General features: G+C 72.5%; 54 protein-coding genes and 1 riboswitch (2 of these 55 running past the window's edge). Of the genes, 14 read left to right on the plus strand and 40 right to left on the minus strand.

Annotated features, from left to right (window positions below; genetic code table 11):
* The 25 genes from ACLQ2U_RS01275 to paaA all read right to left on the minus strand — a co-directional run.
* Positions 1-520, minus strand: partial view of an NADH-quinone oxidoreductase subunit M gene (locus ACLQ2U_RS01275; protein ID WP_425748618.1) — the beginning only. The gene continues 1,013 nt to the left of window position 1, outside the view; only the first 520 of its 1,533 coding nucleotides appear in the window; it begins with the start codon at positions 518-520; its stop codon lies off the left edge, out of view.
* Positions 521-584: 64 nt separating this feature from the next.
* Complete coding sequence (gene nuoL / locus ACLQ2U_RS01280; protein WP_425748619.1) at positions 585-2,513, minus strand: NADH-quinone oxidoreductase subunit L; 1,929 nt, start codon at positions 2,511-2,513, stop codon at positions 585-587.
* A gap of 11 nt (positions 2,514-2,524) precedes the next feature.
* Positions 2,525-2,824, minus strand: a complete 300-nt coding sequence (gene nuoK, locus ACLQ2U_RS01285; RefSeq protein WP_425748620.1) for an NADH-quinone oxidoreductase subunit NuoK — start codon at positions 2,822-2,824, stop codon at positions 2,525-2,527.
* On the minus strand, positions 2,821-3,591 hold the full coding sequence (locus ACLQ2U_RS01290) for an NADH-quinone oxidoreductase subunit J (RefSeq protein WP_425748621.1): 771 nt from the start codon (positions 3,589-3,591) through the stop codon (positions 2,821-2,823). The genes nuoK and ACLQ2U_RS01290 overlap by 4 nt, the downstream gene beginning before the upstream one ends.
* Positions 3,588-4,229, minus strand: coding sequence for an NADH-quinone oxidoreductase subunit NuoI (nuoI, locus tag ACLQ2U_RS01295; RefSeq protein ID WP_425748622.1), 642 nt, complete (start codon positions 4,227-4,229; stop codon positions 3,588-3,590). The genes ACLQ2U_RS01290 and nuoI overlap by 4 nt, the downstream gene beginning before the upstream one ends.
* A 1-nt stretch (position 4,230) precedes the next feature.
* Entirely contained in the window at positions 4,231-5,586 is a 1,356-nt protein-coding gene (gene nuoH, locus ACLQ2U_RS01300; RefSeq protein ID WP_425748623.1) for an NADH-quinone oxidoreductase subunit NuoH, read from the minus strand.
* A complete protein-coding gene (locus ACLQ2U_RS01305) occupies positions 5,583-8,063 on the minus strand; it encodes an NADH-quinone oxidoreductase subunit G (RefSeq protein ID WP_425748624.1) in 2,481 nt (826 codons plus the stop codon). Before ACLQ2U_RS01305 ends, nuoH begins: the two co-directional genes overlap by 4 nt.
* The gene (gene nuoF / locus ACLQ2U_RS01310) at positions 8,063-9,379 is read right to left on the minus strand and encodes an NADH-quinone oxidoreductase subunit NuoF (protein WP_425748625.1); all 1,317 of its coding nucleotides are present in this window, start codon (positions 9,377-9,379) and stop codon (positions 8,063-8,065) included. The genes ACLQ2U_RS01305 and nuoF overlap by 1 nt, the downstream gene beginning before the upstream one ends.
* Positions 9,376-10,419, minus strand: coding sequence for an NADH-quinone oxidoreductase subunit NuoE (gene nuoE / locus ACLQ2U_RS01315; protein ID WP_425748626.1), 1,044 nt, complete (start codon positions 10,417-10,419; stop codon positions 9,376-9,378). The genes nuoF and nuoE overlap by 4 nt, the downstream gene beginning before the upstream one ends.
* Positions 10,416-11,741, minus strand: a complete 1,326-nt coding sequence (locus ACLQ2U_RS01320; protein ID WP_425748627.1) for an NADH-quinone oxidoreductase subunit D — start codon at positions 11,739-11,741, stop codon at positions 10,416-10,418. The genes nuoE and ACLQ2U_RS01320 overlap by 4 nt, the downstream gene beginning before the upstream one ends.
* Entirely contained in the window at positions 11,738-12,472 is a 735-nt protein-coding gene (locus ACLQ2U_RS01325) for an NADH-quinone oxidoreductase subunit C (protein ID WP_425748628.1), read from the minus strand. Before ACLQ2U_RS01325 ends, ACLQ2U_RS01320 begins: the two co-directional genes overlap by 4 nt.
* Positions 12,469-13,146, minus strand: coding sequence for a NuoB/complex I 20 kDa subunit family protein (locus ACLQ2U_RS01330; protein WP_425748629.1), 678 nt, complete (start codon positions 13,144-13,146; stop codon positions 12,469-12,471). Before ACLQ2U_RS01330 ends, ACLQ2U_RS01325 begins: the two co-directional genes overlap by 4 nt.
* A 14-nt stretch (positions 13,147-13,160) precedes the next feature.
* Positions 13,161-13,526: an NADH-quinone oxidoreductase subunit A gene (locus ACLQ2U_RS01335; protein WP_425748630.1), complete on the minus strand. Its 366-nt coding sequence runs from the start codon at positions 13,524-13,526 to the stop codon at positions 13,161-13,163.
* Between the two features lie 133 nt (positions 13,527-13,659).
* On the minus strand, positions 13,660-14,934 hold the full coding sequence (locus ACLQ2U_RS01340; protein WP_425748631.1) for a geranylgeranyl reductase family protein: 1,275 nt from the start codon (positions 14,932-14,934) through the stop codon (positions 13,660-13,662).
* Positions 14,935-15,069: 135 nt separating this feature from the next.
* Positions 15,070-15,294 carry a hypothetical protein gene (locus tag ACLQ2U_RS01345; protein WP_425748632.1) on the minus strand — a complete coding sequence of 75 codons (225 nt, stop codon included), beginning with the start codon at positions 15,292-15,294 and terminating at the stop codon, positions 15,070-15,072.
* A gap of 77 nt (positions 15,295-15,371) precedes the next feature.
* Positions 15,372-16,082 (minus strand): demethylmenaquinone methyltransferase, encoded by a 711-nt coding sequence (locus tag ACLQ2U_RS01350; protein WP_425748633.1) that lies wholly within the window; start codon positions 16,080-16,082, stop codon positions 15,372-15,374.
* 105 nt (positions 16,083-16,187) lie between these two features.
* Positions 16,188-17,441 (minus strand): LPXTG cell wall anchor domain-containing protein, encoded by a 1,254-nt coding sequence (locus tag ACLQ2U_RS01355; RefSeq protein ID WP_425748634.1) that lies wholly within the window; start codon positions 17,439-17,441, stop codon positions 16,188-16,190.
* A gap of 202 nt (positions 17,442-17,643) precedes the next feature.
* Complete coding sequence (locus tag ACLQ2U_RS01360; protein WP_425748635.1) at positions 17,644-18,864, minus strand: hypothetical protein; 1,221 nt, start codon at positions 18,862-18,864, stop codon at positions 17,644-17,646.
* Positions 18,865-19,174: 310 nt separating this feature from the next.
* A complete protein-coding gene (locus ACLQ2U_RS01365) occupies positions 19,175-20,074 on the minus strand; it encodes an LPXTG cell wall anchor domain-containing protein (protein WP_425748636.1) in 900 nt (299 codons plus the stop codon).
* 193 nt (positions 20,075-20,267) lie between these two features.
* On the minus strand, positions 20,268-21,458 hold the full coding sequence (mqnC, locus tag ACLQ2U_RS01370; protein WP_425748637.1) for a cyclic dehypoxanthinyl futalosine synthase: 1,191 nt from the start codon (positions 21,456-21,458) through the stop codon (positions 20,268-20,270).
* A 165-nt stretch (positions 21,459-21,623) separates the two neighbouring features.
* Entirely contained in the window at positions 21,624-22,733 is a 1,110-nt protein-coding gene (gene paaE, locus ACLQ2U_RS01375) for a 1,2-phenylacetyl-CoA epoxidase subunit PaaE (protein WP_425748638.1), read from the minus strand.
* Positions 22,730-23,206, minus strand: a complete 477-nt coding sequence (paaD, locus tag ACLQ2U_RS01380; RefSeq protein WP_425748639.1) for a 1,2-phenylacetyl-CoA epoxidase subunit PaaD — start codon at positions 23,204-23,206, stop codon at positions 22,730-22,732. The genes paaE and paaD overlap by 4 nt, the downstream gene beginning before the upstream one ends.
* Positions 23,203-23,928 (minus strand): 1,2-phenylacetyl-CoA epoxidase subunit PaaC, encoded by a 726-nt coding sequence (paaC, locus tag ACLQ2U_RS01385; protein ID WP_425748640.1) that lies wholly within the window; start codon positions 23,926-23,928, stop codon positions 23,203-23,205. Before paaC ends, paaD begins: the two co-directional genes overlap by 4 nt.
* A complete protein-coding gene (paaB, locus tag ACLQ2U_RS01390) occupies positions 23,925-24,212 on the minus strand; it encodes a 1,2-phenylacetyl-CoA epoxidase subunit PaaB (protein ID WP_425748641.1) in 288 nt (95 codons plus the stop codon). Before paaB ends, paaC begins: the two co-directional genes overlap by 4 nt.
* The gene (gene paaA, locus ACLQ2U_RS01395; RefSeq protein ID WP_425748642.1) at positions 24,209-25,279 is read right to left on the minus strand and encodes a 1,2-phenylacetyl-CoA epoxidase subunit PaaA; all 1,071 of its coding nucleotides are present in this window, start codon (positions 25,277-25,279) and stop codon (positions 24,209-24,211) included. The genes paaB and paaA overlap by 4 nt, the downstream gene beginning before the upstream one ends.
* Before the next feature lie 368 nt (positions 25,280-25,647).
* Between paaA and ACLQ2U_RS01400 the strand changes: the two genes are divergently transcribed.
* Both ACLQ2U_RS01400 and ACLQ2U_RS01405 read left to right on the plus strand, forming a co-directional pair.
* Positions 25,648-26,637, plus strand: a complete 990-nt coding sequence (locus ACLQ2U_RS01400) for a hypothetical protein (RefSeq protein ID WP_425748643.1) — start codon at positions 25,648-25,650, stop codon at positions 26,635-26,637.
* A complete protein-coding gene (locus ACLQ2U_RS01405) occupies positions 26,637-27,584 on the plus strand; it encodes a hypothetical protein (protein ID WP_425748644.1) in 948 nt (315 codons plus the stop codon). Before ACLQ2U_RS01400 ends, ACLQ2U_RS01405 begins: the two co-directional genes overlap by 1 nt.
* Positions 27,585-27,737: 153 nt before the next feature.
* Here ACLQ2U_RS01405 and ACLQ2U_RS01410 read toward each other — a convergent pair whose 3' ends face one another.
* From ACLQ2U_RS01410 to ACLQ2U_RS01420, 3 genes are read right to left on the minus strand one after another with little or no spacing between them, the layout of a single operon-like run.
* The gene (locus ACLQ2U_RS01410) at positions 27,738-28,589 is read right to left on the minus strand and encodes a menaquinone biosynthetic enzyme MqnA/MqnD family protein (protein WP_425748645.1); all 852 of its coding nucleotides are present in this window, start codon (positions 28,587-28,589) and stop codon (positions 27,738-27,740) included.
* Positions 28,590-28,622: 33 nt separating this feature from the next.
* A complete protein-coding gene (locus ACLQ2U_RS01415; protein WP_425748646.1) occupies positions 28,623-29,984 on the minus strand; it encodes an MFS transporter in 1,362 nt (453 codons plus the stop codon).
* A gap of 42 nt (positions 29,985-30,026) precedes the next feature.
* On the minus strand, positions 30,027-30,608 hold the full coding sequence (locus ACLQ2U_RS01420; protein WP_425748647.1) for an ArsR/SmtB family transcription factor: 582 nt from the start codon (positions 30,606-30,608) through the stop codon (positions 30,027-30,029).
* A gap of 96 nt (positions 30,609-30,704) precedes the next feature.
* Between ACLQ2U_RS01420 and ACLQ2U_RS01425 the strand changes: the two genes are divergently transcribed.
* The 5 genes from ACLQ2U_RS01425 to ACLQ2U_RS01445 all read left to right on the plus strand — a co-directional run bounded on the left by ACLQ2U_RS01425 (position 30,705) and on the right by ACLQ2U_RS01445 (position 36,493).
* Positions 30,705-31,502 (plus strand): carbon-nitrogen hydrolase family protein, encoded by a 798-nt coding sequence (locus ACLQ2U_RS01425; protein ID WP_425748648.1) that lies wholly within the window; start codon positions 30,705-30,707, stop codon positions 31,500-31,502.
* Positions 31,503-31,720: 218 nt separating this feature from the next.
* Complete coding sequence (locus ACLQ2U_RS01430; protein ID WP_425748649.1) at positions 31,721-33,865, plus strand: HelD family protein; 2,145 nt, start codon at positions 31,721-31,723, stop codon at positions 33,863-33,865.
* Between the two features lie 103 nt (positions 33,866-33,968).
* Positions 33,969-34,865 (plus strand): ABC transporter ATP-binding protein, encoded by an 897-nt coding sequence (locus ACLQ2U_RS01435; RefSeq protein WP_425748650.1) that lies wholly within the window; start codon positions 33,969-33,971, stop codon positions 34,863-34,865.
* Between the two features lie 13 nt (positions 34,866-34,878).
* Positions 34,879-35,616 carry an ABC transporter permease gene (locus tag ACLQ2U_RS01440; RefSeq protein ID WP_425748651.1) on the plus strand — a complete coding sequence of 246 codons (738 nt, stop codon included), beginning with the start codon at positions 34,879-34,881 and terminating at the stop codon, positions 35,614-35,616.
* A gap of 94 nt (positions 35,617-35,710) precedes the next feature.
* Complete coding sequence (locus ACLQ2U_RS01445) at positions 35,711-36,493, plus strand: VOC family protein (protein WP_425748652.1); 783 nt, start codon at positions 35,711-35,713, stop codon at positions 36,491-36,493.
* 133 nt (positions 36,494-36,626) lie between these two features.
* Here ACLQ2U_RS01445 and ACLQ2U_RS01450 read toward each other — a convergent pair whose 3' ends face one another.
* From ACLQ2U_RS01450 to ACLQ2U_RS01465, 4 genes are all read right to left on the minus strand, one after another.
* Positions 36,627-37,406, minus strand: a complete 780-nt coding sequence (locus ACLQ2U_RS01450; RefSeq protein WP_425748653.1) for an ABC transporter ATP-binding protein — start codon at positions 37,404-37,406, stop codon at positions 36,627-36,629.
* Positions 37,403-38,431, minus strand: coding sequence for a FecCD family ABC transporter permease (locus tag ACLQ2U_RS01455; RefSeq protein ID WP_425748878.1), 1,029 nt, complete (start codon positions 38,429-38,431; stop codon positions 37,403-37,405). The genes ACLQ2U_RS01450 and ACLQ2U_RS01455 overlap by 4 nt, the downstream gene beginning before the upstream one ends.
* A 220-nt stretch (positions 38,432-38,651) precedes the next feature.
* Positions 38,652-39,587 carry an ABC transporter substrate-binding protein gene (locus tag ACLQ2U_RS01460; RefSeq protein ID WP_425748654.1) on the minus strand — a complete coding sequence of 312 codons (936 nt, stop codon included), beginning with the start codon at positions 39,585-39,587 and terminating at the stop codon, positions 38,652-38,654.
* 113 nt (positions 39,588-39,700) lie between these two features.
* Positions 39,701-39,764, minus strand: a riboswitch (cobalamin riboswitch).
* A 107-nt stretch (positions 39,765-39,871) separates the two neighbouring features.
* Entirely contained in the window at positions 39,872-41,728 is a 1,857-nt protein-coding gene (locus ACLQ2U_RS01465; protein WP_425748655.1) for a M14 family metallopeptidase, read from the minus strand.
* Between the two features lie 205 nt (positions 41,729-41,933).
* Here ACLQ2U_RS01465 and ACLQ2U_RS01470 point away from each other — a divergent pair, with 205 nt between their 5' ends.
* Complete coding sequence (locus ACLQ2U_RS01470) at positions 41,934-43,265, plus strand: C39 family peptidase (protein WP_425748656.1); 1,332 nt, start codon at positions 41,934-41,936, stop codon at positions 43,263-43,265.
* Positions 43,266-43,313: 48 nt separating this feature from the next.
* Here the strand turns inward: ACLQ2U_RS01470 and ACLQ2U_RS01475 are convergent, their stop codons facing one another.
* The 4 genes from ACLQ2U_RS01475 to mqnE all read right to left on the minus strand — a co-directional run bounded on the left by ACLQ2U_RS01475 (position 43,314) and on the right by mqnE (position 45,848).
* The gene (locus tag ACLQ2U_RS01475; RefSeq protein WP_425748657.1) at positions 43,314-43,796 is read right to left on the minus strand and encodes a hypothetical protein; all 483 of its coding nucleotides are present in this window, start codon (positions 43,794-43,796) and stop codon (positions 43,314-43,316) included.
* Between the two features lie 88 nt (positions 43,797-43,884).
* Positions 43,885-44,160: a DUF4229 domain-containing protein gene (locus ACLQ2U_RS01480; RefSeq protein WP_425748658.1), complete on the minus strand. Its 276-nt coding sequence runs from the start codon at positions 44,158-44,160 to the stop codon at positions 43,885-43,887.
* Between the two features lie 46 nt (positions 44,161-44,206).
* Positions 44,207-44,629 (minus strand): hypothetical protein, encoded by a 423-nt coding sequence (locus ACLQ2U_RS01485; RefSeq protein WP_425748659.1) that lies wholly within the window; start codon positions 44,627-44,629, stop codon positions 44,207-44,209.
* Between the two features lie 49 nt (positions 44,630-44,678).
* Positions 44,679-45,848, minus strand: coding sequence for an aminofutalosine synthase MqnE (gene mqnE / locus ACLQ2U_RS01490; RefSeq protein WP_425748660.1), 1,170 nt, complete (start codon positions 45,846-45,848; stop codon positions 44,679-44,681).
* A gap of 239 nt (positions 45,849-46,087) precedes the next feature.
* On the opposite strand from mqnE, the gene ACLQ2U_RS01495 reads away from it, so the two are divergent.
* From ACLQ2U_RS01495 to ACLQ2U_RS01510, 4 genes are all read left to right on the plus strand, one after another.
* Positions 46,088-47,677: an NlpC/P60 family protein gene (locus ACLQ2U_RS01495; RefSeq protein ID WP_425748661.1), complete on the plus strand. Its 1,590-nt coding sequence runs from the start codon at positions 46,088-46,090 to the stop codon at positions 47,675-47,677.
* A gap of 136 nt (positions 47,678-47,813) precedes the next feature.
* On the plus strand, positions 47,814-49,370 hold the full coding sequence (locus ACLQ2U_RS01500) for a hypothetical protein (protein WP_425748662.1): 1,557 nt from the start codon (positions 47,814-47,816) through the stop codon (positions 49,368-49,370).
* 201 nt (positions 49,371-49,571) lie between these two features.
* Complete coding sequence (locus tag ACLQ2U_RS01505; RefSeq protein ID WP_425748663.1) at positions 49,572-51,482, plus strand: DEAD/DEAH box helicase; 1,911 nt, start codon at positions 49,572-49,574, stop codon at positions 51,480-51,482.
* Positions 51,483-51,581: 99 nt separating this feature from the next.
* Positions 51,582-52,202: a putative glycolipid-binding domain-containing protein gene (locus ACLQ2U_RS01510; RefSeq protein ID WP_425748664.1), complete on the plus strand. Its 621-nt coding sequence runs from the start codon at positions 51,582-51,584 to the stop codon at positions 52,200-52,202.
* 109 nt (positions 52,203-52,311) lie between these two features.
* Here the strand turns inward: ACLQ2U_RS01510 and ACLQ2U_RS01515 are convergent, their stop codons facing one another.
* Genes ACLQ2U_RS01515 through ACLQ2U_RS01525 form a run of 3 tightly spaced genes read right to left on the minus strand, consistent with a single transcriptional unit; the run spans position 52,312 to position 54,759 of the window.
* Positions 52,312-53,403: a PLP-dependent cysteine synthase family protein gene (locus ACLQ2U_RS01515; protein ID WP_425748665.1), complete on the minus strand. Its 1,092-nt coding sequence runs from the start codon at positions 53,401-53,403 to the stop codon at positions 52,312-52,314.
* Positions 53,404-53,425: 22 nt separating this feature from the next.
* Positions 53,426-54,253 carry an SDR family NAD(P)-dependent oxidoreductase gene (locus ACLQ2U_RS01520; RefSeq protein WP_425748666.1) on the minus strand — a complete coding sequence of 276 codons (828 nt, stop codon included), beginning with the start codon at positions 54,251-54,253 and terminating at the stop codon, positions 53,426-53,428.
* A gap of 47 nt (positions 54,254-54,300) precedes the next feature.
* Entirely contained in the window at positions 54,301-54,759 is a 459-nt protein-coding gene (locus ACLQ2U_RS01525; RefSeq protein ID WP_425748667.1) for an Lrp/AsnC family transcriptional regulator, read from the minus strand.
* 267 nt (positions 54,760-55,026) lie between these two features.
* Between ACLQ2U_RS01525 and ACLQ2U_RS01530 the strand changes: the two genes are divergently transcribed.
* Positions 55,027-55,293: a BldC family transcriptional regulator gene (locus tag ACLQ2U_RS01530; protein ID WP_088976967.1), complete on the plus strand. Its 267-nt coding sequence runs from the start codon at positions 55,027-55,029 to the stop codon at positions 55,291-55,293.
* 84 nt (positions 55,294-55,377) lie between these two features.
* On the opposite strand, the gene ACLQ2U_RS01535 is transcribed toward ACLQ2U_RS01530, so the two are convergent.
* The gene (locus ACLQ2U_RS01535; protein WP_425748668.1) at positions 55,378-56,007 is read right to left on the minus strand and encodes a UbiX family flavin prenyltransferase; all 630 of its coding nucleotides are present in this window, start codon (positions 56,005-56,007) and stop codon (positions 55,378-55,380) included.
* Positions 56,008-56,152: 145 nt separating this feature from the next.
* On the opposite strand from ACLQ2U_RS01535, the gene ACLQ2U_RS01540 reads away from it, so the two are divergent.
* Positions 56,153-56,344, plus strand: partial view of a terpene synthase family protein gene (locus tag ACLQ2U_RS01540; RefSeq protein WP_425748669.1) — the 5' portion only. It continues 789 nt past the right edge of the window; the window shows 192 of its 981 coding nt (coding positions 1-192); it begins with the start codon at positions 56,153-56,155; the stop codon falls past the right edge of the window.

The raw sequence follows: 56,344 nt of genomic DNA on the forward strand, positions 1-56,344 counted from the left end.
AGTAGAGGAAGAACTTCACCGCAGCGTACTGCCGCTGGTGGCCGCCGTAGCTGCCGATGAGGAAATACATCGGGACCAGCATGACCTCGAAGAACACGTAGAACAGGAAGACGTCGGCGGCGGCGAAGACGCCGATCATCGTGCACTCGAGGACGAGCAGCAGGGCGAAGTAGACCGGCACGGACCGCTTCGACGCCTCCGCGTCGTGCCAGGACGCCAGGATCACCAGCGGCACCAGCACCGCGATCAGCATCAGCATGACCAGCGCGATGCCGTCGGCGGCGAAGGTGAAGCGGACCCCCCAGGTCGGGATCCACGGGTACGACTCCCGGAACTGGAGCCGGTCACCGTCCACCTGGAACGAGATCCACATGACCACGGAGAGCGCCAGCACCAGCAGCGACCAGCCGAGCGCCACCTGCTTGGCCAGCTCAGGCCGACGGCGCGGCAGGAAGGCCACGACCAGGGCGCCGACCAGCGGTGCCACGGTCAGCACCGAGAGGAACGGGAAGTTGGACATTATTCGGCCTTACCTCCGTCGTCACTGCGTGGTCCGCCGGCGGGGGCGGCCGGGAAGAGGTCGATCACGCCAGCCACCCCGCCTGCACCGCCAGGAACGCCGCCACCACGAGCAGCGCGCCGGTCAGGATGGAGGTCGCGTACGACCGGACGAAGCCGGTCTGCAGCCGCCGGAGCCGACCGGAACCACCGCCGACCGCCGCGGCCAGGCCGTTGACCAGCCCGTCCACGCCCCGGTTGTCGAGGAAGACCAGCGCCCGGGTAAGGAAGATGCCCGGCTTCTCGAAGACCGCCTCGTTGAAGGCGTCGGTGTAGAGGTTGCGCCGGGCGGCGGTGACCAGCACCCCGGCCGGCTGCGGCTCGGTGGCCGTACCGTTGCGGAACAGCATCCAGGCCAGCCCGGCGCCGACCACGGTGACCAGGATCGACAGGATCGTGATCATGGTGTGGGAGAGCACCCCGTGCGCCTCACCGGCGGCCTCCTCGCCGAGCACCGGCGTCAGCCAGGAGGCGACCCCGTCGTTCCAGGCCATCAGGCCACCGGCCAGCACCGACCCGGCGGCCAGCAGGATCAGTGGGATGGTCATCAGCTTCGGCGACTCGTGCGGGTGCTCGATGTCCTCGGTCCACCGCTTCGGGCCGTGGAAGGTGAGCACGAAGAGCCGGGTCATGTAGAAGGCGGTCAGCCCGGCACCGAGCAGCGCGGCGCCGCCGAAGAGCCAGGCCGTCCAGCCCTCCCGCTCGAACGCCGCCGCGATGATCGGCTCCTTGGAGAAGTAGCCGGAGAGCGGCGGAATGCCGATGATCGCCAGCCAGCCCATGGCGAACGTGATCCAGGTGATCTTCATGTGCTTCGACAGCCCACCGAAGCGCCGGATGTCCACCTGGTCGTTCATGCCGTGCATGACCGAACCGGCGCCGAGGAACATGTTGGCCTTGAAGAAGCCGTGCGCCAGCAGGTGGATGATGGCCAGCGCGTAGGCGCCACCGCCGAGACCGACACCGACGAACATGTAGCCGATCTGGCTCACCGTCGACCAGGCCAGCACCCGCTTGATGTCGTCCTTGGCCGCGCCGATGACGCAGCCGATCAGCAGGGTCAGCGCGCCGACGCTGACCACCACGAGCTGGAGCGTCGCGTTGGCCGTGAAGATCGGGTTGGACCGGGCGATCAGGTAGACGCCCGCGGTGACCATGGTGGCCGCGTGGATGAGCGCCGACACCGGGGTCGGGCCCTCCATCGCGTCCGGCAGCCAGGCCTGGAGCGGGAACTGGCCGGACTTGCCGGCCGCGCCGAGCAGGAGCAGCAGGCCCAGCGCCAGCACGGTGCCGGCCTGGAGCGCACCGACGCCGTTGAAGACCTCGTCGTACTGGGTGGTGCCGAGGGTGGCGAACATGATGAAGATGCCGATCGCCAGGCCGGCGTCGCCGACCCGGTTCATCAGGAACGCCTTCTTGCCGGCGGTGGCCGCGCTCGGCCGCCCGTACCAGAAGGAGATCAGCAGGTACGACGCCAGACCGACGCCCTCCCAGCCGAAGTAGAGCATCACGTAGTTGTTGCCGAGCACCAGCAGCAGCATCGCGGCGACGAAGAGGTTGAAGTAGCCGAAGAACCGCCGTCGGCCCTCGTCGTGCGCCATGTACTCGACCGCGTAGAGGTGGATCAGGAAGCCCACCCCGGTGATCAGCAGGACGAAGACCGCGGCCAGCGGGTCGAAGAGCAGACCGAAGTCCACCTTCAGGTTGCCGACCGTGATGAAGTCCCAGAGGCTCAGCTCGACGGACTTGTTCTCCAAGCCGCGAAGCTGGAAGAAGGAGCTGAGCCCCAGCACGAACGCGGCGCCGATGGCTCCCACGCCCAGCCAGTGCCCCCAGCGGTCGGCCCGCCGGCCGAGCAGCAGCAGGATCGCCGCGCTGACCAGCGGGATGGCCACCAGCAGCCAGACGCTGCTCAGCAGACCCGTGGCCTGGGCGTATTCCACAGTCTCTTCCACCGCAGGCCCCTTTAGTACTTCAGCAGGTTGGCGTCGTCGACGCTCGTGGAGCGCCGGGTCCGGAAGATCGACATGATGATCGCGAGCCCGACCACGACCTCGGCCGCCGCCACCACCATCACGAAGAACGCCATGATCTGGCCGTTGAGGTCACCGTTGATCCGGCTGAAGGTGACCAGCGTCAGGTTGGCCGCGTTGAGCATCAGCTCGACGCACATGAACAGCACGATCGCGTTGCGCCGGACGAGCACGCCGACGGCGCCGATGGTGAAGAGCACCGCGGCGAGGATCAGGTAGTAGTCGGCGGTCACTTGTCCGTCCCCTTCAGCGAGGTCTCCTCGGCGGTCATCTCCCGCTGCGGAAGGATCTCCGGGGTGCTGCGGTCGGTCAGCCGGCCGTCGGGCAGGCGGGCCGGGGTGGCCACCGAGGAGGAGGTGGCGAAGACGCCCGGGCCGGGCTTCGGGCCGGGGTAGTTGCCCGGGCGGAACCGGGCCTTCATGGTGGCGACCTGGTCCATCCGGTCCTCCCTGCGCCGCTCGACGTGCGCCAGCACCATCGCGCCGACCGCCGCCGTGATCAGCAGCGCGGAGGTCAGCTCGAAGGCGAAGACGTACTTGGTGAAGAGCAGCCGGGCGATGCCCTGCACGTTGCCCTCGGCGTTGGCCTGCTCCAGGCCCACGGCGGTGGCCCCGCTCAGGGCCCGGCGGAGCCCGGTGCCGACCAGGCCGGCGAACCCGAGCCCGAGCAGCACGGCGGCGACCCGCTGGCCGCGCAGGGTCTCGATCAGCGAGTCGGACGCGTCCCGGCCGACCAGCATCAGCACGAAGAGGAACAGCATCATGATCGCGCCGGTGTAGACGATGATCTGCACCATGCCGATGAACGGCCCCGCCTGGAGCACGTAGAACACGCCCAGGCAGAGCATGGTCAGCACCAGCCAGAGCGCGGAGTGCACCGCGTTGCGGGCCCAGACCATGCCGATCGCGCCGATCAGCGCCAGCGGGGCGAGGATCCAGAAGGTGACCTCCTCACCCCCGGACACCTGGCCCGCCGCGGCGAGCACCGTCTGCGTGGTCATGCTTCGTCTCCCTTGCCCGCCGCTGCCCGCTGGGCCGCCTGCTCGGCGCCGGGGAAGGTCACCCCGGGGTGCTCCTCCACCCGGTACCGGCCGGGACCCATCGGGGAGTGCTCGGCACCGGCCGACGTGCCCGGGTTCTCCAGCGCGCCGACGTAGTAGTCCTTCTCGCTGTCGCCCAGCCGCATCGGGTGCGGCGGCTGCTCCATCCCGGCCAGCAGCGGCGCGAGCAGCTGCTCCTTGGTGAAGATCAGGTCCTGCCGGTTGTCCCGGGCCAGCTCGTACTCGTTGCTCATGGTGAGCGAACGGGTCGGGCAGGCCTCGATGCAGAGCCCGCAGAAGATGCAGCGGGCGTAGTTGATCTGGTAGACGCTGGCGTACCGCTCACCCGGCGAGAAGCGCTGCTCGTCGGTGTTGTCGCCACCCTCGACGTAGATCGCGTCCGCCGGGCAGGCCCAGGCGCAGAGCTCGCACCCGATGCACTTCTCCAGCCCGTCCGGGTGCCGGTTGAGGATGTGCCGCCCGTGGTAGCGCGGCGCCGAGACCGGCGGCTTGAACGGGTAGTCGGTGGTGACGACCTTCCTGAACATGTGCGAGAAGGTGACACCGAAGCCCTTGAACGTTCCGGTGATCGCGCCCACGTCACACCTCCCTGGAGTCCGAGCCGGCGGCGATGTTGGCCGGCTCCCGCTCGGCGACCACGCGCTTGGTGCGCGGGCTCGGTGGTACCTGAAGATCCAGCGGCGGCAGCGGGAAGCTGCCGTGCGGCCGGCTGTTGACCTGTTCCTGGAGGGTCGGCTTCGGCGCCTGCTTGCGGCTGGGCCAGAAGACCGTGGCCAGCAGCAGCACGCCCGCGCCGACGGCGGTGGCGAGCAGCCGGTCCCGCGACTGCCAGTCCTCGATGGACCGCAGCCCGGCCAGGACCAGGATCCAGACCAGGTTGATCGGGAGCAGGACCTTCCAGCCGAAGCGCATGAACTGGTCGTAGCGCAGCCGGGGCAGGGTGCCCCGGAGCCAGACGAAGACGAAGACCAGCGCGATCACCTTGCCGAAGAACCAGAGCATCGGCCACCAACCGGAGTTGGCGCCGGCCCAGAAGGTGGTGATCGGCGCGGGCGCCCGCCAGCCGCCGAGGAAGAGCGTCGTGGTGACCGCGGACATGGTCACCATCGAGACGTACTCGGAGAGCATGAAGAGCGCGAACTTCAGCGAGCTGTACTCGGTCATGAAGCCGGCGACCAGCTCCGACTCCGCCTCGGGCAGGTCGAACGGCGCCCGGTTGGTCTCACCGACGGTCGCGATGAAGAAGATGATGAAGCTGGGCAGCAGCAGGATCGCGTACCAGCCGGGGGCCGGGATCTCGGTGCCGAAGATGGTCAGCCGGGTGGCGTTCGCCTGGGCGGCGACGATCCCGCTGGTGGACATCGTGCCGGCGGTCATGAACACCGCCACGATGCTCAGCCCCATCGCGACCTCGTACGAGATCATCTGGGCGGTGGAGCGGAGGCCGCCGAGCAGCGGGTACGTCGAACCGGAGGCCCAGCCGCCGAGCACGATGCCGTAGATGCCCATCGAGGAGCAGGCGAGGATCACCAGCACCGCCACCGACACATCGGTGACCTGCAGCGGCGTGTGGTGACCGAAGATGCTCACCATCGGGCCGAACGGCACCACCGACAGCGCGGTGACCGCGCAGATGACGGAGATCGTCGGCGCGAAGAAGAAGACCACCTTGTCCGCCGTCCGCGGCAGGATGTCCTCCTTGAAGGCCATCTTGAGACCGTCGGCGAGGGTCTGCAGCAGACCGAACGGGCCGACCTGGTTGGGGCCGGGCCGGACCTGCATGAAACCGACGACCCGCCGCTCGAACCAGACGCCGAGCAGCGTGGCGAGCAGGCCGAAGGCGAAGGCGAAGACGATCTTGCCGAGGACCAGCCACCACGGGTCCTTGCCGAAGTCGGCCAGCGTCGGATCCTGCGCCAGGTAGAACGCGTTCACTGGACACCCCCAGCGTTGAGAAGGGGACCCGGACGGCCCGCGGCATCCGCGGAAACCGCGGCGGCAGCGATCCGTACGACCGTGCCGGACGCCGCGCCGAGGCTGCGCCGGACGGTCGAGCCGGGTGAATTGGTGGGCAGCCAGACGACCCCGTCCGGCATCTCGGTGATCGCCGCCGGCAGGGTGACCGCCCCGCGGTCGGTGCCCACCGTGACCGGGTCGCCGTCGGCGACGCCGATCGCCTCGGCGGTGCCCTTGCCCAGCCGGACCACCGGCGGGCGGGCGGTGCCGGCGAGGTGCTCGTCGCCGTCGATGAGGCTGCCCAGGTCGATCAGCTGGTGCCAGCTGGCCAGCACCGCCTCGCCGGTGCCGGGCTGCGGCAGCGCCGCCGGCTCGACGGACGGCGCTGCGGGGCGCTCCACCCGGGTCGGCGGGAGCCCGCCCAGCTCGCGCCGGACGCTGGGCACGTCACCGGTGCCGAGCCGGACGTCGAGCTGCGCGGCGAGCGCGTCCAGCACCCGGCCGTCGGTCATCGCGGCGGTGTGCAGCACCGCCTCGAAGGTGCGCAGCCGGCCCTCCCAGTCCAGGAAGCTGCCGGCCTTCTCGACCACGGGGGCGACCGGGAGGACCACGTCCGCCCGGCGGGCCACCGCCGAGTTGCGCAACTCCAGGCTGACCAGGAACGGCACCGCGTCCAGGGCCTGCTCGGCCAGCCGCGGGTCGGCCAGGTCGGCCGGGTCCACGCCGGCCACCACCAGGGCGCCGAGCTGGCCGTTGGCGGCCGCCGTGAGGATGCCGTCGGTGTCCCGGCCGGCCTGGCTGGGGATCACCCCGGCCGGGATGTCCCAGGCCTCGCCCAGTTCCGCGCGGGCCGCCGGCTCAGTGACCGGACGCCCGCCGGGGAGCAGGTTGGGCAGGCAGCCCGCGTCGACCGCGCCGCGGTCGCCCGCGCGCCGCGGCACCCAGGCCAGCTTGGCGCCGGTACGCCGGGCCACCGCCGCCGCGGCGGAGAGCCCGCCCGGCACGGCGGCCAGCCGCTCGCCGACGAAGAGGATCGCGCCCTCGGCGCTGAGCGCCTCGGCCACCGTGTCGTGGTCGGCGAGCACGCTCGCCTCCTCGCCGGGCACCACCCGGGCCAGCTTGGCCCCGAGCTTCTCCAGGCCGGGGGTGGCGAACGGCGCGATCGCGTAGACCGTCAGCTTCTTCTTCAGGTACGCCTTGCGCAGCCGCAGGAAGAGGATCGGGCACTCCTCCTCCGGCTCCAGGCCGACCAGCACCACCGAGGACGCCTTCTCCACGTCGGCGTAGGTCACCTCGGTGACCCCGGCAACCGTGCTGGCCAGGAAGTCGGCCTCCTCGCGGGAGACCGGCCGGGCCCGGAAGTCGATGTCGTTGGTGCGCAGCGCGACCCGGGCGAACTTCGCGTACGCGTACGCGTCCTCGACGGTGAGCCGGCCGCCGGTCAGCACCGCCGTGCCCCGACCGCCGTCCCGGGCGGCGCGCAGGCCGTCGGCGGCCCGGGTCAGCGCCTCGCTCCAGGACGCCTCGCGCAGCTCACCGCTGCGCTCGTCGCGGACCATCGGCGTGCTGAGCCGGTCAAAGGCGCGGGTGTACTGGAAGCCCCACCGCCCCTTGTCGCAGTTCCACTCCTCGTTGACCTGCGGGTCGTCGCCGGCCAGCCGGCGCAGCACCTTGCCCCGCCGCCAGTCGGTGCGCTGGGCGCAGCCGGCCGAGCAGTGCTCGCAGACGCTCGGGCTGGAGACCAGGTCGAACGGGCGGGCCCGGAACCGGTACTGGGAACCGGTGAGCGCGCCCACCGGGCAGATCTGCACGGTGTTGCCGGAGAAGTACGAGTTGAACGGCACGTCGCCGGCGTCACCCTCCTCCCCGTACGCCTCGTCCCGGTAGATGTTGATCTCCTCGGCGGACGACCGGCCCATCAGGTCGATGAACTTGTCGCCGGCGATCTCCTCGGAGAACCGGGTGCAGCGCTGGCAGAGCACGCAGCGCTCGCGGTCGAGCAGCACCTGGGTGCTGATCGCCATCGGCTTCTCGTACTCCCGCTTGTGCTCGTGGAAGCGCGAGTCGGTGCGGCCGGTGGACATCGCCTGGTTCTGCAGCGGGCACTCGCCGCCCTTGTCGCACATCGGGCAGTCGAGCGGGTGGTTGAGCAGCAGCAGCTCCATGACCCCCTCCTGCGCCTTCTTGGCGACCGGGGAGGTGAGCTGGGTGCGGACCACCATGCCGTCGGCGACGGTCTGGGTGCAGGAGGCCACCGGCTTGCGCTGACCCTCCACCTCGACCAGGCACTGCCGGCAGGCGCCGGCCGGGGCCAGCAGCGGGTGGTCGCAGAACCGCGGGATCTCGGTGCCCAGCTGCTCGGCGACCCGGATCAGCAGGGCGCCCTTGGGGGCGGTGACCTCGACGCCGTCGATGGTGAGGGTGACGGTCTCGGTCTGCTTGGCTACGTCGGTCATCAGTGCGCTCCAACCAGCTGCTTGTCCGACAGCTTCGGCGCGGTACGTCCCTCGATGTAGTCGAGGTAGTCCTGCTTGAAGTACTTCAGCGACGAGGTCACCGAGCTGGTCGCACCGTCACCCAGACCGCAGAACGAGCGGCCGAGGATGTTGTCGCAGGTGTCGAGCAGGGTGTCCAGGTCCTCGTGGGTGCCCTGACCGGCGAGGATCCGCCGGTAGACCCGGACCATCCAGTAGTTGCCCTCCCGGCACGGGGTGCACTTGCCGCACGACTCGTGGTGGTAGAACTCCAGCCACCGGTAGGTCGCGTACACCGGGCAGTCCTGGTCGGAGAAGATCTGGGTGGCCGTGGTGCCCAGGATCGAGCCGGCCGCCGCCACCCCCTCGAAGTCCAGCGGCACGTCCAGGTGCTCGGCGGTGAGCAGCGGCGTCGACGAGCCGCCCGGGGTCCAGAACTTCAGGTCGTGCCCCGGCTGCATCCCGCCGGCCAGCTCGATCAGCTCGCGGAGCGTGATCCCCATCGAGCACTCGAACTGGCCGGGGTTGGCGATCCGGCCGGAGAGCGAGTAGATCATCGGCCCGGAGGACTTCTCCGTGCCCATGCTCTTCCACCAGTCCGCGCCGCCCAGCACGATGTACGGCACGCTGGCGATGGTGCCGACGTTGTTGACCACGGTCGGGCTGGCGTACAGGCCGTGGGTCGCCGGGAACGGCGGGCGCAGCCGGGGCTGACCCCGGAAGCCCTCCAGCGAGTCCAGCAGCGCGGTCTCCTCGCCGCAGATGTACGCCCCGGCGCCGGAGTGCACCACCAGCTCCAGGTCGAACCCGGAGCGCAGGATGTTCTTTCCGAGGTAGCCCTTGGCGTACGCCTCCTGCACCGCGTTGCGCAGCCGGCGCGCGGCGTGCACCGCCTCGCCCCGGATGTAGATGTAGGCGCGGCTGGCCCGGATCGCGTACGACGCGATGATCACGCCCTCGACCAGCGCGTGCGGGTCGTGCGTCATCAGCGGGAGGTCCTTGCAGGTGCCCGGCTCGCCCTCGTCGGCGTTGACCACGAGGTAGTGCGGCTTGCCGTCACCCTGCGGGATGAAGCCCCACTTGAGACCGGCGGGGAAGCCGGCGCCGCCGCGACCGCGCAGCCCGGAGTCCTTGATCAGCTGGATCAGGTCGTCCGGGTGGGCCTTGAGCGCCTTGCGCAGCGCCGCGTAGCCGTCCAGCTTCTCGTAGGTGCCGAGCTGCCAGGCGTCCGGCGACAGCCAGCGCTTGGTCAGCACCGGCGTCAGCTTGGCCAGGGTCTCCGGCCGAGGCGTCGTCACTTCTGTGCCTCCGCTTCCTTGAGGTTGCGCTCCTGCGCTCCCGCCTCGTCGCCGGCGGGCTTGCCGTCGCCGGCCGGCGGGTTGGCCGCCGCACCGGCGGCCTCCGCCTTCTGCGCGTCCCGGGGGGACGGCGGGGCGCCGTCCGCCGGCACCTTCGTGCCGGGGGCGTCCGGCACCGCGGTCCGCGCGTCCGGCTGCCGGGTCTCGGCGGTACGCACCTGGGGCGACTTGGCGTCGGGCGCCCTCACGTCCGGCGCGGTGCTGCCGGTCGCCGCGGCGGGCTCGGGCTTCGCGGGCTCGGCCTTGGCGGCCGGGGCCGACGCGGCCTTCGCCTTCTCCGCTGCCTTGTCGGCCTCCGCCTTGCTCCTGATCGGCGTGTTCGGGTCGTAGCCCGGCACCGCGATGCCGTGCTGCTCCGCCAGCCGCAGGCCGCGCAGGGTCGGCTCGCCCGGCCCACCGTCGGCGACCGCGCCCTCGCGCGGGTCGGCGAACCCGGCGAGCTGCACCGCCATCTCCTTCAGCGTGCAGAGCCGGGCGCCCCGGGTCGGCATCGGCCGGCCGCCGGACCGCAGCTCCTCGACCACCCCGAGCGCGGTCTGCGGGTCGACGCCGTCGAAGAAGTCGTAGTTGACGGTCATCACCGGCCCGTAGTCGCAGGCCGCGAGGCACTCGGCGTGCTCCAGGGTGATCTTCCCGTCAGCGGTGGTCTCGTCGTGCCCGACGCCGAGGTGCTCGGCGAGGGTGTCGTAGACCGCCTGACCGCCGAGCACGTCGCACATCGTGTTGGTGCAGACGCTGACCAGGTAGTCACCGGTGGGCTTGCGCTTGTACATGGTGTAGAAGGTGGCCACCGCGCCGACCTGGGCCTTGTTCAGCCCGAGCACCTCGGCGCAGAACTCGACGCCGGCCGGGGAGACGTAGCCCTCCTCGGACTGCACCAGGTGCAGCAGCGGCAGCAGAGCCGAGCGGGACCGGTCGGCCGGGTACCGGGCGACGATCTCCCGCGCCCGCTCGCGGGTCGTTTCGTTGAAAACGGTCATCGGTCACATCCACCCATCACGGGGTCCAGCGAGGCGCCACCGGCGATCACGTCGGCGATCAGGCCGCCCTCGGCCATCGCCGGGAGGGCCTGGAGGTTGACGAAGCTCGGTTCCCGGTAGTGCACCCGGTAGGGCCGGGTGCCGCCGTCGGAGACCGCGTGCACGCCCAGCTCGCCGCGGGGCGACTCGATGCCGACGTACACCTGGCCCGGCGGGACCCGGAAGCCCTCGGTGACGAGCTTGAAGTGGTGGATCAGCGACTCCATCGACTGACCCATGATCTTGGCGACGTGCTCCAGCGAGTTGCCCATGCCGTCCACGCCGATGGCCAGCTGCGCCGGCCAGGCGATCTTCCGGTCGGCCACCATCACCGGGCCCGGCTTCAGCCGGTCCAGCGCCTGCTCGACCAGCTTGAGCGACTCCCGGATCTCGGCGAGCCGGACCTGGTAGCGGCCCCAGACGTCGCCGTCGGGGTGGGTCGGCACGTCGAACTCGTACGTCTCGTAGCCGCAGTACGGCATGGTCTTGCGCAGGTCCCAGGCCAGGCCCGCGGAGCGCAGCACCGGGCCGGTGACGCCGAGCGCGAGGCAGCCGGTCACGTCGAGCACCGCGACGTTCGTCGTCCGCTCGATCCAGATCGGCTGGCCGGAGAGGAGGTCCTCGTACTCCTTGAGCTTCTTCGGCATCATCTTGAGGAAGTCGCGGATCTTGACGATCGCCTCGTCCGGCACGTCCTGTGCCACGCCGCCCGGCCGGATGTACGCGTGGTTCATCCGCAGGCCGGTGATGTTCTCGAAGATGTCGAGGATGTACTCCCGCTCGCGGAAGCCGTAGAGCATGATCGAGATCGCGCCCAGCTCCATGCCGGTGGTGGCCAGCCAGACCAGGTGCGAGGAGATCCGGTTCAGCTCCATCATCAGCACCCGGATGGTGGTGGCCCGCTCGGTCACCTCGTCGGTGATGCCGAGCAGCTTCTCCACCGCGAGGGCGTACGCCGTCTCGTTGAACAGCGGGGCGAGGTAGTCCATCCGGGTCACGAAGGTCGAGCCCTGGACCCAGTTGCGGTATTCCAGGTTCTTCTCGATGCCGGTGTGCAGGTAGCCGACGACCGAGCGGGCCTCGCGGACCGTCTCGCCCTCCAGCTCCAGGATCAGCCGGAGCACGCCGTGCGTGGACGGGTGCTGCGGACCCATGTTGACGACGATCCGCTCGTCGTTGATCGGGTCGGTGCCGGAGACGACCTGGTCCCAGTCCCCACCGGTGACGGTGAAGACCTTGCCCTCGGTGGTCTCGCGCTCGGTCGCGTAGTTCGACGTCGTCACTGGTACGACCTCCGTCGGTCCGGCGGCGGGATCTCCGCGCCCTTGTACTCGACGGGCACGCCGCCGAGCGGGTAGTCCTTGCGCTGCGGGTGCCCCTCCCAGTCGTCCGGCATGAGGATCCGGGTGAGGTTGGGGTGGCCGTCGAAGACGATGCCGAACATGTCGTACGTCTCCCGCTCCTGCCAGTCGGCGGTCGGGTAGACGGCGGTGACGCTCGGCAGGTGCGGGGCCTCGGCGGAGACCGCGGCCTCCAGCCGGACCCGGCGCCGGTAGGTCATCGAGGTGAGCAGGTAGACCACGTGCAGCCGGCGCTCGTCGGCGCCCAGGTAGTCCACCCCGGAGACCGAGGAGCAGAGCTCGAAGCGGAGCGCCAGGTCGTCCCGCATCACCTGGCAGACCTCGGCGATCCGCTCCGGGCGGACGTGCAGGGTCAGCTCGCCGCGGTCGACGACCACCTTCTCGATCGCCTCGGCGAAGCCCGGGTACGCCTCCTCCAGCGCGTCCCGCACCTCGTCGAAGTAGCCGCCGTACGGCCGGGGGGTCTCCTCGACCGGCTTGCGCTGGCGGACCAGCCCGCCGTAGCCGGAGACGTCGCCGGTGCCGTGCATGCCGAACATGCCATGCCCGGCGGGGCTGGCCGGCGGGTGTTCGGCCGGGGCGCCGCTGGTGGCGCCGGCCGGCGGCACCGGTACCGGTACGCCGCCGTTCGCGTTGTCCTGAGGTGCGGTCACTTGATGCCCCCGTGCGGCTGGAGGTGGTGCTGGGCCTTCATCCAGTTCTCGATCCGCAGCTGCTCCTCGCGTCCCTCGCGGACTGCCTGGGTCCACTCGGCACGGCGGGCCTTGTCGTTGCGGTACGACGACGGCATCGAGCCGTAGGGCACGACCGGCACGTCACCGCGCTCCTGGCGGGCCTCCAGCATCTTGCGGCCGTTCGCGCCGAGCGGCTCGTGCATGATTTTCTCGCGGAGCTTGAGGATCGCGTCGATGAGCATCTCCGGCCGGGGCGGGCAGCCCGGGAGGTACATGTCGACCGGCACCACGTGGTCGACGCCCTGGACGATCGCGTAGTTGTTGAACATGCCGCCGCTGCTGGCACAGACGCCCATGGAGAGCACCCAGCGGGGCTCGGCCATCTGGTCGTAGATCTGGCGCAGCACCGGGGCCATCTTCTGACTCACCCGGCCGGCGACGATCATCAGGTCCGCCTGGCGCGGCGAGGCACGGAAGACCTCCATGCCCCAGCGGCCCATGTCGTAGTGCGGACCACCGGCGGCCATCATCTCGATGGCGCAGCAGGCCAGGCCGAAGGTGGCGCCCCAGACGGACGACTTCCGCGACCAGTTGACCAGCTTCTCCACGGAGGTGAGCAGGATGCCAGCGGGAAGCTGCTCCTCGATACCCATCTGCCGTACCTCTCTCAGTCCCAGTCCAGGCCGCCGCGCCGCCATACGTAGGCGTAGGCGACGAAGACCGCGACGATGAACATGACCATCTCCACGAAGCCGAAGATCGGCAGGGCGTCGAAGGAGACCGCCCAGGGGTAGAGGAAGATGATCTCGATGTCGAAGACGATGAAGAGCATCGCCGTCAGGTAGAACTTGATCGGGAACCGCCCGCCGCCCACCGGCTGGGGGCTCGGCTCGATGCCGCACTCGTAGGCTTCGAGCTTGGCCTTGTTGAAGCGCCGGGGACCGGCGAAGCGGGCGGCGGCCACGGAGAACAGCGCGAACCCCGCGGCGAGGGCGAACAGCCCGATGATCGGTGCGTAAGGCGAGAGCGACATCTTTTCTCCTGCTCGTCCTTCCCCTGCCCCTGGTGCTTGGCGAAAATCACACTATTCACGTCCCCCGCGACGGCTGTCGCCGGGGGGTCGATCTTTGTCCCCACGGCCCCGGCCGTCACCGGCCGTGACCTGCTCAGACGGCCGGCGCCGCCTTCGTCATCGCGTTGATGACCCGGTCCATCGCGTCCCCGTCGCGCGGGTCGGTCAGGTTGGCCAGCAGCTTGAGCACGAAGCGCATCAGCGTCGGGTGCGGCATGCCGTACCTGGTCGCCATCCGCATCACCTCCGGACGGCCGATCAGCTTCACGAAGATCCCGCCGAGCCGGTAATAGCCGCCGAGGCGCGCCTTCAGCTCCTGCGGGTACGCCATCAGCGCCCGCTCCCGCTCCGCGCCGGCCGGTCGCGCGAGGGCCTGGACCGCGACCTCCGCGGCCAGCTCGCCGGACTCCATCGCGTACGCGATGCCCTCGCCGTTGAACGGGTTGACCATGCCGCCGGAGTCGCCGACCAGCAGGACGCCACGGGTGTAGTGCGGGACCCGGTTGAAGCCCATCGGCAGCGCCGCGCCGAGGATCGGCCCCTCGGCGTTGGCCTCGTCGGTCATCCCCCAGTCCTCGGGGGTGTTGGCCAGCCAGTCGGTGAGCAGCCGCCGGTAGTTCGTCCTGCCGAACGCGGAGGAGGAGTTGAGCACGCCGAGGCCGACGTTGACCCGGCCGTCGCCGAGGCCGAAGATCCAGCCGTAGCCGGGGAGCAGGGCGTCGCTGCCCTTGGCGCGCAGCTCCAGCCAGGACTCCAGGTAGTCGTCGTCGTGCTTGGCCGGCGAGCGGTAGTAGCGGCGGACGGCCACGCCGATCGGCCGGTCCTCCCGCTTGGCCAGCCCGAGAGCGAGCGGGAGGCGACCGGAGACGCCGTCCGCGGCGACCACCAGCGGCGCGTGGAAGGTGGCCGGTTCGTTGTCCGGGCCGACCTCGGCCTGCACGCCGATCACCCGGTCGTCGGCGTCGAGCACCGGACCGATGACGTTGACGCTGGTCTGCAGCTTGGCACCGGCGGAGACCGCACGCTGGGCGAGCAGGTCGTCGAAGTCCAGCCGGGTGCGGACCAGTCCGTAGTTGGGGAAGCTGGCCAGGTCCGGCCAGTCCAGTTCGAGGCGTACCCCGCCGCCGATGACCCGCAGGCCCTTGTTGTGCAGCCAGCCCGCCTCAGGCGAGGTGTCCACGCCCATCCGGACGAGCTGCCGCACGGCCCGGGGGGTGAGCCCGTCCCCGCAGACCTTCTCGCGGGGAAATTCGGTCTTCTCCAGCAGCAGCACGCGTACGCCGTGCTTCGCCAGGTGGTACGCGGTCGCCGATCCTCCGGGACCGGCGCCCACGACGATCACGTCGGCGTCGTTCTCCACCGCGGTCATCTGCGCCTCCTCCCCGCATGCTCGTGAAATGCTTCACAAGCCGATCGGGTTGGAGTCTATGACCGCAGTTACACCCCGGGCCGGTGGGGGGTACCTAACTTCCCGGAAACACGCCGGTCGGGGTCCGTTTCGGCGTCAGTGCCGGGCGGGGGCGGCGGGGTCCAGGCCGGCGTCGACCCGGATCGCCGCCGGCAGGTGCTCGCGGAGCGCGCCGCCGGCGGCGCGGTCGAGCGCGGCCAGCACCTCGGCGACCACCTGACGGACGTCGGCCGGATCGGCGCCGGCCAGCTCCTTGAGCTGCGCGATGAGTTCGGTCGCGTCGTCGTCGGTGGGCCCTTTCGGCCGGTCTGGTGCCGTCATGGGGGCGAGCCTACGGGGCAAAGTAGACCAAAACCGGATATTCACGAAAGACGCCACCACCAGCGATGGCGGCGCCGTCAGACCCGGACCGCCCGGTGCAGCGCGACGACCCCGCCGGTCAGGTTGCGCCAGGCCACCCGCTCCCAGCCGGCCGCGCCGATCCGCCCGGCCAGGGCCGGCTGGTTCGGCCAGGCCCGGATGGACTCGGCGAGGTAGACGTACGCGTCGGGGTTGCTGGACACCGTACGGGCCACCACCGGCAGCGACCGCATCAGGTACGACAGGTAGACCGTCCGGAAGGCGGGGTTGACCGGGGTGCTGAACTCGCAGACCACCAGCCGGCCGCCCGGCCGGGTGACCCGGGCCAGCTCGCGCAGTGCCGCGTCGGTGTCGTTGACGTTGCGCAGCGCGAAGGAGATGGTCACGGCGTCGAAGCTGGCGTCGGCGAAGGGCAGCTTCAGCGCGTCCCCGGCCAGCAACGGCACCGCCGGACGGCTCCGCTTCCCGGCGTGCAGCATGCCCAGCGACAGGTCGGCGCCGACCGCGTACGCCCCGGAGTGGGCCAGTTCCTCGGTCGAGACGCCGGTGCCCGCGCCCACGTCCAGGACCTTCTCGCCCGGCCGCAGGTCGAGTGCGGCCCGGGTCGCCCGCCGCCAGGACCGGTCCTGCCCGAAGGAGAGCACCGTGTTGGTCAGGTCGTAGCGGGCCGCCACGCCGTCGAACATCGCGGCGACCTCGTGCGGCTGCTTGTCCAGGCTGGCGCGCTGGCCCTGTGGGGTACGGCTCACCCTTCCACTCTGCCAGCCTGGTCGCGGTCCCCGGCCGGTGGGTACCGGGCGGCCCCGGGTACGCGGAAGGGCGGGGTGCGTGACCACCCCGCCCTTCCGGTCGGATCAGTTGTCGGGCTTCTCGTCGCCCGGGGTCACCAGCACGACCTTGCGCCGGCGGGAGAGCACCAGCAGCGCACCGCCCGCGAGCAGGACGCCGCCGCCGATGCCGCCGATCAGCCCGACCTGCACACCGGTCACCGGCAGGCCACCGCCATCGCCGGAACCGCCACCGGTGCCGCCGTCGCCCGAGGTCGGGCTCGCGGTCGGCTGGGCGGTCGGGGTCGCGGTGGGCTGACCGGTCGGGGTCGCGGTCGGAGTCGGCTCCGGCCCGGCGGTCAGATCCACGAAGACGTCGAACTGGGCGATGTTGTCACCGTCATCGGTCTCGGCGAAGGCCTTGCGCTGCGCCCCGCTGGCGACCTGCGGCTCCTCCTCCGGCCGGCCCTCGGCGGCGTCCAGGCCGGCGGCGAAGAGGAAGCCCGGGCGGAGCAGCTTCTCGGTGACGTCCGCGCCGACCTTCACCCGCACGTCGGCGGTGTAGAACTGGCCCGGCCGCAGCACCGCGCCGGCGTCCTCGCAGTACGCCTGGGCGAACCCGCCCAGTTCCTGCTCGACGCAGCCCTCCGGCACCTCGGCGAAGGTGACGCCGGCCGGCAGGGTGATCCCGTACGCGATGCCGGTGGCCCTGCGGCTGCCGTCGTTGAAGACCGCCCAGTCGAGCGGGGCGGTGTCGCCCGGCTTGACGCCCGTGAGGCCCGACTCGCCGGCCTCGTCGCCGTCGACCGCCACGTCGGCGTACACGTCCTGCACCCAGGTGGTGAGGTCGTAGCCGGGCCGGGCCACGGTGATGTCGTGCTCGACGGTGTTGTCGTCGAGGTTCGGGTCGGCGGTGGCCGAGCTGATGGTGACCACCAGCGTGCCGGCGTCACCGCGACCGCCGGTGGAGAAGAGCGGGACGCCGAAGTCCTCGGTGGTGCCGCCGGCCAGGTCGCCGAGGAGGCAGCGGAAGGCGGTGCCGTCGACCTCGCAGCCGTCCGGGACCACGACGCCGACCTTGCGGTCCTTGAGGCCCCTGGTCTCCACAGTGACCGTGACGTCCTTCGCGGTTGCGGTGCCGCGGGTGTTGTCGACGGTGAACTTGAACGGCTTGGCCTTGGCCTCCTTGACGCCCTTGGCCAGTTCGTAGCTGAGTGGGGTCAGCGCCAGGTCCGCCTGGTCGGCGGCGTGCGCCGGGGTGGCCACGGTGGCCAGGCCACCGGCGGCGAGCAGGGCCACGGCGCCGGCGCGGGCCAGGGCCGAGCGGTGGAACAGTGTCATCGATCCCCCGGGGTTAGGGAAGACGGAAGGTTGCGAACCGGGCGGACGTTATCGGACATCGACGGCGGTGCGCCAGCGCCGACATGGGTTTCCGTCCACAGCGGTGCGAACGGATGAACAGTGAGGGCGGGATGGTCACCCATCCCGCCCTCACCGCGGTGCGTTATGTGAACGGCCCTCATGGGCCGATGGAGGACATGCCTCAGGCCGTCGGCTTCTCGTCGCCCGGGGTCACCAGGACCACCCGGCGACGACGCGCCGCCAGGTAGAGCGCCCCACCCGCGACGGCCGCGGCGATCCCGACGCTACCGATCAGACCGGCCTGCGGACCGGTGACCGGCAGACCGCCGTCGCCGCCGCCGTCCCCACCGCCGGCGCCACCCTCGTCGGTCTTCTTCTTCGCCACGATCACCGCGAAGTCGTCACTGTTGTCGCTCTCGTCGAGGTCCGGACCCTTCGGGACCTCGTCCCCCGCCACCTCCCGCAGGAACGACGGCAGCTTCGCCGGGGCGAGGCTCTTCACGCCGGCCGGTACCGAGCCGCGCGAGGACACCTCGGCGCTGCCGCCGTCGAGGCTGACCGGAGCCTTCACGTTGGCGGCGACCTTCACCGGGAACACGCCGAGCAGATCCTCGCCGGACTTGAGCTGGGTGAGCCCGCTCCGGCAGTCAGCGGTCCGCCGATCCGGGGTGTACGCGCACTCCTTCAGATCCGCGCTGAAGGTGACTCCCCTGGGGAGGGTGATCTTCAGGTCCACCCCGTCCGCGGTCAGGTCGCCCTGGTTCACGATGTACGCGAAGGCCACCGTCTCGTCACCCGGGTACAGCGGCGGCTCGGAGCCGTCGACCTCGTCATACTTCGCCCACTCGATCCGGGTCTTCACGTCCGGCACCAGCAGGCCGAGGTCGACACCGCTCTCCGTGGTGAGTTCGATCTCGCCGGTCTTCGTGTTGTTCTCCGGGTTGGTGTCGTCCTTCGACTGAATGCTGTACGTGACCGTGCCGGAGGAGGTCGTCACACCGGAGCTCAGGCGAAACGCGACGAGCGGAAACTCGAGGGTCTCACCCGGTCCGGGCAGCTGTTCCTCTTGCACATGGCAGGTCCAGCCGCGAACCTCGTACTGATAGGAATCCGCTTCGCAGTAGGTGCGGTCCCACGGCCAGATCGTGAACTTGTTGAACTCCGCCGCGTTGAGGTTGGCGGAGATACGCAGCTCGCTCGGGGTGTTCGGGCCCAGGTTCCTGACCTTCACCCAGGCCATCTTCTCCTCGGCCTTGGAGGTCGTGCGGATGTCGACGGCGTCGATCGCGAGGTCGGTCTCGGTGTCGGCGGCCTGGGCCGGAGTGCCGAGCGCGGTGAAGGCGCCGGAGGCGAGCAGCACGGCAGCGCCGAGCCGCGCGAGCGGCCGCTTGCGGAGCTTCATGGACGGTTTCCCCCGTGGCAGGAGCGAAAGGTACGCCGCCGCACGTTAGCGACCATCGATCCGCCTCGCCACCCTCCACCCCGAACCGTTATGACCTGCCCAAAGACCGGTCACCACAGGATTGTCCGGATAGATGACCATCTGCGGGGCCACCGGCACAGGCCGCGCTTCTGATTCCGTCCGCTCGGCGGAACCCCGACCACCGATCGGACGGTCGTCCGATCGGTGGTCGATCGTCAGCGGCTCAGCGCGCCGCCACCAGCGGCAGCGCCTTGCCGTCGCCGCCCGGCATGGCGATGCAGGAGGTGCCTCAGGCCGTCGGCTTCTCGTCGCCCGGCGTCACCAGGACCACCCGGCGACGACGCGCCGCCAGGAAGAGGACGCCACCGGCCACCGCCGCCGCCACACCGACGCCACCGATCAGGCCGGCCTGCGGGCCGGTCACCGGCAGGCCGCCGTCGCCGCCGCCGTTGCCACCGTCACCGGCGCCGCCACCACCGGTCTTCGCCGTCACGATCACGGCGTAAGCGTCGGTGTTGTCCGTCGCGTCCACGTCGCTGGCCGCCATCCCCTCGGCGTTGGCCGGGAGCGCGGTCCGCGCGGACGCCGTCTGGGCGATCGACGGCTGGGCCGGAAGCGCCTCGACGGAGACCTCCCCGCCGCTCAGGGCGCCGGCCTTGACGTCGGCGCCCACAGAGAGCAGGTGGTAGAACAGGCCGGCCGAGTCGAGGTCGTCGGTCGTGTCCTTGTCCTGCGACTGGGGAATCATGTTGACGTTGTCGTAGGAGCAGACCAGCGAGGTGTTGGCGTCGTTGTACTCGCAGTCGTCCTCGGCCTCGGTGAAGGCCACGCCCTTGGGCAACTTCACGCTGATCTTCAGGCCGGCCGCGGCCGCGTCGCCCTGGTTCAGGATGAAGTAACGCAGCTGAACGGTGTCACCCGCGTGCAGGTCACCGATTACGCTGATCTTGCGGCCCTCGACCTTGACGGCCTTGTCCACGTCGTGGGCCACCACGGTCAGGTCCGGGCCGGTGCCCTCGACCTTGACCTTGACGGTCGCCTCGTTGTTGGACTCGTCCGGGTCGATGCCCTCGCTGAGGATGAACGCGGTGATCTCGCCGGCGTCACCGGTCGCGTCACCCTTGCGGGTCAGCGGGAAACCCCAGTGTTGTTGGTCCCCGGCGAGTCGCCCCGTCCGCCGAAGCGGCACCGGACTTCGAGACCCCCGACTGGCAACCACTCGCCGAATGGCCGGCCCGGCCGCGCACCGGTCACTGTGCGCCAATGTCGAATCAAGCGAACCAACGGTGCCCGCCTCAAACGACGCCCGCCGGTGTCGCCTGGCGCGGGCCCGGCCGGCCACCTCGGGCGTCGCCTGGCGCGGGCCCGGCCGGCCACCTCGCTCAGCCGGCGTCGACCAACGGCAGGTTCCTGCCGGCACCTCCGCCGGGCAGGGCGATCGAGGAGAAGTGGGACACCACCCGCTCATCGGTCGGGTCGTCCGCTGGCGTGTGGTGCACGGCCAGCCGGTGGTACAGGGTGTCGCGCTGCGCCGGGATCCGGCCCGCGGAGCGGATCATGCCGATCAGCTCGTGCAGGTTGGAGCGGTGCCGGGCGCCCGCCGAGGAGATGACGTTCTCCTCCAGCATGATCGATCCCAGGTCGTCGACGCCCATGTGCAGCGCGAGCTGGCCGGCGTCCTTGCCGGTGGTCAGCCAGGACGCCTGCAGGTGCGGCACGGTCTCGAAGAAGAGCCGGGAGACCGCGACCAGCCGCAGGTATTCCAGCGTGGTGGCCTGGGTCCGGCCCTTGAGGTGGTTGTTCTCCGGCTGGTACGTCCAGGGGATGAACGCCCGGAAGCCCTTGGTCCGGTCCTGCACGTCGCGGATCATCCGCAGGTGCTCGATCCGCTCGGCGTTGGTCTCGCCGGTGCCCATCATCATCGTCGCGGTCGACTCGATGCCCTGGCGGTGGGCCAGTTCCATGACCTCCAGCCAGCGCGCGCCGGACTCCTTGAGCGGGGCGATCGCCTTGCGCGGCCGGTCGGGCAGCATCTCCGCGCCGGCGCCGGCGATCGAGTCGAGCCCGGCCGCCTTGATCCGGGCGATGGCCTCGTCCAGGCTGACCCCGGAGACCTTCGCCATGTGCAGGATCTCGCTCGGGCCGATCGAGTGGATGGCGAGCTGGGGGTACGCCTTCTTGACCGAGGAGAAGAGTTCCTCGTAGTACTCCACGCCGTAGTCCGGGTGGTGGCCGCCCTGGAGCATCACCTGGGTGGCGCCCAACTCGACCGCCTCGCCGCACCGGCGCAGGATCTCCTCGGTCGGGTGGGTCCAGCCCTCCTTGTGCTTCGGCGCGCGGTAGAACGCGCAGAACTTGCACGCCGTCACGCAGACGTTGGTGTAGTTGATGTTGCGGTCGATCAGGTACGTGACGATGTTGTCCGGGTAGCGCCGGCGGCGTACCGCGTCCGCCGCCTCGCCGAGGGCGTGGAAGGGCGCCTCGGTGTAGAGCAGCAGGGCCTCCTCGGGCGTGATCCGCCCGCCGTCCGCGCCGCGCTGCAGGATGTCGTCGATCTCCCGGCTCACCGTCACGCCCCCGAGCCTACGTCGCCCCCGCAGAACTCCCCCCGGGTGCCCTTCCACTTTCCTCCACCCCACCCGCCCACCTCGCGATCTTGCAGTTTCGGCCCTCGTTCCGTCCGATAAGCGGGGAACGTCCGGGCAGCAACTGCAAGATCGCGGGAGGAAGGGCTGGGGTCACGCGTCGTAGTCGACCGTGAGTTTGTCGGTCACCGGGCTGGACTGGCAGGTGAGGACGTAGCCGGCGGCAATCTCGTCGGGCTCCAGGGCGTAGTTGCGGGCCATCGTCACCTCGCCCTCGACGACCTTGGCCTTGCAGGTGGAGCAGACCCCGCCCTTGCAGGCGTACGGCAGCTCGCCGCGGACCTTCAGCGCCGCGTCCAGCACCCGCTCGTCGCGGCCCATGGTGAAGCTCGACAACCGGCCGTCCAGCACGATGGTCACCTCGGCGCCGGCGCCGGGCTCGTCGCCCGGTCGGCGCGGCGGCTCCGGCGGCGCGTCGACGTGGAACAGCTCGGTGTGCACCGCCGACTCCGGCAGACCCCGGCCGGTCAGCACCGCCTTGGCGTCCACCACCATCGCGTACGGGCCGCAGAGGAACCACTCCTCGATGGCGTCGCCCGGCACGATGGTGTCCAGCAGCCGGCCCAGCCGCTCGGCGTCGATCCGCCCGGAGAGCAGCGGCGACTCGCCCTGCTCCCGGGAGAGCACGTGCACCAGGTGCAGCCGGGTCGGGTAGCGGTCCTTCAGGTCGGCCAGCTCCTCGGCGAACATCACCGTGTTCGCCGTGCGGTTGCCGTACACCAGGGTGAAGGTGCTGGCCGGCTCGACGGCCAGGGCCGTCGCGACCAGCGCGAGCACCGGGGTGATGCCGGAGCCGGCGACCACCGCGCCGTAGTGCCGGACCCGGTCCGGCGCGACGGCCGTGGTGAAGTGCCCCAGCGGCGGCATCACCTCGACCGTGTCGCCACCGCGCAGCGCCCCGCAGGCGAACGCGGAGAAGGCGCCGCCGGGGATCTCCCGCACCCCGATCCGCAGCCGACCGTGCCGGGCCAGGTCGTCCGGGATCGAGCAGATCGAGTACGACCGCCGCACGTCCTCGCCGTCCGTCCCGGTCCGCCGCACGGTCAGGTGCTGGCCGGCGGAGAACGCGAAGGTCTCCCGCAGCTCCTCCGGCACGGCGAAGGTGATCGCCACGGCGTCGTCGGTGAGCCGGTCGACGGCGGCGACGGGGAGCGGGTGGAAGGCCGGCCGGCGACGGACCGGGCGGGTGATCGTGACAGTCACAGCGCCTTCAGGTGGTCGAAGGGTTCCTGGCAGGAGCGGCAACGCCAGAGGGCCTTGCACGCGGTGGAGCCGAAGCGGCTGATCTGCTCCGTCTCCGGGGAGCCGCAGCGCGGGCAGCGGACGGCGAGGGTCAGCGGCACCACGTTCCCGGCGCGCACCGGGGCCGGCGGGGCGATGCCGGCGGCGGTCAGCTTGGCGCGCCCGCTGTCGGAGATCCAGTCGGTGCTCCAGGCCGGGCTGTAGACCGTGCGGACCTCGGCGTCGGGATGACCGGCGGCGGCCAGCGCCCAGCGGATGTCCGCCCGGATCACGTCCATCGCCGGGCAGCCGGTGTAGGTGGGGGTGATGGTGACGACCACCCGGCCGGTGGCCGGGTCCTGGTCGACCGCCCGCAGGATGCCGAGCTCGTCGATGGTGATGACCCGGATCTCCGGGTCCACCACCGCCGCGGCGGCCGCCCTGGGGTCGGTCACCACTTCGCCCCCGGATGGGCGCGGTGCAGCACCTGCATCTCGGCGAGCAGGTACGACAGGTGTTCGGTGTGCACCCCGTCCCGCCCGCCGGCCGGCGCCCAGCCGGTCTCCGGCCGGGTCAGCGTCGCCTCGTCCAGCACCGCGGACACCACGGCGTCGAAGTCGGCCCGCAGGGTGGCCGGGTCGACCGGCGCCGCCGGGTCCGCCGTGAAGAGCTCGTGGTGGTACGGCCAGACCTGGTCCACCGCGGCCTGGGCGCGCCGGTGCGACTCCTCGGTGCCGTCGCCGAGCCGCTTCACCCAGAGCGAGCTGTGGTCCAGGTGGTACGCCGACTCCTTGCGCGCCTTGGCGCCGATCGCGGCGAGCCGCTCGTCGGCGCAGCCGGCCAGCGCGGTGTAGAGCGGCAACTGGTACGCCGAGAGCAGCAGCAGCTTCACCATGGTCACCGCGAAGTCGCCGTTGGGCAGCTCCACCAGCAGGCAGTTGCGGAACTCCCGGTCGTCGCGCAGGTACGCCAGCGCGTCCTCGTCCCGGCCGGCGCCCTCCAGCTCGCCCGCGTACGACAGCAGCAGGCGGGCCGCGCCGAGCTGGTCGAGGGCGATGTTGGCCAGCGCGATGTCCTCCTCCATCTCCGGCGCGCGGGTGGCCCACTCGCCGAGCCGCTGCGCCGCGACCAGCGCGTCGTCGCCGAGCCGGAGGACGAAGTCGAAGGAACCGTTCACAGGTGGGCCACCCCGTCCGGCACCTCGTAGAAGGTGGGGTGGCGGTAGACCTTGTCGGCGGCCGGGTCGAAGAAGGCGTCCTTCTCGTCGGGGCTGGACGCGGTGATCGCGCTCGCCGGCACCACCCAGATGGAGACGCCCTCCTGGCGGCGGGTGTAGACGTCCCGGGCGTTGCGCAGGGCCAGCTCGGCGTCGGGGGCGTGCAGGCTGCCGACGTGGGTGTGCGACAGCCCGCGCCGGGCCCGGACGAAGACCTCCCAGAGCGGGGTGTGTTCGTTGCTCACGCGGCCACCTTCTCCTTCTGTTCCGCCCGCTTGGCGGCGTACGCCGCGGCGGCCTCACGTACCCAGGCGCCCTCGCGGTGCGCGGCCCGGCGGTGTTCAATCCGCTGCCGGTTGCACGGGCCGTTGCCCTTGATCACCTGCATCAGCTCGTCGTAGTCCGGCTGGGTGTAGTCGTACGACTGCCGCTCGTCGTTCCAGCGCAGGTCGGGATCGGGCAGGGTGAGGCCGAGGCTCTCGGCCTGCTGCACGCACATGTCCACGAAGCGCTGGCGCAGCTCGTCGTTGGAGAAGCGCTTGATCTTCCACGCCATGGACTGCTCGGAGTGGGTGGAGTCACCGTCCGGCGGGCCGAACATGGCCAGCGACGGGTACCACCAGCGGTCGACGGCGTCCTGGGCCATCGCCTTCTGCGCCGGCGTGCCGTGGGCGAGGGTGTGCAGGATCTCGTAGCCCTGCCGCTGGTGGAACGACTCCTCCTTGCAGACCCGGATCATGGCCCGCGCGTACGGCCCGTACGAGCAGCGGCAGAGCGGCACCTGGTTGACGATCGCGGCACCGTCCACCAGCCAGCCGATCGCCCCCATGTCGGCCCAGTTCAGGGTGGGGTAGTTGAAGATCGAGCTGTACTTCTGCCGGCCTTCGAGCAGCAGGTCCACCAGCTCGTCCCGGCTGACGCCCAGGGTCTCCGCCGCGGCGTAGAGGTAGAGGCCGTGACCGGCCTCGTCCTGGACCTTGGCCAGCAGGATCGCCTTGCGCTTGAGCGAGGGGGCCCGGCTGATCCAGTTCCCCTCCGGCTGCATGCCGATGATCTCGGAGTGCGCATGCTGCGCGATCTGCCGGATCAGCGTCCGGCGGTACGCCTCGGGCATCCAGTCGCGCGGCTCGATCTTCTGGTCGGCGTCGATCACCTCGGTGAAGTACGCCGCCAGGTCCTCGCCGGGGCCGGGGCCGTCCGCGCGGCGGCCGCGGGCCGCCGCCTCACGCAGGGCCGTCTCGGCCGCCTCGACCTGGCCGAGCAGGTCACCGCCGGGAGCGTCCTCTCCGGCGGCGAAGTCGTTGCCATACATGGCACCAAGTGTTACAGCTCGCCCTCAACCACACCAGAGGGTGTAACAGGATTCCGGATGCGGCTTTCGTCACCGGCCGGCAACACCGGGCCGAACCAGGCCCAGGCCTGGTTATGACTTGCGTCACTTGGAGAACGTGAATCCTCTCAAGGGCGGCATAGCGGCGTTTAATCCCGGCTTCTCGGCATGTTGGCGAGCGTCGGGTTCTGGCGCGTCGCCAGTCGGGACGTAAGCTTTCCCGGTCATACCGATCGGCTGCCGACGATCGCCGTCACGGACGAGGCCACCTCCCCCGGCCTCGGCGATCAGGCCGACACATTCGGAAAACAGCCGGCCCCCCGGCCCTGACATCTGGAGCTCACCCACTCATGCGATCTCGCGTGATCATGGTGCTCGCCGTCCTGGCGGTCCTGCTCGGCGCCGGTCTGCTGGTGCCCGCGGCGTACGCCCGACTCGGCGGCGAGGACGGCGCACTCAGCGGCATCGGCGGCAGCGCGGCCGAACAGGTCCCCGCCCCCACGCCGACCGCGCCTCCGCCGCCGACCCTGGCGGCCGGTCCGGTCGCGGTGAACTTCAAGGGCGAGTACTTCTCCTGGGCCCTGATGGACCGCACGACCGGCAAGGTCTCCGGCTCCAAGAATCTGAGCGCGACCAACTCGACCGAGTCGATGCTCAAGGCCTGGATCGTCTCCGACTACCTGCGCCAGCTCGGCGACAAGGAGCCGTCGGCCAGCCTGAAGAAGCAGGCCAGCCTGGCCATCCGGGACAGCAACGACGACGCGGCCAACGCGGTCTACCGGGCCGCGGGCGGTTCCTACAAGGTGCCGGCGGGCGGCCAGCCCGGCCCGGTCGTGAAGCGGGCGATCAGCACCTGCGGCCTCACCGACACCAAGCGCGGCAACGTGCCCGGCTACGAGGGTTGGTGGAGTTTCACCCGGATGTCCCCCCGGGACGCGGTCCGGCTCGGCGACTGCATCGCCGACGGCAAGGCCGCCGGCCCCAAGTGGACGAAGTGGGTGCTGGACGAGATGTCCAAGGTCCGGGGCAGCGTCAGCCAGCAGCAGACGCGCTCCGGTGGCGGCAAGTGGGGCATCGTCGACGGCCTGCCGGCCGAGATCAAGGCGCAGGGCCCGGTGAGCATCAAGAACGGCTGGACCCCGCTCAGCTACGACGGCAACTGGCACGTCAACTGCCTCGCCGTCACCGACAAGTGGAGCCTCGCCGTGATGCTGCGTTACCCACAGAGCGGCAAGCTGGACTACGGCGCGAAGGTCTGCGCCAGTGTCGCCACCCAGCTGGTGACCCCGCAGCCCGGCGCGGCGCTCAAGGTGCCGCAGCAGCCGGTCGGAAAGCTCTGATGGCCGGCAAACGGCGCGGCGGTCGTGGCGGCCGGCGGGAAAACCAGCCGCTGAAGCTCGCCGCGTTCGCGGCGATCCTGATCGGTCTGGTGCTGGTGTCGCTGCGGCTGCTGCCCGGATCGCCGCTCCAGTCGGTCGCCTCGCACTGGGGCGACCCGTCCGGCCCGGACCGGTCCACCGATGCCCCGACCGACCGCCGCGACCGTCCCAGGCCGACCCCGTCGCCGACGCCGTCGCTGGAGCCGCTGCCGTTCGAGGACAGGCAGATCGACCTCGACCTCACGGGCTGGTACGCCTGGAGCGTGCTGGACACCCGGACCGGGAAGATCATCGGCTCGAAGAACATGGGCGAGACCAGTACCACCGCCTCGCTGATCAAGTCCTGGATCGTCGCCGACTACCTGCGCAGGGCGGACGAGGCCGGCACGACCCCCAGCGACGCCAAGCTCGCGGACGCCACCCGGATCATCCGGGACAGCGACAACACCCGGGCCGAGAAGTTCTACAACTCCATCGGGCGGTCCGCCTCGATCAAGCGGATGGTCTCCATCTGCAAGACCACCGACAGCAGGCCGGCCGCGGACGGCGGCTGGAGCCGGACCAACCTGTCCCCCCGGGACACCGCCCGGCTCGGCGCGTGCATCAAGGACGGTCGCGCCGCCGGTCCGCAGTGGACCAAGTGGCTGCTCAACGAGATGCGGCAGGTCCGCGGTGCGGGCGACTTCGGCATCCGCAAGGCGTTCCCCGCGGCGGAGCAGAAGACCATCGCCATCAAGAACGGCTGGGTCGACCGGACCAGGGAGCAGGAGATCCACATCAACTGCCTGGCCATCGGCGACAACTGGACGATGGGCGTGATGGTCCGCTACCCGATCGGCATGGGCTACGACTACGGCATGAAGAACTGCCAGAAGATCACCGAAGCGGTGCTCCGCGGCGACACCTGAGCCGCCTGATCCACCCCCGTTTCGCCGATGTGGCGGTGTCCCGGTTTCGGGGACACCGCCACATCGCCGTTCCGGCGTCCGCCCGCCCGGCGCGGACGCGCCGGACGGCGGCGTGGTCGGGCGGCCAGGGGGCAGCGTGGTCGGGCGGCGTGGTCAGCCGGCGAAGAACTCGGGGCCGTCGGCGGGCAGCGCGGGGGCCTCGCCGATCTCCGCGGCCCGCCGGGCGAACTCCCGGAGGCCGGCCACCTGCCGTTCGCCGAGCGAGAAGTCGAGGGTACGGAAGTAGGTGGCCAGGGTCGCCGCGTCGAACGGTTCCCACCGGGCGGCCGCCTCGGCCACCTGGTCCAGCTCGGCCAGGCAGAGATCACGGGAGCGCAGGAACGCCTCGTGCACCTCCTTGACCATCCCGGGGTGGGCGGCGGCGAAGTCGCGGCGTACCGCCCAGACGGCGAAGACCATCGGCAGCCCGGTCCAGTCCCGCCAGGCCTGGCCGAGGTCGGTCACCTCCAGCCCGCGGCGCGGCGCCTCGTAGAGGGCGCGCAGCGCCACGTCGCCGATGAGTACGCCGGCGTCGGCCTCCAGCAGCATCTGGGTCAGGTCGGGCGGGCAGCGGAAGTACTCGGGGCGGACGCCGTACCGCTCGCCGAGCAGCAGCCGGGCGAGGAGCACGCCGGTCCGCGAGGTCGAACCGAGCGCGACCCGGCCGCCGTCCAGCTCGGCCAGCGGCTTGGTGGAGACCACGTTGACCGAGAGCACCGGACCGTCGCTGCCGACCGCCAGGTCCGGCAGGAGCAGCAGCTCGTCGGCGTGCCGCAGGTACTCCACGTGCGAGATGGGGCCGATGTCCAGGTCACCGGCGACCAGCGCGGCGCTGAGCCGGTCCGGGGAGTCCTTGTGCAGGTCGACGTCGAGCAGCGCACCGGAGCGCATCAGCCCCCAGTAGATCGGCAGGCAGTTGAGGAACTGGATGTGCCCGACCCGGGGGCGTGCCACGCGCTCAGCCATGACCCGACCGTATCCCCGCGGGCCGCGGCCGGCTCAGCGGGTCGACCCCGGAGTGGCCAACCCCGCACCGGCCGGCACCGGCGCGGGCTCACCAGCCGGGCCGCCGGCCGTCGGGTCCGCGTCGACCGCGCTGCCGCCCGTCGGGCCGGCACCTACCGCGCTGCCGCTGGTCGGCTTCGCGCCGACCGCGCGTTCGGCGCGGATCGCCCGGCGCACCGGCACCGCGAACACGGCGACCACCAGCAGGCCGGCCACCCCGCACCCGGCGACCAGCGGCCGGGGATCGGCCACCGCCAGCAGCAGGCCACCGACCACGAAGCCGGCCATCGCCGCGCCCTGGACCGCCGCCCCGAAGACGGCGAACGCCCGGCCGCGCGCCGCCTCCGGCACCCGCCGGGCCAGCAGCACGTTGTTGAAGACGTTGTCACCGCCATTGCAGACCCCGCCGAGCAGCCAGATCGGCACCAGCAGCAGCGCGGACGGGACCGCCGCCGAGACCAGCACCATCAGGCAGCACCCGCCGAGCAGGGCCAGACCCGCCCCGAGCAGCGCGCCGTCGTCGGTGAGCCGCCGGACGAGCCGGGCGAAGAGCCAGCCGCCGACCAGGATGCCGAGCGTCCAGGCGCCGGTCACCAGGCCGTACACGGTAGTGGAGCTGCCCAGCGTCTCCCGGATGAAGAAGACCTCGACCACGTTGATCGCCCCGACCGCGCCGATCACCCCGGCGAGGGTGGCGACCATCGCGACCAGCAGCGGGTCGCGCCGCAGCCGCCAGGTGGTCACCGCCGCCGCATCGCCGGTGGCCGCCGGCTCCGCACGCCGGCCGCCCCGTCGGGTACGGATGAGCAGCCCGGCCGCCACCAGGGCGAGGTAGCTGCCCGCATCGACGAGCAGCGGCAGACGGGCGCCGAACTCACCGACCAGCACCCCGGCCACCGCCGGGCCGGCGAGCGCGCCGAGCGTGCCGGCCGTCTGGTTCAGCGCGCTGGCCCGGGGCAGGTCGTCGGCCCGGACCATGGCGGGCACCAGGGCGGAGAGCACCGGCTGGGTGACCGCCAGGCCGGCGGCGAGCAGCGCCAGCAGGCCGATCACCAGCGCGGGGTGCCCGGCGTACGCCAGCGCGAGACAGATCCCGGCCTGGACGGTCCCCGTGACCACCAGCAGCGTGCGGCTGTCCACCCGGTCGGCGAGCCGCCCGGTCAGCGGGGCGAGCGCCACCAGCGGCAGGGTCGCGGCCAACAGCAGCCCGGACACGGCCAGCCCGCCCGCCCCAGCGGACTGCAACGCCAAGATCAGCGCGCTGGCGGCGAGGAAGTCCCCACAGCTGGAGACGCCTCGGGCAGCGGTGGCGAGCCAGACGTCGGACCAGCGCGACGGACCAGTTGTGAAAGACATACTTCGAAAATAATCCTTCACACCTGGTGGACGCAACCCCGGTCAGTCGATGGGCAACGCCCGGTACTGCAAGGCGACGGTGCGAGCACCAGCGGGCGGATCCTTCCGGAGCCGCTTCCGATAGGGGTTGAGCAGTTCCTGGACGGAAAGGTTCAGCGCGGCCAGTTCCTCGGCGGTGAGCAGCAACAGGGAGTCGCTGAGCCAGGCCGCGTCGTACCACTCCGGCGGCTCTCCCGGAGCCCGGCGGATCCAGTCGCGGGTGCGCTGCGCGTCCCGGGCGGTGTGCGCCTCCACCAGGGCCAGCTCGGCGGCCTGCGCCTCCGAGTCGGCCGACCGCCCGGCCTCCACCAAGTAGGACGGGCTGAAGGCCTGCCACACCCGTTCCCGCGCGTCGCCCCGGCTGGGCGCCTCCTCGATCAGGCCGAACTTCGCCAGCGCCCGCAGGTGGTAACTGGTCGCGCTCGGCGAGAGGCCGGCGATCTCGGCGCACTCGGTGGCGGTCGCGCCGCCCTCCAGCGAGCTGAGGTATTCCATGATCGCGAGTCGGGCCGGATGGGCCAGCGCCCGCATCACCTGCGGGTCGCTGATCGTCATCCGGCGCTGCTCGGGGCGCGCCTCGGTCATGCCCCCCATGATCCCGGCCCACCCTCCCCGGCACCATCGCCCCACGCCACCCGACACCGGCAACTAGGCTCGGCGGACCCGGGGCAGGAAGATGACATGCAGACGTCCGTGACGATCGGCCAGATCCCGACCGGCTGGAACATCGACACGAATCTCGCGTCGATCGAGGAGGTCGTGGCGGACAGCAAACCCGACGACGTCGTGCTGCTGCCCGAGGGCGCCCTCTCCGGCTACGCCCCGGACCTGTCGCCGCTCGCCACGCTCGACCGCGCGGCCCTCGCCGAGGCGATCGACACGGTGGCCGGGATCGCCCGACGCCGGGGCGTCCACCTCTTCTGCGGGTCGCTGCTCCCCGAGGGCGGCGCCTGGTGGAACGCCGCCCTCTACTTCGCGCCGTCCGGCGACCGGTGGACCTACCGCAAGATCAACCTGGCGGTGAACGAGCGCCCCGTGCTGCGCGCCGGAGCCGAGCTGCCGACGCTCCGCGTACCCCAGCCCTGGGGGGACCTCGTCGTGGGCGTGCAGCTGTGCCGCGAGATCCGCTACCCGGAGCAGTGGCAGCACCTCGCCCGCTCGGGCGCGGACGCCTTCGTCTACCTGACCAACGCCGCCAGCCCCGAAGCGGCGGCCGGCGTCTGGCGCAGCCATCTCATCAGCCGGGCCGCTGAGAACCAGCGGTTCGTGTTCGCTGTCAACCTCGCCGACGAGCGCCAGCACTGTCCGAGCATGGTCGTCTCGCCCCGTGGCGAGGTGCTCGCCGAACTGCCGGCCGGCGAGATCGGCACCCTGCGGGTCACCGTCGACCTGACCCAGGTCTCCGACTGGAGTCTCGGCCAGCAGCGCCGGGACGTCCTCGACCTGCACTACCACCCACCGGCTCAGCCCTCCGACTGATCAACCGCCGCAGGCTCCGATGAGCGGGGCCGCCGTGCGGGCCGGGTCAGCGGCAGGCGCCTCGAGGAATTCGGTTGCCCGGCCGATTCAGGGGAGTAAGCTGCTCGTTTCCCGCCTGACGGCCGCGGTGAGTAAGCACCGCAGCGGACGTCCCCGCGCCGACCGACGAGTCGGAAACGCGAGCGGCAGCGTTGTTCCCCGTCACGAGGAGTACGTGGATGACCCTGCACGCCCAAGAACGGTCCCTGAACGCCGAGCTCGCCGCCGAGCGGGCCCACCTGGACACCTCCCGCATCGCCCTGCGCCGGATGCGCGAACGCGCCGAGGCGCTCTTCGCCGGCGGCGACCAGGTCGCCGGTGACCCGTACGCGGCGGAGATGCTGGGCCGGACGCTGGCCCGGCGGGTCGCCGAGCTCGCGGACGACCCGACCACCCCGCTCTTCTTCGGCCGGCTCGACTTCGGCGGGACCGCCGAAGGCCAGCACGGCGGCCAGGCGGACGCCGACCACGCTGGGCGCGAGTACCACGTCGGTCGCCGGCACGTCACCGACGAGCGGGGCGAGCCGCTCGTGCTGGACTGGCGGGCCCCGGTCTCCCGCTCGTTCTACCGGGCCAGCGCGCGCGACCCGCAGGGCGTCGCCGTCCGGCGCCGGTTCGGGTTCAGCACCGGGGTGCTGACCAGCTTCGAGGACGAGCACCTGGACCGGGGCGAGGAGCTGGGTACGGCCAGCCGGATCCTCACCGCCGAGGTCGAGCGCCCCCGCGTCGGGCCGATGCGGGACATCGTCGCCACCATCCAGCCCGAGCAGGACGAGCTGGTCCGGGCCGACCTGACCGACTCGATCTGCGTCCAGGGCGCGCCGGGCACCGGGAAGACCGCCGTCGGGCTGCACCGGGCCGCGTATTTGCTCTACCTGCACCGGGAGCGGCTGCGCCGCTCGGGCGTGCTGATCGTCGGGCCGAACCGGGCGTTCCTGTCGTACATCGCGGCGGTGCTGCCCGCGCTCGGCGAGGTCGAGGTGGAGCAGTCCACGGTGGAGGACCTGCTCGCCCGGGTGCCGGTGCGCGCGGTCGAGGACCCGGCGGTGGCGGCCCTCAAGCACGACGCGCGGATGGCCGAGGTGCTGCGCCGGGCCGTCGACGCGCAGATCGGGGAGCCGACCGAGCCGATCATGGTGTCGGACGGGTCGTTCCGCTGGCGGATCGGCCTCGACCCGTTGCACCGGGTGGTGCGGGAGGCCCGCCGGGAGGGGCTGCCGTACGGCACCGGGCGGGAGCGGGTCCGGGCCCGAGTGGTCGGGCTGCTGCAACGCCAGGCCGAGGCGCGCCGGGCCGAGTCGCCGGGTGACGCCTGGCTGCGCCGGATGGGCAAGGCCAGGCCGGTGACCGCCTTCCTCGACGCGGTCTGGCCGGCGCTCACCCCGGAAGGGCTGGTGCACACGCTGCTCGGGGACCCGGCGGCGCTGGCCGCCGCGGCCGACGGGCTGCTCACCACCGAGGAGCAGGCGCTGCTCCTCGGCCGGGCAGCCACCGAGGGACCGGACGACACGGCGGCGGCCGGGCGCCGGCAGGACCGGGGTGCGACCGGCACGAGGCTCGGCCGCACGCCGAAGGCGACGAAGTGGACCGCCGCCGACGCGGTGCTGATCGACGAGGCCGCGGGCCTGATCGAACGGCCGGCCGGCTTCGGGCACGTGGTGGTCGACGAGGCGCAGGACCTCTCCCCGATGCAGTGCCGGGCCATCGCCCGGCGCAGTGAACACGGCTCGATCACCCTTCTCGGCGACCTGGCCCAGGGCACCGCGCCGTGGGCCGCCACCGACTGGCGCGAGTCCCTGGCCCACCTCGGCAAGCCGGATGCGGCGGTGGTGCCGCTGAGCGTCGGCTTCCGGGTGCCCGCCGCGTTGGTCGCGTTCGCCAACCGGCTGCTGCCGGCGCTCGCCGTCGACGTGCCCCCGGCCGAGTCGCTGCGCCGCGACGGGGCGCTCGACGTGCGTACCGTGACCGACCTGGACGCGGCGACGGTGGCCGAGGTGCGGGCGGCGCTCGCGCACGACGGCTCGGTCGGTGTGATCGCCGCCGACGCCGCGGTGGACCGGCTCCGCGCGGCGCTCGCCGCCGCTGGCGTCGAGACCACGACCGCCGACGACGTGGCGGCCGCGGCGCGGGTCACCGTGGTCCCCGCGACCCTGGTCAAGGGCCTGGAGTACGACCACGTCGTGGTCGTCGAGCCGGCCGCGATCGTCGCGGCGGAGCCGCGCGGACTGCACCGCCTCTACGTGGTGCTGACCCGGGCGGTCTCCCGGCTGTCGGTGCTGCACAGCGTGGCGCTGCCCGCCCCGCTGGTCGACGCGGCGGCCTGACCGGGCGGGCCAGCCGACGCGCCGCGGGGCGTCGGGGATGGCGTCGGGGAGGTACACAGGAGGCCGCGCATCCGCCCGGGACCGCAACCCGAAGGGAGCCACCATGATCCTCGCCCGCGCCGACCAGGCCACCCGCCGGTACGGCGACGTGCTCGCCCTCGACCGGGTCGACCTCACCGTCGGCGCCGGTGAGCTGGTCGGCCTGCTGGGGCCGAACGGCGCCGGCAAGAGCACCCTGATCAACCTGCTGGTCGGGCTGCGGCACCCCACCGCCGGCCGGGTCGAGCTCTTCGGCGGCGACCCGCGCGACCCGGCGTCGCGCCGGCGGCTCGGGCTCACCCCGCAGGAGACCGGCCTGCCCGGCACCCTCCGGGTCGGCGAGGTGGTCGACTTCGTCGCCGCGCACTTCCCCGATCCGGTGCCCCGGGCCGAGCTGCTCGACCGGTTCGGCCTCGCCGACCAGGTACGCCGGCAGACCGGCGGCCTCTCCGGCGGTCAGCGGCGCCGGCTCGCGGTCGCGCTCGCCTTCGTCGGCCGGCCCCGGCTGGTGGTGCTCGACGAGCCGACCACCGGCCTGGACGTCGAGGCGCGGCACGCCCTCTGGGAGGCGATCCGGGCGTTCCACGCCGACGGCGGGACGGTCCTGCTGAGCAGCCACTACCTGGAGGAGGTGGAGGCGCTGGCGCAGCGGGTGGTGGTGATCGGCCGGGGTCGGGTGCTCGCCGACGACACCGTCGACGCGATCCGCGGCATCGTCGGCGTACGTCGGGTCAGCCTGGTCGCCGACGACCTGCCGGCGCTGCCCGGGGTGGTCGCCACCGAGCACGCCGAGGGGCGTACCCACCTGCTCACCACGGACGCCGACCAGCTGGTCCGCGACCTGGTCGGCGCCGGAGTGGCGTTCCGCGAGCTGGAGGTCCGCCCCACCTCGCTGGAGGAGGCCTTCCTGACCATCACCGCCGGCGACGAACCCGTCGCCGAGCCCGCCGCCGCCGCCTGAGGAGCCGACCACCATGCAGCTCGCCCTGGTCCACGCGCGCTACCAGCTGCTGGAGATCCTCCGGATCCCGGTCGCCGTGGTCGGCAGCGCATTCTTCCCGGCCGCCTCGATGATCTTCTTCGTGGTGCCGTTCGCCGGGGACGACCCGACCGCGGCCACCTACGCCACCGCCGCGATGGTCACCTTCTCCGTGCTCACCGCCAACGTCTTCCAGTACGGCGTCGGCGTCTCCGAGGACCGCGCGCAGCCCTGGAACCCGTACACCCGGACCCTGCCGGCCGGGGCCGCGCCGCGCTTCGCCGGCCGGATCCTCGCCGGGCTGGTACTGACGTACCTGTCCATGCTGCCGGTCGTGGTCATCGCGGCGGTCGCCACCGCCGCCCGGGTCACCCCGTTGCAGTTCCTGCTCGGCGCCGCCACCGTTGCCGTGGTGTCGGTGCCGTTCACCCTGCTCGGCCTCACCATCGGGTACGGGCTGCCGAGCAAGGCGGCGGTCGTGGTCGCGCAGGTCGTCTTCTTCCCGCTGGCCTTCGGCGGCGGCCTGCTCTCCGGCCCGGACGACGCCCCCGGCTTCATCCGGGCGATCGCCCCCTACCTGCCCACCCGGGGCGCGGTGGAGCTGATGTGGACGGCGGTCACCGACTGGCGGCCGAACCCGGTCTCCCTGGTCATGCTCGGGGTCTGGGTGGTGGCCCTGGCCGCGCTCGCCGGGTGGGCGTACCGGCGGGACGAGGGTCGCCGGTTCAGCTGACGTTTCGTCCGATTCTGCCCCGGCGGGCCACCGGGCGGTGCCACGATGCCGGCAGGGCGGGCCGCCGGGCCGCCCCCTGCCGAGAGGGGTCAGCGTGAGCACCGTCCCGCCGGGCACGCCCTGCTGGACCGACCTGGCCACGCCGGACCTGGAGGCCGCGAAGCGGTTCTACCCGGAGCTGTTCGGCTGGACCGGCCGGGTCGCGCCGCAGCCTGGGGCGGGCGGCTACACGACCTTCCTCAGGGACGGCCGGTCGGTGGCCGGGGCCGGACCGCCGGCCGTCCCCGACCAGGTGCCGATCTGGTCGACGTACGTGGCGGTCGACGACGCCGACCTGGCGGCCACCCGGGTGGAGGCGGCGGGCGGGCAGGTGCTGGTCGCCCCGTTCGACGTCTTCGACCAGGGGCGGATGGGCGTCTTCGCCGACCCGAGCGGCGCGGTGTTCAGCGTCTGGCAGCCGATCCGGATGGCCGGGGCGGAGCTGTTCAACGTCCCCGGGGCGATGTGCTGGAACGAGCTGGTCAGCCCGGACCCGGAGAGCGCGAAGGTCTTCTACGAGCTGGTCTTCGGCTGGCACCCGGAGGAGTGGCTGGCGGGTGAGATCGTCTACACCGGCTGGCGGTGCGGCGCGCGGATCGTGGCCGGCATGATGCCGCCGCTCGGCGACGGCTACCCGGACGACCTGCCCGCGTACTGGTCGGTGTACTTCGCCGTGGCGGACACCGATGCCACCGCCGCGCGGGCCGCCACCCTCGGCGGCACCATCCTCGTCCCGCCGCACGACAGCCCGCAGGGCCGGCTGGCCGCCCTCCGCGACCCCCAGGGTGCCCTCTTCGCCGTCATCACCCTCACCGCCGCCGACCCCGCCCCGGCCTGATCCGCCCGCGCGGTGTGCGGCGTGTCGCGCTTCCGCCTGATCCGCCCGCGGATCGCGGGATGTCGCGGTGTCCCGGGCGCCGGACACCGCCGGTTGCGACGTGTCGCCGGGGCGGGAGTGAAGGGCCGGGGGGTCAGCGGGGGCGGACGGGGACGACCAGGGGGCCGTGGTCGCCGGGGATGACCCGGACGTTGGCGCCGTAGTGGGTGGCCAGCAGGTGTTCGGTGAGCACCTCGGGGGGTGGGCCGGCTGCCACCACCCGGCCGTCGGCGAGCAGCACCAGGCGGTCGGCGTACTCGCCGGCGATGGAGAGGTCGTGCATGGTGGCGAGCACGGTCAGGCCGTGCTCCCGGCGGAGCTGGTCGACCAGCTCCAGCACCTCCTGCTGGTGGCCGATGTCCAACGCGCTGGTCGGCTCGTCCAGCAGCAGCAGGGTGGCACCCTGGGCGAGCGCCCGGGCCAGGAAGACCCGCTGCCGCTCACCGCCGGAGAGGGTGGCCAGCTCCCGGCCGTGGAACGCGCCGAGGTCCAACCGGTCCAGCACGTCGTGCACCGCGGCCAGGTCGGCGGCGGACTCCCGGCCCAGCGGCGGGATGTACGGGGTGCGCCCCAGCAGGACGTAGTCGAGCACCGACATGCCGGCCGGCACCACCGGGGTCTGCGCGACGGTGGCCACCACCCGGGCCCGCTCGCGGGGGCGGAGCGCCCGCAACGGCGTACCGAAGAGCGAGATGGCGTGCGGCGCGGGGAGCAGGCCGCCGACGGCGCGCAGCAGGGTCGACTTGCCGGCGCCGTTCGGGCCGATCACGGTGACCCACTCGCCGGACGCGACGGTCAGGTCGATACCGGCCAGGATCGGCGCGCCGCCCAGCATGACGTGCAGGTCGCGGACCTCGATCGCCGGAGCCGTCATGACAGCACCCGCCGGGTGGTGCGCAGCACCAGGACGAAGAACGGGCCGCCGAGCAGGGCGGTGACCACACCGATCGGAATCTCGGCGGGTGCGGCGGCGGTCCGGGCGACCACGTCGGTCAGCGCCAGGAACGCACCGCCGAAGAGCATGGAGAGCGGCAGGATCACCCGGTAGCTCGACCCGGCGAGTAGCCGCACGGTGTGCGGGACGATGATCCCGACGAAGCCGATCAGGCCGGAGGCGGAGACCGCCGCGGCGGTGCCGAGCGAGGCGGCGGCGATCAGCAGGTAACGGGAGCGCTGCGGGTGCAGCCCGAGGCCGCGGGCCTCGTCGTCGCCCACGGAGAGCACGTCCAGCTCCCTGCGGTGCAACAGCACCACGACCGCGGTGAGCACGAAGTACGGCAGGACCAGCAGGACGTCGTGCCAGCCGGCGGTGGCGAGCCGGCCGAGCAGCCAGGAGTAGACCTGCTGGATGCTGTCGGAGTGCCGTTGCAGCAGGTACGTCTGCCCGGCGGAGAGGAACGCCGAGACCGCCACCCCGGCCAGGATCAGCGTCGCCGGGGAACGGCCACGCCCGCCGGCCACCCCGAGCAGGTACGTCATCGCCACCGCGCCGAGCGAGCCGACGAACGCGGCCAGCGGCACGGTCACCGACATCCCGGTCACCGGATCCGGGACCGCGCCGAGCGCGATCACCGCGGTGACCGCCAGCCCGGCCCCCGCCGCCACGCCCAGCAGGTACGGGTCGGCCAGCGGGTTGCGAAACACCCCCTGGTACGCCCCGCCGGCCAGGGCGAGCAGCCCGCCGACCAGCAGGCCGAGCACCACCCGGGGCAGCCGCAGCTTGATCAGGATGTTGATCTCACTTTCGGTGAGACCGCTGTGCAGGTGCACCCCGGGCAGCAGGTTCAGCAGCTCCACGGTGACGCTGCCGGGTGGCAGGCTGACCGGGCCGAACGACACGCCGGCGACCAGGGCGACCAGCACCGCGCCGAGTCCGGCGGCGAGCCAGCGCTTGCGCAGCCCGGCCGGTCGGGCCGTACCACCGGCGCCCGGCCCGGAAGCGGCCCGACGCGGCCTCGGGGCGGTGGCGCCGGACGGGCCTGCGGTGGCGGCGCCGGACACCGTGGACGCGTCGTCACCCGGGCCGGACGCGGGTACGCCGGACGGCCGGGACGTTCCTGACGTCCCGGCCGTCCGGTCGGTGGAGTCCGTGGGTCGCACGGTCACCGACGGGTGACCGTCACGCGGGCACCTTGGCGACGGCGTCGACGATCGACCGGAGCTGGTCGACCACGCGCGGGCCCCAGCGCGAGGCGATGTCGTCGTCGAGCGCGACGATCTGGTTGTTCTTCACCGCGGTGACGCCGGCCCAGCCGCTGCGCGCCTTGACCGTCTCCGGGGTCTGCTTGCAGCACCTGGTGTCGGCCAGGAAGACGAAGTCCGGGTTCGCCTTGACGATGACCTCCTGGGAGAGCTGCGGGTAGCCGCCGTTTTTGCCGTCGGCGTCCGACGGGTCGGCGATGTTCTCCAGGCCGGCCAGCGCGTAGATCGAGCCGATGAAGGTCTTGCTGGTCGCGGTGTAGAGCTCCGGGCCCAGCTCGTGGTAGTAGGTCAGCTTCTTCGCCCGCTGCGGCAGGTCCTTGACCAGCTTGGCGATGTCGTCCTTCATCCGCTTGGTGACGTCGGACGCCTCCGCCGGGTGGCCGGTCAGCGCGCCCAGGTCGGTGATCTGCTGGTAGGAGTCGTCCAGGGTGGCCGCCGCCGGGGTGAGCAGCACCGGGATCTTCAGCGTGGTGAGCTGGTCGACGATCTTGTTGGTGTCGTTGGAGAGCACCACCAGGTCGGGGCTCTTGCCGGCGATCGCCTCGGCGTTCGGCTGGAAGCCGGACAGGTCGCTCTTCGGTGCGTCCGCCGGGTAGTTCGACTGGTCGTCGACGGCGGTGACCTGCTTGCCGGCGCCGATGGCGAAGAGCATCTCGGTCGCCGTCGGCGACAGCGAGACGATCTTCTCCGGGCGCTTCTCCAGCGTCAGCTTGCCGACGGTGACCGGGAAGGTGGCCGCCGAGCTGCTGCTGGCGGCGGGGGTGTCGTCGGAGGTCTTCTCGGCGCAGGCGCCGAGGGTCAGCGCGGCCACCGCGAGGGTGGCGGCGAGGAGCCGGGGGGTACGTCGGAACATCTGTCCTCCTGTCGGTCGAGGAGTGTGGTGCTTCGCCGACAGGGACCGCCTACGCGTACCCGCCCGCGAGGCGCCCTTCCTCGAGAGCGCGTGTCGCGACCAGCCGCAGGCGACCTGGCTCGTCCCCGCGCGGGGCGGGGCATCACAGTTGCGGGACAGCGCCGGTTTCGCACCGGCTTCGCTGCGGGATGGTCGGTGCCACGGTAGCGCACGACCAGCGGAGATCGTCCGGACGGGAGGGGTGGGTGGGGCCCCGTCGGGTCTTTACGGGGCCCCACCCGGGGTTACGAACTGGTGATGGTGACGTTGTCCACAGCCGCCTCGACCAGGCTGGCGCCGGAGGCGTCCGCGGCCTCGACCAGGATCCGCACCGACTGGCCGGCGTACGGGGTGAGATTCAGGTTCGACACCGTCCAGGCGCCGTCCCGGTCGCTCGCCGCCCCGGCCTGGTTGAGCAGGGTGGTGGTGCCGCCGTTGTGGATCACGCTGGCCTTGAAGTAATCGGCCGACGAGGCGTTCGAGCCGTGCGCCAGGTACCAGGCGAGCGACAGGGTGAGCGTGCCGGTCGAGGGCAGGGTCACCGCCGGGGAGCGGGCGCTGGTCACCCCGCCGTCGACGTCGTGGTCACCCGCCGCGGTGCCGGCCAACCGGCCGGTGACCAGGTCGTTGCTCCCGGCGTACGGGGTGAGCTGCTTGGCGCCGGAGGAGCTGGTCGCCTGGGCGGCACCCCGTTCCCACGCCCCGGTGGTGGCGGTGTCCGTCGCGTTCGGGTTGGTGGTCCAGCCGGTGGCGGTCTCGAAGGTGTCCGACCAGACCGTGGTGCCGCCACCGCCGCCGCAGTACTGGGACTGCTTGCCGATCGCCCGGTACGGGCAGTCGGCGTACTCGCCGAGCAGCAGCACCGCCTCCCTGTTGCGGGAGGTCTGCGCGGGGATCACCTCGTCCGGCGGGTAGAAGCCGCCACCGGTGGCCGAGCCCGGGTACATCTCGAAGGTGTACGCCCAGATGCCGTGGGTGGCCCACATCCAGTCGATGCTGGTGCCGTCGGCGATGTAGAGGTCGCTGGACTGCTCCGGGGTGTAGCCGTTGGTGTTCGCCATCTGCTGGCCGATGGTGGCGAAGGTGCTGTACTGGTCGGCGCTCATCCCGCCGGGGGTGTTCGCGGTGGTGTAGCCGAACGGCCAGAGCACCAGCTGCGAGTAGGTGTGGAAGTCGATGTTGGCCTTGATCTGCTGCACCCCGCCGACCACCCGGCTGTTGACGAAGTTGCGCAGGGCGCTGGTCTCCGGCGCGGAGAAGGCGGACGGGCCGCGGTAGGTCTCCGACGAGGTGCTGCCGGACGAGCCGCCGCAGCAGCCCCACTGGTATGACCAGTTCCGGTTCAGGTCGGTGCCGACGTAGCTGGAGCCGCTGTTGGGCTGCCGGTTCTTCCGCCAGGAGCGGTACGACCCGGTGGCGATGTCGTACTCGCTGCCGTCCGGGTTGACGGTGGGGACGATCCAGATCTCCCGGGAGTTCACGATGTTGGTGATCCGGGAGTCGGTGCCGTAGCTGTCGGTGAAGAGGTTGAGCAGGTAGATCGCCATCTCGACGGTCAGGTGCTCGCGGGCGTGCTGCTGGGCGTTGAAGAGGATCTCCGGCTCGTTCTCGTCGGTGCCGACGTTGTCGGAGATCTTCACCGCCATCAGGTCGCGACCCTCGTACGACGTACCGATGCTGCTCTTCTTCGCGATGGCCGGGTGGTCCGCGACCACCTGGTTCACCACGGCGGTCAGCTCGGCGTAGTCGTGGTAGTTGGAGTCGGCGGGTGGGAAGGCCAGGGTGCCGGCCTCGCCGGACGGGGCGGCCGCGGCGTCCCGCTCCAGCCGGAAGCCGAGCCGGGTGATGGCCGCCGCCTCGGCCCGGGTGGCCGAGACGTGCAGCACGCCGTGCTCGGAGTAGTCGATCGCCGCGCCGGTGCGGGCGACGGCGTTCCGGTCGGCGAGGGTACGTGGGCCGAGCACCCGGTAGCCGACGGCGGCCGGCTCGGGTTCGGCGGCCGGTCGTGCGGAGACCGGGCCGGTGGCGACGGTGACGAGGCCGAGCCCGACGGCGACGGCCAGCGCGAGCCGGCGCCGCAGGGGGGACGTGCGGAGGGCCATGGACAACCTCCTCGGGGTGCGGGAGATCCCGTTGTCCGCACACTTCACCAGGAGTCACATGGTCATATCAATATCCATCGCTGCTGTGAACCATCCCGGTCGGATCCTCATACCGGCAATGATTTTCCGCTGCTCAACCTCTGGCGAAACTTCCTTCCGAGCGGGACAGTGAACAGCAACGATGCCCTCATCTCGCGGAGTTGCCATGGTTGCCAGCACCCCCCTGCGCGCGGTCGCCCTCGCCGGAGTCGCCGCGCTGACCCTTCTCGACGCGACCGCCCCCGCCCACGCCGATCCGGTCACCGCCCTCGTTCACGACGAGCAGATCACCTGGCAGGACTGGACAAGCGACACCGACTGGGCGACCGGCGACACCGCCGGCACGGTGGTCGCCCCCGCCGGGCTCACCCTCGGCACGCCGGTCGGCACCACCGTCTACAAGGACCCGCACAGCAAGAGCAAGCGGAGCTGGGCGTACGGCACCTGGACGTCACCGGTGACCGAGGTCGGCTTCGACGCCACCGAGCTGGTCGCCTCCTGGAACGCCGACACCCCGGCCGGCACCTGGATCCAGGTCGAGCTCCAGGGCACCTACACCACCGGCACCCACACCCCCTGGTACGTGATGGGACGCTGGGCCTCCGGCGACGCCGACATCAAACGGACCACCGTCGACAAGCAGGGCGACAAGACCTCGAGCGTCTGGACCGACACCTTCGCCATCGACGACGCCGCCGCCGGGGTGCTGCTGCGGGCGTACCAGCTGCGGCTGACCCTCTACCGGGACCCGGCGGGCACCGCGTCGCCGGTGGTCCGCACGGTCGGCACGATGAGTTCGCACGTGCCCGACCGGTTCACCGTCACCCCGAGCGCCGGCGGCATCGCCTGGGGCACCGAGCTGGCCGTACCGCGCTACTCGCAGAACGTCCACGCCGGCCACTACCCCGAGTACGACGGGGGCGGCGAGGCCTGGTGCTCGCCCACCTCGACCGAGATGGTCATCGAGTACTGGGGCCGGAAGCCGTCCGCGGCGGACACCGCCTGGGTCGACCCGACGTACCCGGACCCCACGGTCAACCACGCCGCCCGGTCGACCTACGACCACCAGTACGACGGCGCCGGCAACTGGCCGTTCAACACCGCGTACGCGGCCACCTTCCCGGGCCTGGAGGGGCGGGTGACCCGGCTGCACTCGCTGGACGAGCTGGAGCACTTCATCGCCGCCGGCATCCCCGTGGTGACCAGCCAGTCCTTCCTGGCCAGCGAGCTGGACGGGGCGGGCTACGGCACCTCCGGGCACCTGATGGTGGTGGTCGGCTTCACCGCCGACGGCGACGTGATCGCCAACGACCCCGCCTCGTCCAGCAATGAGGCGGTCCGGAACGTCTACCAGCGGGAGCAGTTCGAGCAGATCTGGCTGCGGACCAAGCGCACCACCGCCAGCGGCGGCACCGGCAGCGGCTCCGGCGGCATCGCGTACCTGATCAAGCCGACCGACGTGCCCTGGCCGACGGTCCCCGGCTCCACCAACTGGTGAAGGCGGACGGGTCCGGCGCGGTCGACCGCGCCGGACCCGTCCTACCACTTAGCCCTGTCCGGGCGTGTACGAGAACACCTCGCCCGACGACTCCTCACGGCGCCGGCGGACCATCCGGACGATGATGACCACCCAGGCCACCGCGGCCAGCACGCCCGCCACGGTCATCCCCGTGACCACCAGCCAGGTGGAGCCACCCGTGGTGGAGAAGACGCCCTTGCGGGCGCCGGTGTCCCGGGCCGGGGCGGTGGCGCCCTCGGTCAGCCCGTCCGGAGCGTCGTAGAGGAGGACGTCGGTGCGCCGGGCACCGCCCTCCGTAGCCACGAAGTCACCATGCCATTCGCAGTTGCGGCGCGAGCACTCCTCGTCCACCGCGGTGAACGTGCCCGCCGTACCGCCGCCGCCCTTGGCCTGCCAGGTCGGCACCAGGTCGGTGCCGCCCAGCATCAGCCCGATGGCGGCGATCGCCGGGAGCCCGATCCAGACGAACACCTTCGTCTGCCAGCCACTGATCTTGTCCATGAAAGCCACGGCGGCAGACCCTAGCGGGCGCGGACCGATCCCGCTGCCCCGTTTTCGCCGCTGGTGGGTCCGATCCGGGCGGACGCGCGTCCCCGGGTCAGCTCTCCCGACGCTCGCCCTCGCCCGGCTGGTCGTCGCCGGCCAGCGCGGAGCGCAGCCGCTCCTTCTCGGCGCGCCGCCGCTCGGCGGCGGCGGCCATCTCCTCGGCCATCTCGTCGCGCCAGCCGCGCAGCAGGAAGAACGAGGCCGCCGCGGAGAACGCCAGCGCCAGTATCAGCTTGAGGAAGGGGTTCATGTCGATCGGCCAGAGGGCTGCCACGACCACGACGAACAGCCCGATCCGGCCCAGCGTGTACTTGACCGCCGCGCTCACGTTCCCACTCCGTTCTCCGCGCCCCGGGTGGCCCCGGGCGGGTGGTTCAGCCCGTCCGCCGGGCCAGCCAGTGCACGCCCTGGAACCAGAGCACCGCGTAGACCAGGGTGAACGCGAGCGCGCCCAGCCCACCGGTGAGCAGCGGCGCAAGGCCGCCGGCCAGCCCGGCGACCAGCAGCCCGCCGACCGCCGCGACCGCCGCGGCGACCAGCGCCGCGACCACCCGGGCGGCGCCGAACTCCCAGGCCCGGAAGTCGTCCCAGAACAGCCAGGCCGGCAGGATCACCGCGAGCCAGCCGTTGGTACGCCCGAAATCCCCGGCGCCGATCGACGCGAAGGCCAGGTCGAACAGCACCAGCGCCAGCATGCCGACGACCCAGCCGGCGAGGCCGATCCCGACCAGGTCGCCCAGGGTGAGGATGCGCCCCTCGGCGTCCCGGCGGGGAAACCCGCTCCGCTGCTCACTCATGACGCTACGAGGGTACGCGAGCCGGTGCCCCCGGCCCGCCACGGCCGGCTCAGGCCCAGACCTGCTGCGGCTCGGAGCGACGCTCGGCCAGCGACGGGGGCTTGTCGTACTCCCGGACCACGTTGTAGCGGGTGTCCCGCTCGACCGGCTGGAAGCCGGCGTCCCAGATCAGGTGCAGCAGGTCGTCCCGGTGCATCGTGTTCGGCGTGCCGTACGAGTCGGCGTCGTGGGTGATCTTGTATTCGACGACCGAACCGTCCAGGTCGTCCACGCCGAAGTTGAGCGACAGCTGGGCCACCGAGAGCCCGTGCATCACCCAGAAGTTCTTGAGGTGCGGGACGTTGTCGAAGAGCAGCCGGGAGACCGCGAAGGTCTTGAGCGACTCGGCCGGCGAGGCCATCGTGGTCCGGGCCTGGATCCGGTTACGGATCTTGCCGTCCGCCGAGTCGACGAAGTCGTGCTGGTAGCGCAACGGGATGAAGACCGCGAACCCGCCCGTCTCGTCCTGCAGCTCACGCAGCCGCAGCACGTGGTCGACCCGGTGCCGGGGCTCCTCGATGTGGCCGTACAGCATGGTCGACGGCGTCTTCATGCCCTTCGAGTGGGCCAGCCGATGGATCCGCGACCAGTCCTCCCAGTGGCACTCGTGGTCGACGATGTGCTGGCGGACCTCCCAGTCGAAGATCTCCGCACCGCCGCCGGTCAGCGACTCCAGGCCGGCGTCCATCAGCTCGTCGAGGATCTCGTCGGCGGAGAGGCCGCTGATCTTCTCGAACCACTGCACCTCGGTCGCGGTGAAGCACTTGAGCTTGACGTTCGGCAGCGCCGCCTTCAGCTCGCGCAGCACCTTGGGGTAGTAGCGCCAGGGCAGCGTCGGGTGCAGGCCGTTGACGATGTGCAGCTCCGTGAGCTGCTCGTCCTCCATCTCCTTGGCCTTGCGGACCGCCTCGTCGATGCGCATCGTGTAGGCGTCCTTCTCCCCCGGCTTGCGCTGGAAGGAGCAGTACGCGCACGACGCGGAGCAGACGTTGGTGAGGTTGAGGTGCCGGTTGACGTTGAACATCACCCGGTCGCCGTTCATCTCGGTGCGCTTGTGGTGGGCGAGCCGCCCCAGCCAGGCCAGGTCGTCGCTGTCGTAGAGGGCGATGCCGTCCTCGCGGCTCAGCCGCTCCCCGGCGTACACCTTCGCTTCGAGCTCACGCTTGAGTCCGGCGTCCATCGAAAGCCACGTCCCTTCCACCTGCGGTCCCGGTCGAGCCTACGTCGGCCCACCGACCGGCCGGCAGGACGGGCACCGGCAGCGACGTACTTCACCGGACTCTCAGCCTGACGTAACCCGGCGACGCATCGACATCGTTGCCCCGGTGCGGTAGACAGAGTGGGGCGCGACACACACTGGTAGCGTCCCGGTTCGCCGCGGCAACCTAGCGCGGCACGGCACGCCGAGCGGGGAGCGTAATGGTCGACAGTGGGCGCGGGCCACGGCAGCGACGACGCGGGACCCCGGTGATCTCGCCGGTGCTGCGCCCGACGCTCTGGTCGGCCCTGCTCGGCGCCGTCGCGGCGATGGCGCTGGCCACCCCGTCGTACGCCGATCCGGCGCTGCCCGGCGTCGTACCCGACACCGGCGCCCGCCCGGTCGCCACCGGCGACCTGCGACTGCCCGGCTATCCCACCACGACGCTGCCCGGCGGCGCCGCCACCCTGCCGACCACCGGCGTGGCCGCCAACCCACTGCTGGCCCGGATCGACGCCCTGCAGGAGGAGAACCGGCAGCTCGGCGACCACATGCTCGACCTGCGCCAGCAGCGCGACGACGCCCGCGCGCAGCTGACCCTGGCCGAGCGTGACCTGGCGACAGCCCGGGACGCGCTGGCGAATGCCCAGCAGCGCGCCGACGACGTCGCCGCCGACGCGTTCAAGGCCGCCGCCGCACTGCCGCCCGGCGAGCTCGCCCGGGACCTGCAGGGGCTGAGCGACCTGAAGCGGCTCTCCCGGGGCGAGCAGGCCGAGGGCGCGACCACCGCCGCAGACGGGGAGCTGTCCCGGGCCCGGGCGGCCGAGCAGTGGGCCGCCCAGGCGCTGACCGCCACCCAGGACCGGGTCCGCCGGGCCGAGGGGGAGCTCACCACCGCCCAGACCCGGCTGCGGCAGAGCGACGCCGAGCTGGTCAAGCTCCGCGCCGAGAACCAGGCCCAGCTGATCCAGTTCGAGCGCCAGCGGGAGGCCGCCGAGCAGAAGCTGGGCGCGGCGTACGTCGAGGGGCAGAGCACCACCGGGCTGATCGCCAGCCCGCAGGCCCTGGCCGCCGTCCGCTACGCGCTGGCGCAGCTCGGCGACCCGTACCTCTGGTCGGCCGAGGGGCCGGACCGCTTCGACTGCTCCGGCCTGATGTGGGCCGCATACCGGTCGGCCGGCTACTACGATCTGCCCCGGGTCTCCCGGGACCAGTACTACGCCACTCGCGGCCGGACGGTGGACCGCAGCGCGCTGCTCCCCGGCGACCTGCTCTTCTTCGCCTCCGGCGGCAGCTGGACGGCGATCCACCACGTCGGGATGTACCTCGGCGGCGGCAAGATGGTCCAGGCGCCGAGCACCGGCGACGTGGTCAAGATCTCGACGGTCCGGTGGTCCGCGCTCTACGCCGCCACCCGGGTCGTCGGGGCGGTGCCCGGCCCGGTCACCTCGATCCCGCCGGCGCCGCTGCCGACCACGCCGTCGCCGCGGCCCGGCGGGACGTCCAGCCAGACGCCCACCCGGCCCCCGTCGACGCCGCCGAGCACGCCGCCGACCTCCCCGCCCTCGACGCCGCCGAGCACCCCGCCGTCGACGCCGCCGACCACCCCGCCCTCGACGCCGCCGAGCACCCCGCCGTCGCCCACCACTCCGCCGCCGTCGGAGAGCCCCGCCCCGGTGCCGAGCACGTCGGAGTCCACCTCGCCCACGCCGGAGACCAGCACCGTCGCGCCGACCACGGCCGAGAGCAGCACGGCACCGGAGAGCAGCACCTCCGCCTCGACCTCGACCTCGGCGAGCACCGGGAGCTGACCCGCGGCAGCCGGGCCGCCCCACCTCCGGTATGCCCTCCGACTGTGCCGAAGGGTCGGAATGTGGCACCGTGACAGGCAGGCACACCCGGCCCGGAGTCACGGGCGCGGGTGCGGGCGCGGCGCGGAGGGCGAGCATGGGCGATCACCAGGTTCCGGCGGAGACCGTCGACCGCGGATCCGTGCCCGATCCCGCCGGCCGGGAAGCCGCCTCCGGTCCGTCCGCTGTCGACGGCCCCCGGCAGGTCGGGGCGGGTGCCGCCGCGCCGGCGCGGGCCCGGGCCAGCGTCGCCACCGTCACCGCACCGCCCGAGGGCGGCGACCTGCCGGCGGCCCCGGCCACCAGCACCACCTACCGCGCCGGTGCGCCCGCCGCCACCCCGACCGGCTCCCCCGCCGGTCCGGACGAGGCCGCCCCCGCCGTCGGGCCGACCGGCCGCCGTCCCACCGACCTCGTTCCGGGGCAGGCCGGCCGCCACCCGTCCGACTCCGCTCCCGCCCCGGCCGCCCCGGCGGTGCCGGAGCAGCGGGGTGGCACGCCGGGCGGACCCGCCCGGGCCAGCGCTGTCGTGCCCGGGCTCAGCCGGATCTCCGCCGAGGAGGCCGGCGCCGGAGCTGCCGCCGGCGCGGTCGGCCGGGCCGATGGCGGCGCCGCCACGGTCTACCGGTCGACCCCGGTCAATCCGGAGCCGCCCGAGCCGGCCCAGCCACCGGAGCCGGCGCAGCCGCCCACCCCACCGACGCCCGAGCCGGAACCGGCCCCGGAGCCCGCGCCGAGCCCGGTCCCGCCGGCGCCGACACCAGAGCCGCCGGCACCCGGGCCATTCCCCGCGCCGGTGCCGCCGCTGCCGGGTCCGCCGCCCGGGCCGCGTCCCACCCCGCCGGGGCCGGTGCCGCCCGTGCCCGGCCCGCCCGTGCCGCCGCCCGGTCCGCCGCTGCCCGGGCCACCGCCGCCGCCCGGCCCGATGCCGGCGCCGCCGTTCCCGCCCCCGCCGGCCATGCCGGGCGCGACCGGCGCAGCCCCGGTCTCCGCGCCGCCGGCCGGCCGGTCCCCGGTCATCGCGTCCGCGCGTGCCACGGCGCCCGTCTCGGCGCCGCCGTACCGGGCCGCCGCGTCCGTCTCCGCGCCGCCGGCTTCCACGGCTCCCGCCTCCGCGCCGCCGGTCAGCTCGGGGCCGCTGTACCGCGCCGCCGCTGCGCCGCCGGCCGCGTCGACGCCGCCGGTGGTGCCGGCGCCGGCCACGCCGAGCTGGCCGGCATCCGACCTGACCGACCACCGGAGCGCGCCCTCCCGAGGTACGCCCGGCGGCGGGCACCCGGCCGGCGAGAGCGCGGGCGGGTCGTACCGGGGCGGGACCGTTGGCGGGCCGTACCGGGGCGGGAGCGCGGGCGGGTCGGGCACCCCGTACCGGGGCGGGCCGGACCTGGCCAGCACCGCCTACGGCGGCACCGACGGGCCGGGCTTCTCGACGGTCTCCTTCCCGGCCGGCAACCCACTGGACAACTCCGGCTCGCTGACCGGGCACATCCTCGCCCAGGGCTGGGCCGACACGCCCACCCCGCGGTCCAACACAGCCAAGGTGGTGATCGTGCTGGCCGCCTCCCTGGGGCTGCTGGTGACGATCAGCGTGCTGCTCGTCCTGCTCGCCAACGACGCGCTGGACGGTCTGGTGGGCAACGTCCTGAGCAAGTGAGCCCCGGGACGGGAGCGATGGTGAGCCCGCCCACTACCCGCTCGCGCTCGGCCGTCGGTGTCGCCGGGCCGCCGTACACTTGTCCCGATCACTGACCTGGCGCGCACGGTGCGCGCCCATGGGCGATCTTGCGGGCGATTCGGCGGAGTGCACAGCCGCGGCGGGCCATCGCGAAGATGCGCCCCGCTCGAAAGGCATTTCTTGACCACCTCCGCTGACCCCGGCACCATTCCGTCCGCCCTCGACCTCCCGACCGGGGACGCCCCCGTCGCCGAGATCAACTTCGCCGACCTGGGGCTGCCCCAGCCGCTGGTCGCCACGCTCGCCCGGCAGGGCATCACCACCCCGTTCGAGATCCAGCGGGCCACCCTCCCGGACGCCCTCGCCGGCCGGGACGTGCTCGGCCGGGGCCAGACCGGCTCCGGCAAGACCCTCGCCTTCGGCCTGCCGATCATCGCCCGGCTCGCCGACCGCAACCGGGCCCGGCCGCTGCACCCGCGGGCCCTGGTCCTGGTCCCCACCCGGGAACTGGCCATGCAGGTCAACGACGCGCTGATGCCGCTCGGCAAGGCGGTCGGGATCTTCCTCAAGACCACCGTCGGCGGCGTCCCGTACGACCGGCAGATCGACGCGCTGCGCCGCGGCGTGGAGATCATCGTGGCCACCCCGGGGCGGCTCGGCGACCTGATCTCCCGTGGCGTCTGCAACCTGGACGACGTCGAGGTGACCGTGCTCGACGAGGCCGACCAGATGGCCGACATGGGCTTCCTGCCCGAGGTGACCGAGCTGCTGGCGAAGACGCCGGCCGGCTCGCAGCGGCTGCTCTTCTCGGCCACCCTGGACGGTGACGTGGACGCGCTGGTCAGGCGGTTCATGACCGACCCGGTCACCCACTCCACCGCGCCCTCCACCGCCTCGGTGTCCACCATGGACCACCACATGCTGCTGATCCCGCCGCACGACAAGTTCTCCGTGACGGCGTCGATCGCGGCCCGGGACGGCCGGACGATGGTGTTCGCCCGTACCCAGCTCGGCGTCGACCGGCTGGTCGAGCAGCTGGCCGCGGTGGGCGTACGGGCCGGCGGGCTGCACGGCGGCAAGACCCAGCGGATGCGGACCAAGACCCTGGCCGAGTTCCGTGAAGGCCGGGTGAACGTCCTGGTCGCCACCGACGTGGCCGCCCGGGGCATCCACGTCGACGGGGTCTCGCTGGTACTGCACGTTGACCCGCCGAAGGAACCGAAGGACTACCTGCACCGCGCGGGCCGTACCGCCCGGGCCGGCGAGTCCGGCGCGGTGGCCACCCTGGTCCTGCCCAAGCAGCGCCGCACCACCCTGGCCATGCTGGAGAAGGCGGGCGTCGAGCCGGAGGAGTCCCGCGTGCGGGCCGGCGACCCGACGCTGGCCGAGCTGACCGGCGCCCGCGAGCCGAGCGGGGTCCCGGTGCGTGAGGAGCCCGAGCCGCGCCGGCACGGCGACCGGCCCGGCGGCCCGCGCCGCTTCGGCGACCGCGGGGACCGGCGGTTCGGCGACCGGCCGAGCGGCGAGCGCCGCTTCGGCGACCGCGACGGCCGGGGCGAGCGCCGGTTCGGCGACCGGCCGACCGGTGAGCGCCGGTTCGGCGACCGGCCGCAGGGCGAGCGCTTCGGCGACCGGCGGTTCGACGGCCGCACCGAGCGCCCGGCCGGTGACCGTTCCTTCGGCGACCGCGCGCAGGGCGAGCGCCGCTACGACGGCCGGGGCGAGCGCTTCGGCGACCGCGCTGAGCGCGGCGGCGACGGCCGGGGCGAGCGCCGGTTCGAGGGCCGCGGCGAGCGTCCGGCCGGCGACCGCTCCTTCGGTGACCGCGGCGACCGCTCAATCGGTGACCGCGGCCAGCGGAGCTTCGGCGACCGCACCGACCGGCCGGCCGGCGAGCGCCGGTTCGGCGACCGGGACACCCGGGGCGAGCAGCGCTTCGGCGACCGCCCGCAGGGTGAGCGTCGCTTCGGCGGCGAGCAGCGCGGCGGCGACCGTCAGGGCGGGTTCCGTCCCGAGGGGCGGGGCCGGGACGACCAGCCGCGCGACGACCGGCGCGGCTTCGGCGGCCGGCCGCCGGCGCGTACCCACTGATCCTGCCGACCACCCGGAACGCCGTCGCGGAGCCCACGCTCCGCGGCGGCGTTTCCGCATGCGCTGCCGGCGCCGGCCGGCTCGCGTAACGTCCGACCCATGCCGAGGTCACTCTTCTGGAGCCGGACGGACACGGCCGGCACCGAGCACGCCGTCCTCGACGACGGCACCGGGTTCGCCGCTCGCGGCACCCAGCTCGCCGTGGACCCGATCGCATACACCTGCCGCTACCGGTTGGCCGCCGGGCCGGACGGGGCCACCACGTCACTGGAGGTGGAGGCCGAGGGGGCGGGCTGGTCGCGCCGCGTACGCCTGGAGCGCGGCGCGGGCGGGTGGCGGGTGACCGCCGGCGAGCAGGGCGACCTGGACGCGGCGCTGCGGGCCGCCGGGCACCCGCCGGCCGGCCTGCCGGGCGCCGACGACCCGGACCGGCTGCACGACGCCCTCGACGTGGACCTGGGCGGCTCCCCGCTCTTCAACAGCCTGCCGGTGCGCCGGCTCGGGCTGGCCGGCGCGCCGCCGGACCTCCCGCGCACGATCACCGTGGCCTGGGTGCTGGTGCCGAGCCTGGAGGTCGTACCCGCCGAGCAGGTCTACACGGCCCTCGGGCCGAACCGGGTCCGGTTCGCCAGCGACACCTTCCGCGCCGACCTGGAGCTGGACGGCAACGGCCTGGTGCTGCGCTACCCGGGCGTGGCCGAGCGGGTCGATGCCCGCTGAGCCCCGGCCGGCGTCGCCGGGCGGAGGCGGGAGGCGGCGTCGGCACGGTGATTCGTTCGCGTCATCAGGTCTGTAGCGCGGTGACCACCTCGGCGCCGGGGGCCGGCGGTCAGGCCGGCCAGGCGCCGGTGGCGAGGAAGCGCTCGACGGTGGCCAGGTGCGGGGCGAGGTCGAAGCCCTGCCCGGCAACCCATTCGTCGGCGTAGTAGGTGTCGGCGTACCGGTCGCCGGCGTCGCAGATCAGGGTGACCACCGAGCCGGTCCGCCCCTCGGCGAGCATCTCGGCGATCAGCCCGAAGGCGCCCCAGAGGTTGGTGCCGGTGGAGCCGCCCACCCGGCGGCCGAGCACGGCCGAGCCGGCCCGCATGGCGGCCAGCGAGGCGGCGTCCGGGACGGCCGTCATCCGGTCCACCACCGAGGGGAGGAAGGACGCCTCGACGGTGGGCCGGCCGATGCCCTCGATCCGGGAGCCCCGGCCGGTGCGCACCGACCAGTCGGCGGCCAGCCAGGCCAGATAGAACGCCGAGTTCTCCGGGTCGACCACGCAGAGCTTGGTGGCCAGCCGCCGGTAGCGGGCGTACCGGCCGATGGTGGCGCTGGTGCCGCCGGTGCCGGCGCCCACCACGATCCAGGCGGGGATCGGGTGCCGCTCCAGGGAGAGCTGGGCGTAGATCGACTCGGCGATGTTGTTGTTGCCCCGCCAGTCGGTGGCCCGCTCGGCGTAGGTGAACTGGTCCATGAAGTGCCCGCCGGTGTCCTCGGCGAGCCAACGCGCCTCGATCACCACCTTGGCCGGGTCCTCCACCAGGTGGCAGCGCCCGCCGTGGAACTCGATCTGGCTGATCTTCTCCGGCGAGGTGGAGGCGGGCATCACCGCGATGAACGGCAGCCCGAGCATCCGGGCGAAGTACGCCTCGGACACCGCGGTCGAGCCGGAGGACGCCTCGATCACCGTGGTGGCCGGCCCGATCCAGCCGTTGCAGAGCCCGTAGAGGAAGAGCGAGCGGGCCAGCCGGTGCTTCAGCGAGCCGGTGGGGTGCACCGACTCGTCCTTGAGGTAGAGGTCGATCCCCCACTGACGGGGCAGCGGGAAGGGCAGCAGGTGGGTGTCGGCGGACCGGTTGGCGTCGGCCTCCACCGTGGCGATCGCCTCGGTCACCCACGCCCGGCTGGCCTCGTCGCACCGGTCCAGATGAGTCACGCCGGCAAGGTTACAAGCGAGCTCAGCTCGGCTCCGGCCCGACCCGGCGACGCTGCCGGCGCTGTCCGGCCCGACCGGCGGCGCGGACCACCGGGGTCAGCCCGAGCGCCAGCCGGGGCAGCGTGTCGAGGAGCCGAACCTGGGCGCCACGCCAGCGCGGCAGGCTGACCACCGGGCGCGGGTGGCGGGCCAGCCGGGCGGCCCGGGCCGCGACCCGCTGCGGCGTCAGCATCGTCCCGGTGAAGGAGGCCAGCGCGCCCGGGTCGTCCAGCCGGTCGTGCAGCATCGGCGTCCAGATCCCGTCCGGGCAGAGGCAGGACACGTGTACGTCCCGGAGCCCGGCCATCCGCAGGTCGGCCAGGGTGCCGAGGCTGAACGCCAGCAGCGCGTGCTTGCTGGCCGCGTAGACGGTCTCGCCGGGCGCGGCGACCAGGCCGGCGAGGGAGACGACGTTGAGCACGTGCCCGCGCCCCTGGGCGCGCATCACGTCGAGGGCGGCGAGGGTGCCGGTCATCGCGCCCAGCGCGTTCACCTCGACCACCCGCCGCCGGGTGGCCGCGTCGTGCCCCCAGGACGGGCCGGTGACCAGGATGCCGGCGTTGTTGACCCAGAGGCCGAGCCCGCCCCGGCCGGCCGCCTCCGCGGCGACCTCGGCGCAGACCGCCTCGTCCCGCACGTCCAGCGGCCGGGACCAGCCACCCAGCGGCGCGGCGGCCGCGCCGACCGCGTCGGCGTCCAGGTCGGTGAGGAGTACGGCCCAGCCGTCGGCGTGCAGCGCGGCAGCGATCGCCCGGCCGAGGCCGCCGGCCGCCCCGGTCACCACGGCCGCTCCGGGCGCCGGTGTCGTCATCGGCGCAAGGTATCGCCAGGGGACGGGCCAGCGCCAGGGCCGACAGGTCAGGACTTGGCCGGTTCCAGCGGCTGGGGCCGGTTCTCCCATTTGGTCGACAGCGCGATCCCGGTCCGGGTGGAGGCGACGCCGGGGGTGCGGTTGAGCCGCACGATCAGCTGCTCCAGCTCGGCGATGGTGCCGACCCGCGCCTTCAGCAGGAACGACTCGACGCCGGCCATGAAGTAGCAGGATTCGATCTCGGGCATCCGGCGGAACGCCTCGAGCACGTCGTCGGTGTCGCCGCCGGAGTCCTCGACGATGCCGATCAGCGCGGTCACGCCGAGCCCGATCGCCTCCGGCTCCACCTCGGCCCGGTACGCCCGGATGACGCCGCTGGACTCCAGCTTGCCGACCCGCTCGTGCACGGCCGGCGCGGAGAGGCCGACCTGCCGGGCCAGTTCGGCGTACGACAGGCGGGCGTTGCCGCGCAGCAGTTCGACGAGGCTCAGGTCGATGGCGTCCACGGAGTGTGACCTTAGCTGGCGGGGCGTAACGTCCGGCGGCCGGCATCCGTTGAACATGCAGTGCGTCATCGTTCGCATACTGATGGTCAAGGGGGATCTCCACCGGTACCATTTACTAACTTCTCACTCAGTGCGTTTTTCGCGTTTGGCGGACAGGCCAGGTCGCTGGTGCTGTAATTGCCATACGTCCCTCATGACGGCTCTGGGCTCGCACCGGCCGGGGGCAGTGTGTTCAGCCGGGGGCTTCGTCGACGCGAGGAGGGGGCTGTGGACACTGGAGATCGCCTGCTGACACCGGGTGAGGTCGCCGCGCTGTTTCGGGTAGACCCGAAGACTGTGACGCGTTGGGCGGCGGCCGGCCGGATAGGCAGCATCCGGACTCCAGGCGGGCATCGCCGGTTTCGGGAATCCGAGGTGCGGGCCCTGCTGGAAGGGGAGGGCATGCTGGACGAGGCGGAAGAGATGGGCAAGCCGCGCAACGTCGGCCCCGCCGCCTCGACCGGGCCGGGTCCGGCCAATGCCGGGATGTACTGAATGGTGCGAGATGGGAGCGCGGACCGGCCGCAGGGTCCGGTCCGCTTCCGTCTGAGCTGAGAGGCGCCGCGCTGCGGCTCCGGCTCAGGAGCGGTCGGCGCCGAGCTGCCCCGACCAGCGCCGGAACAACGTGTGCGGCACGCCGAGGGCGTCGAGCACCTTGCCGGCCACGAAGTCGACCAGCTGCTGCGCGGTGGCGGACGCCCCCGCGCCGTAGAAGCCGGGACTGGCCGGCAACACCACCGCGCCGGCGTCGTGCAGCGCGATCAGGTGTTCCAGGTGGCTACGGGTCACCGGCGTCTCCCGGGGCACCAGCACCACCGGGCGGCGCTCCTTGAGGTTGACCTCGGCGGCCCGCTGCAACAGATCCTTGGAGAGGCCGATCGCGATGCCGGCGCAGGCCGCCGTGCTGGCCGGCACCACCGCCATCCCGCGTACCCGGTAGGAGCCGCTGCTCGGTCCGGCCGCGAGGTCGCCGGCCGGCCAGTGCCGCAGGTCCGCGTCGTCGAGGTCCCGGCCCAGCCAGGCGGCCAGGTCCTCGGCCCAGTGGCCGTCCCGGAACGGACGCCCGGTCTCGTCGAGGACGGTCAGCCGGGCGGCCCGGGAGACGATCAGGTCCACCGGCTCGCCGGCGTCGAGCAGCCCCCGGACGACGGCCGCCGCGTACGGCGTGCCGGACGCGCCGGAGACCCCGACCACCCATGGTTCGCGCATGGCGCCCAGCCTGCCTGGTCGGCGTGGCGCCCCGGCGACCACCCCCCGTGTCACCGTTGACACCCCTTGTCCATGCGGACGGCGGGATCGCCACCGACCTGACATGCTGCCGTCGGCGATCCGCGCCGCGCGGGAGGGATCGAACATGGCCGACGGGATCCTCTGGTCGCTGCGGGCCGCCTGTCCCATTCCCCCCCGACTGTCGCCGTACGCCGATTCGGTGCAGGAGTGGCTGCTGGACCGGCTCCCCCGGCTCGGCCTGCCGCTGGACGCCGACGCCCTGGACCGGCTGGACCGGGCCGGCTTCGCCCGGTACGCCGGCCGGCTCTACCCGGAC

This window comes from Micromonospora sp. DT47 (genome assembly GCF_049844475.1).
Taxonomy (GTDB): Bacteria; Actinomycetota; Actinomycetes; order Mycobacteriales; family Micromonosporaceae; genus Micromonospora.

What these genes read in the sequence shown, in the direction of transcription:
- ACLQ2U_RS01290 (WP_425748621.1), bottom strand. Translation starts at nt 3,591, where the DNA reads ATGACCACGCAGACGGTGCTCGCCGCGGCGGGCCAGGTGTCCGGGGGT.
- ACLQ2U_RS01305 (WP_425748624.1), bottom strand. Translation starts at nt 8,063, where the DNA reads ATGACCGACGTAGCCAAGCAGACCGAGACCGTCACCCTCACCATCGAC.
- nuoE (WP_425748626.1), bottom strand. Translation starts at nt 10,419, where the DNA reads ATGACCGTTTTCAACGAAACGACCCGCGAGCGGGCGCGGGAGATCGTC.
- ACLQ2U_RS01330 (WP_425748629.1), bottom strand. Translation starts at nt 13,146, where the DNA reads ATGGGTATCGAGGAGCAGCTTCCCGCTGGCATCCTGCTCACCTCCGTG.
- ACLQ2U_RS01335 (WP_425748630.1), bottom strand. Translation starts at nt 13,526, where the DNA reads ATGTCGCTCTCGCCTTACGCACCGATCATCGGGCTGTTCGCCCTCGCC.
- ACLQ2U_RS01340 (WP_425748631.1), bottom strand. Translation starts at nt 14,934, where the DNA reads ATGACCGCGGTGGAGAACGACGCCGACGTGATCGTCGTGGGCGCCGGT.
- ACLQ2U_RS01345 (WP_425748632.1), bottom strand. Translation starts at nt 15,294, where the DNA reads ATGACGGCACCAGACCGGCCGAAAGGGCCCACCGACGACGACGCGACC.
- ACLQ2U_RS01355 (WP_425748634.1), bottom strand. Translation starts at nt 17,441, where the DNA reads ATGACACTGTTCCACCGCTCGGCCCTGGCCCGCGCCGGCGCCGTGGCC.
- ACLQ2U_RS01360 (WP_425748635.1), bottom strand. Translation starts at nt 18,864, where the DNA reads ATGAAGCTCCGCAAGCGGCCGCTCGCGCGGCTCGGCGCTGCCGTGCTG.
- paaA (WP_425748642.1), bottom strand. Translation starts at nt 25,279, where the DNA reads ATGTATGGCAACGACTTCGCCGCCGGAGAGGACGCTCCCGGCGGTGAC.
- ACLQ2U_RS01400 (WP_425748643.1), top strand. Translation starts at nt 25,648, where the DNA reads ATGCGATCTCGCGTGATCATGGTGCTCGCCGTCCTGGCGGTCCTGCTC.
- ACLQ2U_RS01405 (WP_425748644.1), top strand. Translation starts at nt 26,637, where the DNA reads ATGGCCGGCAAACGGCGCGGCGGTCGTGGCGGCCGGCGGGAAAACCAG.
- ACLQ2U_RS01410 (WP_425748645.1), bottom strand. Translation starts at nt 28,589, where the DNA reads ATGGCTGAGCGCGTGGCACGCCCCCGGGTCGGGCACATCCAGTTCCTC.
- ACLQ2U_RS01415 (WP_425748646.1), bottom strand. Translation starts at nt 29,984, where the DNA reads ATGTCTTTCACAACTGGTCCGTCGCGCTGGTCCGACGTCTGGCTCGCC.
- ACLQ2U_RS01420 (WP_425748647.1), bottom strand. Translation starts at nt 30,608, where the DNA reads ATGACCGAGGCGCGCCCCGAGCAGCGCCGGATGACGATCAGCGACCCG.
- ACLQ2U_RS01425 (WP_425748648.1), top strand. Translation starts at nt 30,705, where the DNA reads ATGCAGACGTCCGTGACGATCGGCCAGATCCCGACCGGCTGGAACATC.
- ACLQ2U_RS01430 (WP_425748649.1), top strand. Translation starts at nt 31,721, where the DNA reads ATGACCCTGCACGCCCAAGAACGGTCCCTGAACGCCGAGCTCGCCGCC.
- ACLQ2U_RS01435 (WP_425748650.1), top strand. Translation starts at nt 33,969, where the DNA reads ATGATCCTCGCCCGCGCCGACCAGGCCACCCGCCGGTACGGCGACGTG.
- ACLQ2U_RS01440 (WP_425748651.1), top strand. Translation starts at nt 34,879, where the DNA reads ATGCAGCTCGCCCTGGTCCACGCGCGCTACCAGCTGCTGGAGATCCTC.
- ACLQ2U_RS01450 (WP_425748653.1), bottom strand. Translation starts at nt 37,406, where the DNA reads ATGACGGCTCCGGCGATCGAGGTCCGCGACCTGCACGTCATGCTGGGC.
- ACLQ2U_RS01460 (WP_425748654.1), bottom strand. Translation starts at nt 39,587, where the DNA reads ATGTTCCGACGTACCCCCCGGCTCCTCGCCGCCACCCTCGCGGTGGCC.
- ACLQ2U_RS01465 (WP_425748655.1), bottom strand. Translation starts at nt 41,728, where the DNA reads ATGGCCCTCCGCACGTCCCCCCTGCGGCGCCGGCTCGCGCTGGCCGTC.
- ACLQ2U_RS01470 (WP_425748656.1), top strand. Translation starts at nt 41,934, where the DNA reads ATGGTTGCCAGCACCCCCCTGCGCGCGGTCGCCCTCGCCGGAGTCGCC.
- ACLQ2U_RS01485 (WP_425748659.1), bottom strand. Translation starts at nt 44,629, where the DNA reads ATGAGTGAGCAGCGGAGCGGGTTTCCCCGCCGGGACGCCGAGGGGCGC.
- mqnE (WP_425748660.1), bottom strand. Translation starts at nt 45,848, where the DNA reads ATGGACGCCGGACTCAAGCGTGAGCTCGAAGCGAAGGTGTACGCCGGG.
- ACLQ2U_RS01495 (WP_425748661.1), top strand. Translation starts at nt 46,088, where the DNA reads ATGGTCGACAGTGGGCGCGGGCCACGGCAGCGACGACGCGGGACCCCG.
- ACLQ2U_RS01500 (WP_425748662.1), top strand. Translation starts at nt 47,814, where the DNA reads ATGGGCGATCACCAGGTTCCGGCGGAGACCGTCGACCGCGGATCCGTG.
- ACLQ2U_RS01510 (WP_425748664.1), top strand. Translation starts at nt 51,582, where the DNA reads ATGCCGAGGTCACTCTTCTGGAGCCGGACGGACACGGCCGGCACCGAG.
- ACLQ2U_RS01520 (WP_425748666.1), bottom strand. Translation starts at nt 54,253, where the DNA reads ATGACGACACCGGCGCCCGGAGCGGCCGTGGTGACCGGGGCGGCCGGC.
- ACLQ2U_RS01535 (WP_425748668.1), bottom strand. Translation starts at nt 56,007, where the DNA reads ATGCGCGAACCATGGGTGGTCGGGGTCTCCGGCGCGTCCGGCACGCCG.